The 57,671-nt window shown below is 72.3% G+C and carries 50 protein-coding genes and 1 pseudogene (1 of these 51 running past the window's edge); 41 read left to right on the forward strand and 10 right to left on the reverse strand.

The window, feature by feature from the left end:
• Positions 1–413: 413 nt before the first annotated feature.
• The 3 genes from AB0J74_RS00005 to AB0J74_RS00015 are packed head-to-tail and all read right to left on the reverse strand — an operon-like array spanning position 414 to position 5,207.
• Entirely contained in the window at positions 414–2,855 is a 2,442-nt protein-coding gene (locus AB0J74_RS00005; protein WP_363442408.1) for a transglutaminaseTgpA domain-containing protein, read from the reverse strand.
• A complete protein-coding gene (locus AB0J74_RS00010; protein ID WP_363442411.1) occupies positions 2,852–4,159 on the reverse strand; it encodes a DUF58 domain-containing protein in 1,308 nt (435 codons plus the stop codon). The genes AB0J74_RS00005 and AB0J74_RS00010 overlap by 4 nt, the downstream gene beginning before the upstream one ends.
• Position 4,160: 1 nt before the next feature.
• Complete coding sequence (locus tag AB0J74_RS00015) at positions 4,161–5,207, reverse strand: MoxR family ATPase (RefSeq protein ID WP_363442414.1); 1,047 nt, start codon at positions 5,205–5,207, stop codon at positions 4,161–4,163.
• A 407-nt stretch (positions 5,208–5,614) separates the two neighbouring features.
• Here AB0J74_RS00015 and AB0J74_RS00020 point away from each other — a divergent pair, with 407 nt between their 5' ends.
• From AB0J74_RS00020 to leuS, 4 genes are all read left to right on the forward strand, one after another.
• Positions 5,615–6,970, forward strand: a complete 1,356-nt coding sequence (locus AB0J74_RS00020) for an APC family permease (protein WP_363443971.1) — start codon at positions 5,615–5,617, stop codon at positions 6,968–6,970.
• A gap of 33 nt (positions 6,971–7,003) precedes the next feature.
• Positions 7,004–8,008 carry an acetamidase/formamidase family protein gene (locus AB0J74_RS00025; protein WP_363442417.1) on the forward strand — a complete coding sequence of 335 codons (1,005 nt, stop codon included), beginning with the start codon at positions 7,004–7,006 and terminating at the stop codon, positions 8,006–8,008.
• A gap of 29 nt (positions 8,009–8,037) precedes the next feature.
• Entirely contained in the window at positions 8,038–8,664 is a 627-nt protein-coding gene (locus AB0J74_RS00030; protein ID WP_363442420.1) for a GPP34 family phosphoprotein, read from the forward strand.
• A gap of 183 nt (positions 8,665–8,847) precedes the next feature.
• Positions 8,848–11,709, forward strand: coding sequence for a leucine--tRNA ligase (leuS, locus tag AB0J74_RS00035; RefSeq protein ID WP_363442422.1), 2,862 nt, complete (start codon positions 8,848–8,850; stop codon positions 11,707–11,709).
• Positions 11,710–11,812: 103 nt separating this feature from the next.
• Here the strand turns inward: leuS and AB0J74_RS00040 are convergent, their stop codons facing one another.
• From AB0J74_RS00040 to AB0J74_RS00060, 5 genes are read right to left on the reverse strand one after another with little or no spacing between them, the layout of a single operon-like run.
• Positions 11,813–12,574 (reverse strand): SDR family oxidoreductase, encoded by a 762-nt coding sequence (locus tag AB0J74_RS00040; RefSeq protein WP_363442425.1) that lies wholly within the window; start codon positions 12,572–12,574, stop codon positions 11,813–11,815.
• A 32-nt stretch (positions 12,575–12,606) separates the two neighbouring features.
• Positions 12,607–13,083: a GNAT family N-acetyltransferase gene (locus AB0J74_RS00045; RefSeq protein ID WP_363442428.1), complete on the reverse strand. Its 477-nt coding sequence runs from the start codon at positions 13,081–13,083 to the stop codon at positions 12,607–12,609.
• 5 nt (positions 13,084–13,088) lie between these two features.
• On the reverse strand, positions 13,089–13,769 hold the full coding sequence (locus AB0J74_RS00050) for a VTT domain-containing protein (protein ID WP_363442431.1): 681 nt from the start codon (positions 13,767–13,769) through the stop codon (positions 13,089–13,091).
• Entirely contained in the window at positions 13,766–14,476 is a 711-nt protein-coding gene (locus AB0J74_RS00055) for a glutamine amidotransferase (RefSeq protein ID WP_363442434.1), read from the reverse strand. The genes AB0J74_RS00050 and AB0J74_RS00055 overlap by 4 nt, the downstream gene beginning before the upstream one ends.
• Entirely contained in the window at positions 14,466–15,686 is a 1,221-nt protein-coding gene (locus AB0J74_RS00060; RefSeq protein ID WP_363443974.1) for a MurT ligase domain-containing protein, read from the reverse strand. Before AB0J74_RS00060 ends, AB0J74_RS00055 begins: the two co-directional genes overlap by 11 nt.
• Positions 15,687–16,209: 523 nt before the next feature.
• Between AB0J74_RS00060 and AB0J74_RS00065 the strand changes: the two genes are divergently transcribed.
• The 20 genes and pseudogenes from AB0J74_RS00065 (at position 16,210) to AB0J74_RS00160 (ending at position 38,086) form a co-directional block, all read left to right on the forward strand.
• Positions 16,210–17,010: a C40 family peptidase gene (locus tag AB0J74_RS00065; RefSeq protein ID WP_363442437.1), complete on the forward strand. Its 801-nt coding sequence runs from the start codon at positions 16,210–16,212 to the stop codon at positions 17,008–17,010.
• A gap of 373 nt (positions 17,011–17,383) precedes the next feature.
• Positions 17,384–17,815, forward strand: coding sequence for a division/cell wall cluster transcriptional repressor MraZ (mraZ, locus tag AB0J74_RS00070; protein WP_089251465.1), 432 nt, complete (start codon positions 17,384–17,386; stop codon positions 17,813–17,815).
• Between the two features lie 197 nt (positions 17,816–18,012).
• Positions 18,013–19,122 (forward strand): 16S rRNA (cytosine(1402)-N(4))-methyltransferase RsmH, encoded by a 1,110-nt coding sequence (gene rsmH, locus AB0J74_RS00075; protein ID WP_363442440.1) that lies wholly within the window; start codon positions 18,013–18,015, stop codon positions 19,120–19,122.
• Positions 19,119–19,712 (forward strand): hypothetical protein, encoded by a 594-nt coding sequence (locus AB0J74_RS00080; RefSeq protein WP_363442443.1) that lies wholly within the window; start codon positions 19,119–19,121, stop codon positions 19,710–19,712. Before rsmH ends, AB0J74_RS00080 begins: the two co-directional genes overlap by 4 nt.
• 2 nt (positions 19,713–19,714) lie before the next feature.
• The gene (locus AB0J74_RS00085) at positions 19,715–22,054 is read left to right on the forward strand and encodes a penicillin-binding protein 2 (protein WP_363442446.1); all 2,340 of its coding nucleotides are present in this window, start codon (positions 19,715–19,717) and stop codon (positions 22,052–22,054) included.
• 12 nt (positions 22,055–22,066) lie between these two features.
• A complete protein-coding gene (locus AB0J74_RS00090; RefSeq protein ID WP_363443977.1) occupies positions 22,067–23,626 on the forward strand; it encodes a UDP-N-acetylmuramoyl-L-alanyl-D-glutamate--2,6-diaminopimelate ligase in 1,560 nt (519 codons plus the stop codon).
• Entirely contained in the window at positions 23,623–25,011 is a 1,389-nt protein-coding gene (murF, locus tag AB0J74_RS00095) for a UDP-N-acetylmuramoyl-tripeptide--D-alanyl-D-alanine ligase (RefSeq protein WP_363442449.1), read from the forward strand. The genes AB0J74_RS00090 and murF overlap by 4 nt, the downstream gene beginning before the upstream one ends.
• Positions 25,008–26,144: a phospho-N-acetylmuramoyl-pentapeptide-transferase gene (gene mraY / locus AB0J74_RS00100; protein WP_363442451.1), complete on the forward strand. Its 1,137-nt coding sequence runs from the start codon at positions 25,008–25,010 to the stop codon at positions 26,142–26,144. Before murF ends, mraY begins: the two co-directional genes overlap by 4 nt.
• Before the next feature lie 134 nt (positions 26,145–26,278).
• Entirely contained in the window at positions 26,279–27,628 is a 1,350-nt protein-coding gene (locus AB0J74_RS00105; protein WP_363443980.1) for a putative peptidoglycan glycosyltransferase FtsW, read from the forward strand.
• A complete protein-coding gene (murG, locus tag AB0J74_RS00110) occupies positions 27,628–28,737 on the forward strand; it encodes an undecaprenyldiphospho-muramoylpentapeptide beta-N-acetylglucosaminyltransferase (protein WP_363442454.1) in 1,110 nt (369 codons plus the stop codon). The genes AB0J74_RS00105 and murG overlap by 1 nt, the downstream gene beginning before the upstream one ends.
• Before the next feature lie 25 nt (positions 28,738–28,762).
• Positions 28,763–30,229, forward strand: coding sequence for a UDP-N-acetylmuramate--L-alanine ligase (gene murC / locus AB0J74_RS00115; RefSeq protein WP_363442457.1), 1,467 nt, complete (start codon positions 28,763–28,765; stop codon positions 30,227–30,229).
• Complete coding sequence (locus tag AB0J74_RS00120) at positions 30,229–31,014, forward strand: FtsQ-type POTRA domain-containing protein (RefSeq protein ID WP_363442460.1); 786 nt, start codon at positions 30,229–30,231, stop codon at positions 31,012–31,014. Before murC ends, AB0J74_RS00120 begins: the two co-directional genes overlap by 1 nt.
• Positions 31,015–31,204: 190 nt before the next feature.
• The gene (gene ftsZ / locus AB0J74_RS00125; protein ID WP_363442463.1) at positions 31,205–32,320 is read left to right on the forward strand and encodes a cell division protein FtsZ; all 1,116 of its coding nucleotides are present in this window, start codon (positions 31,205–31,207) and stop codon (positions 32,318–32,320) included.
• A gap of 71 nt (positions 32,321–32,391) precedes the next feature.
• Positions 32,392–33,099 (forward strand): YggS family pyridoxal phosphate-dependent enzyme, encoded by a 708-nt coding sequence (locus tag AB0J74_RS00130; RefSeq protein WP_363442466.1) that lies wholly within the window; start codon positions 32,392–32,394, stop codon positions 33,097–33,099.
• A gap of 204 nt (positions 33,100–33,303) precedes the next feature.
• Complete coding sequence (gene sepF, locus AB0J74_RS00135) at positions 33,304–34,044, forward strand: cell division protein SepF (protein ID WP_363442469.1); 741 nt, start codon at positions 33,304–33,306, stop codon at positions 34,042–34,044.
• A gap of 44 nt (positions 34,045–34,088) precedes the next feature.
• Entirely contained in the window at positions 34,089–34,382 is a 294-nt protein-coding gene (locus AB0J74_RS00140) for a YggT family protein (protein ID WP_363442472.1), read from the forward strand.
• A gap of 51 nt (positions 34,383–34,433) precedes the next feature.
• Positions 34,434–35,246 carry a DivIVA domain-containing protein gene (locus AB0J74_RS00145; RefSeq protein ID WP_116074811.1) on the forward strand — a complete coding sequence of 271 codons (813 nt, stop codon included), beginning with the start codon at positions 34,434–34,436 and terminating at the stop codon, positions 35,244–35,246.
• A gap of 739 nt (positions 35,247–35,985) precedes the next feature.
• Positions 35,986–36,219: pseudogene (locus tag AB0J74_RS00150) on the forward strand (hypothetical protein); the annotation flags it as partial.
• A gap of 59 nt (positions 36,220–36,278) precedes the next feature.
• On the forward strand, positions 36,279–36,590 hold the full coding sequence (locus tag AB0J74_RS00155; RefSeq protein WP_363442474.1) for a DUF167 domain-containing protein: 312 nt from the start codon (positions 36,279–36,281) through the stop codon (positions 36,588–36,590).
• A complete protein-coding gene (locus AB0J74_RS00160) occupies positions 36,587–38,086 on the forward strand; it encodes a potassium/proton antiporter (protein ID WP_363442477.1) in 1,500 nt (499 codons plus the stop codon). Before AB0J74_RS00155 ends, AB0J74_RS00160 begins: the two co-directional genes overlap by 4 nt.
• Positions 38,087–38,125: 39 nt before the next feature.
• On the opposite strand, the gene AB0J74_RS00165 is transcribed toward AB0J74_RS00160, so the two are convergent.
• Complete coding sequence (locus AB0J74_RS00165) at positions 38,126–40,003, reverse strand: hypothetical protein (protein ID WP_363442479.1); 1,878 nt, start codon at positions 40,001–40,003, stop codon at positions 38,126–38,128.
• Between AB0J74_RS00165 and AB0J74_RS00170 the strand changes: the two genes are divergently transcribed.
• The 8 genes from AB0J74_RS00170 to AB0J74_RS00205 all read left to right on the forward strand — a co-directional run bounded on the left by AB0J74_RS00170 (position 39,984) and on the right by AB0J74_RS00205 (position 50,079).
• The gene (locus AB0J74_RS00170; protein ID WP_363442482.1) at positions 39,984–40,403 is read left to right on the forward strand and encodes a TraR/DksA C4-type zinc finger protein; all 420 of its coding nucleotides are present in this window, start codon (positions 39,984–39,986) and stop codon (positions 40,401–40,403) included. The two genes, AB0J74_RS00165 and AB0J74_RS00170, sit on opposite strands and share 20 nt — an antisense overlap.
• A 142-nt stretch (positions 40,404–40,545) precedes the next feature.
• Positions 40,546–41,121, forward strand: coding sequence for a signal peptidase II (lspA, locus tag AB0J74_RS00175; RefSeq protein WP_363442485.1), 576 nt, complete (start codon positions 40,546–40,548; stop codon positions 41,119–41,121).
• Between the two features lie 38 nt (positions 41,122–41,159).
• Positions 41,160–42,041 (forward strand): RluA family pseudouridine synthase, encoded by an 882-nt coding sequence (locus AB0J74_RS00180; RefSeq protein ID WP_363443983.1) that lies wholly within the window; start codon positions 41,160–41,162, stop codon positions 42,039–42,041.
• Positions 42,042–42,071: 30 nt separating this feature from the next.
• Complete coding sequence (locus AB0J74_RS00185; RefSeq protein ID WP_363442488.1) at positions 42,072–43,025, forward strand: hypothetical protein; 954 nt, start codon at positions 42,072–42,074, stop codon at positions 43,023–43,025.
• A 157-nt stretch (positions 43,026–43,182) separates the two neighbouring features.
• Positions 43,183–44,595, forward strand: coding sequence for an AAA family ATPase (locus AB0J74_RS00190; protein WP_363442491.1), 1,413 nt, complete (start codon positions 43,183–43,185; stop codon positions 44,593–44,595).
• Between the two features lie 302 nt (positions 44,596–44,897).
• Positions 44,898–48,437, forward strand: coding sequence for a DNA polymerase III subunit alpha (dnaE, locus tag AB0J74_RS00195; protein WP_363442494.1), 3,540 nt, complete (start codon positions 44,898–44,900; stop codon positions 48,435–48,437).
• A 168-nt stretch (positions 48,438–48,605) separates the two neighbouring features.
• Positions 48,606–48,794 (forward strand): hypothetical protein, encoded by a 189-nt coding sequence (locus AB0J74_RS00200; RefSeq protein ID WP_363442497.1) that lies wholly within the window; start codon positions 48,606–48,608, stop codon positions 48,792–48,794.
• Between the two features lie 448 nt (positions 48,795–49,242).
• Entirely contained in the window at positions 49,243–50,079 is an 837-nt protein-coding gene (locus AB0J74_RS00205; RefSeq protein ID WP_363442500.1) for a DUF2567 domain-containing protein, read from the forward strand.
• Here AB0J74_RS00205 and AB0J74_RS00210 read toward each other — a convergent pair.
• Positions 50,076–50,846: an LON peptidase substrate-binding domain-containing protein gene (locus AB0J74_RS00210; RefSeq protein WP_363442503.1), complete on the reverse strand. Its 771-nt coding sequence runs from the start codon at positions 50,844–50,846 to the stop codon at positions 50,076–50,078. The two genes, AB0J74_RS00205 and AB0J74_RS00210, sit on opposite strands and share 4 nt — an antisense overlap.
• 91 nt (positions 50,847–50,937) lie before the next feature.
• Between AB0J74_RS00210 and hisD the strand changes: the two genes are divergently transcribed.
• The 9 genes in view from hisD to AB0J74_RS00255 are tightly spaced (at most 44 nt apart) and all read left to right on the forward strand, a layout consistent with a single transcriptional unit that may run on beyond the window.
• Entirely contained in the window at positions 50,938–52,257 is a 1,320-nt protein-coding gene (gene hisD, locus AB0J74_RS00215) for a histidinol dehydrogenase (protein WP_363442506.1), read from the forward strand.
• Positions 52,254–53,324, forward strand: coding sequence for a histidinol-phosphate transaminase (locus tag AB0J74_RS00220; RefSeq protein WP_363442509.1), 1,071 nt, complete (start codon positions 52,254–52,256; stop codon positions 53,322–53,324). The genes hisD and AB0J74_RS00220 overlap by 4 nt, the downstream gene beginning before the upstream one ends.
• A complete protein-coding gene (gene hisB, locus AB0J74_RS00225; protein ID WP_363442512.1) occupies positions 53,321–53,935 on the forward strand; it encodes an imidazoleglycerol-phosphate dehydratase HisB in 615 nt (204 codons plus the stop codon). The genes AB0J74_RS00220 and hisB overlap by 4 nt, the downstream gene beginning before the upstream one ends.
• Positions 53,932–54,096, forward strand: a complete 165-nt coding sequence (locus tag AB0J74_RS00230) for a hypothetical protein (RefSeq protein WP_363442515.1) — start codon at positions 53,932–53,934, stop codon at positions 54,094–54,096. The genes hisB and AB0J74_RS00230 overlap by 4 nt, the downstream gene beginning before the upstream one ends.
• Positions 54,093–54,710 carry an imidazole glycerol phosphate synthase subunit HisH gene (gene hisH / locus AB0J74_RS00235; RefSeq protein WP_363442518.1) on the forward strand — a complete coding sequence of 206 codons (618 nt, stop codon included), beginning with the start codon at positions 54,093–54,095 and terminating at the stop codon, positions 54,708–54,710. Before AB0J74_RS00230 ends, hisH begins: the two co-directional genes overlap by 4 nt.
• Entirely contained in the window at positions 54,703–55,023 is a 321-nt protein-coding gene (locus AB0J74_RS00240) for a hypothetical protein (RefSeq protein WP_363442521.1), read from the forward strand. The genes hisH and AB0J74_RS00240 overlap by 8 nt, the downstream gene beginning before the upstream one ends.
• A gap of 21 nt (positions 55,024–55,044) precedes the next feature.
• Positions 55,045–55,767 carry a bifunctional 1-(5-phosphoribosyl)-5-((5-phosphoribosylamino)methylideneamino)imidazole-4-carboxamide isomerase/phosphoribosylanthranilate isomerase PriA gene (priA, locus tag AB0J74_RS00245; RefSeq protein ID WP_363442524.1) on the forward strand — a complete coding sequence of 241 codons (723 nt, stop codon included), beginning with the start codon at positions 55,045–55,047 and terminating at the stop codon, positions 55,765–55,767.
• Positions 55,764–56,522, forward strand: a complete 759-nt coding sequence (hisF, locus tag AB0J74_RS00250) for an imidazole glycerol phosphate synthase subunit HisF (RefSeq protein WP_363442527.1) — start codon at positions 55,764–55,766, stop codon at positions 56,520–56,522. Before priA ends, hisF begins: the two co-directional genes overlap by 4 nt.
• Positions 56,523–56,566: 44 nt before the next feature.
• Positions 56,567–57,671, forward strand: the 5' portion of a protein-coding gene (locus AB0J74_RS00255; protein ID WP_363442530.1) for an MFS transporter. Its footprint extends 134 nt past the window's final position; 1,105 of the gene's 1,239 nt are visible here — the first part of the coding sequence; the start codon lies at positions 56,567–56,569; its stop codon lies beyond the right edge, outside the window.

Consider the following 57,671-nt stretch of genomic DNA (forward strand, 5'->3'; position numbering starts at 1 on the left):
CGCGCGACGGCCGGGCCGCGCGACGGCCGGGCCGCGCGACGGCCGGGCCGCGCGAAGGCCGGGCCGCGCGAAGGCCGGGCCGCGAAGGCCGGGCCGCGCGAAGGCCGCGCCGCGGGGGACTTGGTGGCGGTGTCGCCCATGCGGCGGCCGGGCCGCGAAGGCCGCGCCGCGGGACGTGGTGGCGGTTTCGCCCATGCGGCGGCCGGGCCCCGCGCGAAGGCCGCGCCGCGGGACGTGGTGGCGGCGTCGCCCATGCGGCGGCCGGGCCCCGCGCGAAGGCCGCGCCGCGGGACGTGGTGGCGATTTCGCCCATGTGAAGGCCGCGCCACGCGGAGGCCGTGCCGCACGACGTGGTGGCCGTCGCCCATGTGAAGGCCGCGCCACCAACGGGTGGTGGCGCGGCCTTCGGGCGCTCAGCGGGCCCGGTTGGTGAGCAACCGCCGCGGGCTGAGCCGCCCGATTCGTTCGCGTAGCCGGGACACGGTCGTCACCGCCGAGGTCGAGACGTCGACCACCGCGCCCTTCCAGCGGGCCACGACCGAGGGCGGGAAGACCGCCGCCACCAGGCGGACGCGCCTTGTCGCCCGGCTGGACAGGCCGCGGCGGACCGTGCGGACCGCCTCGGTCAGGCCCGGGCCGGTGAGCGGGCTGCGCGCGTAGCGGGCCCGTTCCTCGGCCCGCCCCAGCAGCCGCACGCCGTCGATCGCGCCGGTCGCGTCGCCGCGCAACTCGGCCACCGCCAGGCGTTCCGCGGTGGCCCGCGGGGTTTCGGTCAGGTCGACCGGGACCCGGTAGTCGACCAGCGTGTCCATCAACTCGTCCCACGCCGCGTGGGCGTGTGCCCGGCTGCGCCGGGCCTCGTCGCTCGTCGGCAGCACCGTCGCCGCGCCGGGCTGCAGGTCGGCCGCGGCACCGGCCGCGGTCGAGATGCGGCGCCGGCGGCGCAGCGCGGAGCGGCGGAACGCCGGCGCGCCGAGCAGGAGCACCACGAGCAGCACGGCGCCGGCCGTGTAGAACGGCCACTTCGGGGTGGTCGGGGCCGGGCCGGACGGTAGCGCCTCGTTGCCACCGGGGTCTTCCTTGCCGGGCAGGTCGCTCTGGTCGTCGCTGCCCGCGCCGGCCGCTGCCGACGGGGTCGCCGACGGGGTGGTGCGCGGCTGGTCCGGGTCGGGGGCGTAGTCCGGGCGCAGCGCGCCGGGAACGCCCGTACGCGGGGTCGCGTCGAACGGCACCCAACCGTATTCGGGGCCGAAGTAGACCTCGGTCCAGGCGTGCAGGTTGTAGTTGGTCAGCACCATCGCGTCGCCGTCGCGGGAGGTGCCGTTCGTGAAGCCGAACGCCACCCGCGCGGGGATGCCGGCCTGGCGGACCATCCACGCCATCGTCGCGGCGTACTGCTGGCAGTAGCCCTTCTTGTTGGTCAGGAAGTTGACGATGTCTTCACCGGAGGTGCCGCCTTCGGTCTGCAACTCGTAGCGGAAGCCGTTGGCCGACGAGAAGAAGCGGTAGATCGCCATCACCCGGTCGTAGGTGTTGGTCTTGCCGACGATCAGCTCGTTGACCTTCGTGCGGACCTGCTGGACCTGTGGCACCTGGGTGAAGCGCTTGACCTCGAGGCTGTCGGGGTTGGGCGGATCGGCCGCCCGCAGGGCGTCTTCGGTGTAGTTGGCCCGGACGAAGTCGAACGAGTAGTCCTTGTCGCGGGTGTTCGCCCGGTTGGAGAAGATGACCTGCTGGTTGGTGTCGTAGAGCCACTGGTTGTCGAGGCCGTCGGTGCCGATCGGGACGCCGTAGATCGGCGCGAACTGCATCTGGAAGTCGGTCGATATGTCGACCGACGCCGAGTACTGCTCGTAGGTCACACCGGCGCGCGGCGCGGCCCGCGGGTCTTCGAGTTGGCGCAGGCTGCGGCCCTGTGGCGAGCGGCTGCGGAAGCCCTGCGACGTGACGTCGTCAGCGACCGCGAAGCGAAGGTAGAACGGGTCGGGGTCGGTTGTCGTCACGCGCGCGTAGGTGACGAGCCTGTTCTGCCGCAGTTGACCCTGCAGCGCGGCGAACAGGTTGACCCGCCCGGGCTGGCCGGACCCGTCGCCCATGCCGGTGCCGTCGCCGGCGCCGTTGTTGAAGCGCGACATCAGCCCCGAGGTCATTCCCGGGATGGCGACCGGGAGCGCGACCGCGAGCAGCACACCGACGACCGCTAGCCGGCGGCCGGCCGCGGCCAGCGGTGACGGTTCCCAGACGTCGACGTCGCGGCCGTCGCCGGTGAACCGGCGGCCGAAGCGGCGCACGCCGTCGACCTTGTCGGCGACCAGCAGCCAGAGAAAGCCCATCGCGCCGACGACGAACGGCAGGAACGAGACGCTGCTGGAGTAGACCGCGACCGGCACCGAGTAGATGGCCAGCATCGGCAGCCCGGCCAGCGCCGGCCGGCGCAGGCCGACCACGACCAGGTCGACGACCACCGCGACCGCGCCGATGCCCAGCACGGTGACGAACAGCAGCGGGTCGCTGTCGGGGACCAGGACGGCGAACGTGCGCATGTCCTGACCGGACTGGCTGAGCAGGTCGCCGAAGTGCTCCAGCGTACCCGTCCAGGGCACGATCCCGGCGATCTCCTCCCCGCTCGGGAACAGCCAGGTCAGCGCCAGCAGCAGGGTGACCCCCATGGCGATGAACTGGGCCCAGACCGGCGCCCGCGCGGTGCGGGCCACGGTGGCCGCGCCGGCGATCAGCGCAACCGCGATGGTGCACTGGATCAGCCACGTCCACTGCTCGAAGATGGTGCTCAGGGGCGCCGCGGCCATCAGCGTGGCGACCGCCGCCACCAGACCCATGTGCCGCCGGCTCCTCATCGCGCCACCCCCAACGTTCCGGCGACGGTCTCGGCCATGGTGGCCCGGTAGGCGAAGCCCTGCGATCCGCGCGCGGCCTGCGGCCACAGTGCCGGCAGCTTGTCGCCGTGTGCCGCGCCGACCACCCGCCAGCCGCTGCTCAGCAGGCCGAGTGCGGCGGCCTCCTGCGCGGCGTCGGCCTCGGCCCGGGCCTCGGGCGCGAGGTTGAGCCAGGTCGACGTGTCGACCAGGACGGCGATGCAGGTGGCGTTGTTGCCGCGCAGCGCGGCCAGCAACTCGGTCTCGCCGGGCTCCAGGCCGCCCAGGACCGCGATCACCAGACCTCCGTCGGAGCGCCGCCGGACCCGCTCGACCAGCAGGCCCACGTCGCCGCGCGGGGTCAGCTTCACGTCGGCGAGGTGGTCGAGCAGGGTGCCCTCGCCGGCCGCCTCGCCCGCGTCGACGTCGACGCCGGCGTCGGTGACCAGGCGCAGTTTGTAGCCCGCGGCCCGCAGGTGCACCGCGATCGAGGCGGCGGCCGAGACCGCCCACTCGAAGCTCGACGTCGGGCCCTCGCCGCGGTGCCCGTACTGCCGGGTGTCGAGCACCACCGTGGCCCGGCTCTCCCAGGGCTGCTCCTCGCGGCGGACCATCAGCTCGCCGACCCGCGCGGTCGACTTCCAGTGCACCCGGCGCAGGTCGTCGCCGCGCCGGTATTCGCGGGTGGCGGCGTCGTCCTCACCGTGCACGGCGACCGACCGGGCCCGGCTGTCGCCGGTGCCGTTGAACTCGCCGACCAGCCGCACCGGTGGCAGCGGCACCACCTGCGGGATCACGGTGAGCCGGTCGACCGACGGGAACGACCGGGACAGCTCGCACAGCCCGAACGGGTCGGTCAGCCGGACCACCAGCGGGCCGACCTCGTAGCGGCCGCGGACGTCGGCCCGCACCGTGTAGGCCACGGAGCTGGCCTGGTGGGCGCCGAGCCGTTCGAGCACCACGCGGGGCCGGCTGCCTAGCGCGTAGGGCAGCCGGTCTTCGAGCAGCAGGGTGCCGGTCGGCAGCCGGGACAGGTTCTGCAGCCGCAGGATCACCCGCGAGCTGGCGCCGACCTGCACCCGGTGCGGGTCGAGCGACCGGCTGCAGGCCAGCTTGTAGCGGCTGCGCCCGACGTAGGCGGCGGCGAGCAGCGGCAGGACCATGAGCAGCACCGCGACCCGGAGCAGGTCTTTCTCGCCGAGGATCAGCGCGGACAGGGCGGCCGCGCCGCCGGCGGCGACGAACGAGCGACCGCGCGTGGTCAGCCCGCGCAGTGCCTCGCGCACGTCACATCCTCCGGTAGTCGCCGCGGCCGTCGCTCTGCGGTGCCCTGGTGTCGTAGGGGGACTGGGGGCGGTGGTGTGGCAGCGGCAACCGGTGGACGATGTCGGCGACGATCGCGTCGGTCGTGCGGCGGGCGAGCTGCGCGTCGGCGGTCGGGATGATCCGGTGCGCGAGCACCGGCACGGCCAGCGCCTGCAGGTCGTCGGGGAGCACGTAGTCGCGGCCCTCCAGCGCGGCGACGGCGCGGGCGGTGCGGATGAGCTGGAGCGCCGCGCGGGGGGAGGCGCCGAGCCGCAGGTCGGGCGCTTCGCGGGTGGCGGTGACCAGGTCGACCGCGTATTGCTTGACCGCGTCGGCGACGTGCACGTCGCGAACGGTGGCGATCAGCCGGCGCACCGTGGCGGCGTCGGAGACCGACCGCAGGCCGTAGATCGGGTCGTGTGCCCCGTGCGCGTCGAGCATCTTGAGCTCGGAGGCCTGGTCGGGGTAGCCCATCGCGATCCGGGCGGTGAACCTGTCGCGCTGCGCCTCGGGCAGCGGGTAGGTGCCCTCCATCTCGATCGGGTTCTGCGTCGCGATCACCATGAACGGCGTCTGCAGCTCGTAGGTGGTGCCGTCGACGGTGACCTGATGCTCTTCCATGCACTCGAGCAGCGCCGACTGGGTCTTCGGCGACGCCCGGTTGATCTCGTCGCCGACGACCAGGTTGGCGAACACCGCGCCCGGCTTGAACTCGAAGTCGTGGTTCTCCTGGTTGTAGACACTCACCCCGGTGACGTCGCTGGGCAGCAGGTCGGGGGTGAACTGGATGCGCCGCACCGAACAGTCGATCGACCGCGCCAGCGCCTTGGCCAGCTTGGTCTTGCCGACACCGGGCACGTCTTCGATCAGGAGGTGACCCTCGGCGAGCAGGACGGCGAGCGCGAGCCGCACCGTGGCCGTCTTGCCCTCGATGACCTGCTCGATGTTGGTCACGATGGCATCGCTGGCGGCTCGGAACTCGGGACCGGGCAGCGGTGCGCCCAACTCGTCCCAGGTCTGTTGTGTCACGGGCCTCCTCCTCGGGGGTGCTGCGGCTTCATACTCAAGAGCGTCTGGGCCCGTGGTTTGGTTCACCCGGTGCAGTGGGGAATTCGGCAAGCCGCCGCAACACCGCCGGCCCCAGCTGTCCCATCAGGCTATCTGGATTTTTCGGCGCCGCCGACCCGCGTACCCCCGCTGTCCAGGTTGGGTGATTTGACCGTGGGGTGGGCCCTTGAGCGGATAACTGAAAACAACGACAAACCGCGTCATGAATTGGCGGATCGATATCTTTCACAAACGATCATCGACCACTATCGTGACGCCTCATGGCTTCCCCTCAGGCGGACGCGAGTCCGCAACCGGCAGAGGGACCGGCATCCCTCGAAAACTTCGGTTATCGCCAAGAGCTTCGGCGGGAGCTCCGCTTCGTCGACATGCTGGCCTACGGCCTCGTGTTCATGGTGCCGATCGCCCCCTTCGCCATCTTCGGCTCGGTCTTCCAGGTCTCCGGCGGCATGGTCGCGCTGACCTACGTCGTCGCACTCGTGGCGATGCTGTTCTCGGCCAACTCGTACGCGCAGATGGTGAAGGCCTTCCCGATGGCCGGATCGGTCTACAACTACGCGAGTCGCGGAATCGCGCCCCCGGTCGGATTCGTCGCGGGTTGGGCGATCCTGCTCGACTACATCCTCGTGCCGAGCCTGCTCTACGTGGTCGCGGCATTCTCGATGAACGCCATCATCACCGCCATTCCGACCGCGGTCTGGCTCGTGGTGTTCGTTCTCGTCAACACTCTCGTCAACTATCTCGGCATCAAGATCACCGCCACCGTGACCCGTTGGTTCCTGATCGCCGAACTCGTCGTGCTGGCCCTGGTCGTCGTCGTCTTCCTGATCGCGCTGGGCCAGGGCAAGGGCAACGGGCTCTCCGCCGGCACCGCGCTGTTCAACGGTGACCTGTTCGGCTGGTCGCTCATCTTCGCCGCGGTCGGCGTCGCGATGCTCTCCTTCCTCGGCTTCGACGGCATCTCGATGCTGGCCGAGGAGAACCGCGAAGAGGCCAGCAAGATCGGTCGGGCGATGGCCGGCGCGCTGATCGTCGCCGGCGTGCTGTTCGTCCTGCAGACCTGGCTCGCCTCGATGCTCGTGCCCGGGGCCGACGGGTTGCTCAACGGTGGCGCGGTGGTCGGCGACGAGTTCGCGCAGGCGGCCGAGGCGGCCAGCGGCCACTGGATGTATGTGCTGACCTCGCTGGCCACGGCCCTGGCCTGGGGCATCGCCAACGCGATGGTCGCGCAGGGCGCCACCTCGCGGCTGCTCTTCGCGATGGCCCGCGACAAGCAGTTGCCGGCGTTCCTGGCCAAGGTCTCGCCGCGGCACGCCGTGCCGACCAACGCGGTGTTCCTGGTCGCCGGCCTCTCGCTGGTGCTCGGCCTGACGCTCTGGTTCACCCGCGAGGCCCAGGCGATCACCGACCTCGGCCGGCTGGTCAACTTCGGCGCGCTGATCGCGTTCATCGTGCTGCACGTGACCGTGTTCTGGTGGTACGTGGTCCGCAACGGCAGCCGGGACTGGGTGCGGCACCTGATCCTGCCGGCGCTGGGCCTGGCGATGCTCGTCTACGTGGTGATCAACCAGAAGATCTTCGCGCAGCTCATCGGCGGGATCTGGGTGCTCATCGGCATCGTGGTGGTCAGCGTCCTGGTCGCGACCAAGCGCACCCCGATGCTCTCGGGCCTCTCCGAGGAGACCACGGTGGACCCCGACGACAATCTCACCGCGGCTCCCTAAGATCACGATCACCAACACCCGGAAGGCGGAAGCGTGACCGACGTCCTCCGCTACCGGCCGGCGGCCGCCGAACTGAGCTACACGTTCGGCGGCCGCGAGCCGGTGGCCCGCATCAAGCCCGGCGACATCCTTTCGACCTACACCGAAGACTGCTTCGGTGGTGCCGTCCGGGGTGTCGGCGACCTGCCCTCGCGGGTCTGCGAGTTCCCCTACCTCAACCCGGTGACCGGGCCGTTCCACGTGGAAGGCGCCGAACCCGGCGACACGCTCGCGCTGCACTTCATCTCGATCACCCCGGCCCGCGACTGGGCCATCTCCTCGACGTTCCCGCACTTCGGCGCCCTCACCACCACGCACACCACGGCGATGCTGCACGAGCCGTTGGAGGAGCGGGTCTGGGTGTACGAGCTCGACAAGGCCAACTCGCTGGTCCGCTACACGGCGCGCAACAGTGACTTCACCGTCGACCTGCCGCTGGACCCGATGCACGGCACGGTCGGCGTGGCGCCGGGTGCGTTCGAGGCCCGGATGACGATCGTGCCCGACGCGCACGGCGGCAACATGGACACACCCGAGTTGCGCGCCGGCAGCACTGTCTACTTCGGTGTCAACGTGCCCGGTGCGCTGTTCGCCCTCGGCGACGGCCACGCCCGCCAGGGCCAGGGCGAGGTGAGCGGCGTCGCGGTCGAGGCGGCGATGGACACCGTCGTGGCGGTCGAGCTGATCAAGGGGGTCGCCACGCCGTGGCCCCGGCTGGAGACCGACGACCATCTCATGTCGACCGGTTCGGCCCGGCCGCTCGAAGACGCGTTCCGGATCAGCCAGCACGACCTGGTCACCTGGGTCGCCGACGCGGGCAAGCTCGACGTGCTCGACTCCTATCAACTGATCAGCCAGGCGGGCGAGGCCCCGGTGGGCAACGTATGTGACGCCAACTACACGATGGTCGCGAAGGTGGCGAAGCGCTACCTTCCCTCCGTCGACATGTATCAGGGCGTCCACGCCCGACTACGCGCCCTCGCCGACAGCTACCGCTGAGCGCCCGTCGAGGGGGAGGGACGGACGCGGTGCGACTGCGCGAAGAGCTGTTCCTGCTCGGCTACGACAACGCCGGGAAGCCAGCCGTTCACGCCGACAGCCTCGACATCGGTGTCGCCGGGGCCCGGCTGATCGAACTCGTGCTCGCCGGCCGGGTGGCTGTCGCCGCCGGCCGGCTCAGCGCGGTCGAGGCGCCGGCCACCGGCGACGCCGACGACGACGGTCTGCTCGCGGCGATCGCCCGGTCGCCCCAGCCGCCGCCGCTGGCCGGCGCCCTCTCCCAGTTGCGCACGGGCGCCATCGACGCGGTGCGTGCCGACCTGCTCGCCGAGGGCGTGTTGACCAAGGCCGTGCAGCGCCGGCTCGGCCTGGTGCCGGTGACCCGCTACCCGGCCGACGAGGCGGTGGTCCGCACGATCACCGTCCGGCTCTGGTACGCCGCGCACGGCCGCTCGCAGCCCGACGAGCCGACCGCCGCCCTGTGCGGCCTGGTGCACGCCGTGCTGTTGCACGAGCACGTCTTCACCACGATGCCGATGGCCGGCCTCGAGCCGCGGCTGCGCGACATCCGCTCCCGGCTCGCCCCGCCCGTGCGCGAGATCGTCGATGGCGTCGGCACGCTGGTGGCCAGCGCCGCGTTCGCGATCTATCGCTGATCCGGGTAGACTGCCGGCATGGCCAGGGCCTTCCTGCTCCTTATCGAGCCGTGCTGACGCGCTGACGCGTTCGCACGGCTACCCCTCCTGCGTGAGGGGCTTTTTTATGCCCTGAGATCGCCAGACCCAACCCCCGCGCGCCACACCCCTGGCCGAGACGATGAAAATACCGAGGTGGCGAAGATGAGCGAGGCAGCCGAGCGTCCCGACCAGGACGTCCCACCGTTCCGATACACGGCCGCGCTGGCGGGCGACATCGAGCAGCGGTGGCAGGACTACTGGGAGGCCCGCGGCACGTTCCGGGCGCCCAACCCGGTCGGCGAACTGGCCGACCCCGAGCACCCCCGGGCCGGCGCCCCCAAGATCTACGTGCACGACATGTTCCCCTACCCGTCCGGCGACGGGCTGCACGTCGGTCACCCGCTGGGCTACATCGGCACCGACGTCTACACCCGGTTCAAGCGGATGACCGGCTTCAACGTGCTGCACCCGATGGGCTTCGACGCCTTCGGCCTGCCCGCCGAGCAGTACGCCGTGCAGACCGGCACCCACCCGCGGATCACCACCGAGCGCAACATGGTCCGCTTCTGGGCCCAACTGCGCCGCCTGGGCATGGGCTACGACGACCGCCGCAAGATCGCTACCAGCGAGCCCGAGTTCTTCCGCTGGACCCAGTGGATCTTCCTGCAGATCTTCAACTCCTGGTACGACACGGACGCCGGCCGCGCCCGCCCGATCGACGAACTGGTCGACCAGTTCGCGACCGGCACCCGCCCGACGCCCGACGGCCGGCCATGGGCCGAGCTGTCCGGGGTGGAGCGGCGCGCGCTGCTGGACGAGCACCGGCTGGCCTACGTCTCCGAGGCGCCGGTCAACTGGTGTCCGGGCCTGGGCACCGTGCTGGCCAACGAGGAGGTCACCCCCGACGGCCGCAGCGAGCGGGGCAACTACCCGGTGTTCAAGCGCCGGCTGAAGCAGTGGATGATGCGGATCACGGCGTACGCCGATCGCCTGGTCGACGACCTGGACGCGCTGGACTGGCCGGAGCCGGTCAAGCTGATGCAGCGCAACTGGATCGGGCGCTCGACCGGCGCGCACGTCGACTTCCCGTTCGAGACCCCGGCCGGCGCGCGGGGCACGATCACCGTGTTCACCACCCGGCCCGACACGCTGTTCGGCGCCACCTACATGGTCGTCGCGCCGGAGCACGAGATCGTCGACACGCTGACGGCGGTGACCTGGCCGGAGGGCACCCACGCACGGTGGACCGGCGGGCACGCCACGCCGGCCGAGGCGGTCTCCGAATACCGGCGGGCCGCAGCCCGCAAGACCGAGGTCGAGCGGGCCGCCGAGGCGCGCGACAAGACCGGCGTCTTCACCGGCACCTACGCGGTCAACCCTGTCAACGGCGCGCGCATCCCGGTGTTCATCGCCGACTACGTGCTGGCCGGCTACGGCACCGGGGCGATCATGGCGGTGCCCGGCCAGGACGAGCGCGACTGGGAGTTCGCCGAGGTCTTCGAGCTGCCGATCGTCCGCACGGTGCGGCCGAGCGACGGCTTCGACGGCAAGGCCTTCACCGGCGACGGCCCGGCCGTCAACTCCTCCGCCCCCGACCGCGGCCTGGTCCTGGACGGCCTGGGCGTGGTCGAGGCCAAGGCGACGATGATCGCCTGGCTGGAGGCACACGGCGCGGGCAAGGGTGCGACCACCTACCGGCTGCGCGACTGGCTGTTCAGCCGGCAGCGCTACTGGGGTGAGCCGTTCCCGATCGTCTACGACGAGACCGGCCTGCCGGTCGCGCTGCCCGACTCCATGCTGCCGGTGTCGCTGCCCGAGGTCGACGACTTCGCGCCGCGCACCTTCGACCCCGACGACGCCGACAGCAACCCGGAGACGCCGCTGTCCCGCGCCCGTGAGTGGGTCGACGTCGAACTGGACCTGGGCGACGGGCCCAAGCGCTACATTCGCGACACCAACACGATGCCCAACTGGGCCGGGTCGTGCTGGTACGAACTGCGCTACCTGGACCCGCGCAACGACAAGCACGCCGTCGACCCGGAGAACGAGGCCTACTGGATGGGCCCGCGGCACGAGGGCGACTGCGGCGGCGTCGACCTGTACGTCGGTGGCGTCGAACACGCGGTGCTGCACCTGCTGTACGCCCGGTTCTGGCACAAGATCCTGTTCGACCTGGGCTACGTCTCGTCCTTCGAGCCGTTCCGCCGCCTGTTCAACCAGGGCTACATCCAGGCGTACGCGTTCCGCGACGCGCGGGGCATGGTGGTCCCGGCCGAGGAGGTGGAGGAGCGCGAGGGCACCTGGTTCCACGACGGGGTCGAGGTGCGCCGCGAGTACGGCAAGATGGGCAAGTCGCTGAAGAACGTGGTGACGCCCGACGAGATGTGCGAGGCCTACGGGGCCGACACGTTCCGCGTCTACGAGATGGCGATGGGCCCGCTGGACGTCTCCCGCCCCTGGGAGACCCGGGCGGTCGTGGGTGCGCAGCGCTTCCTGCAGCGCGTCTGGCGCCTGGTCGTCGACGAGGAGTCCGGCGCGACCCGGGTCAGCGACGAGCCGGCCGACGAGGCCACCCGGCGCCTGCTGCACCGCGTCATCGACGGCGTCCGCGGCGACCTGGACGAGCTGCGCTTCAACACCGGCGTGGCGAAGCTGATCGAGCTGACCAACGGGCTGACGGCGCTGGGCTCGGCCGCTCCTCGCGAGGTCGTCGAGCCGCTGGTCCTGATGACGGCACCGTTCGCGCCGCACGTGGCCGAGGAGCTGTGGCAGCGGCTGGGGCACACGTCGTCGCTGGCCTACGCCGACTTCCCGGTCGCCGACCCGGCCCTGCTGGTGGCCGAGGAGGTCACCTACCCGGTCCAGGTGAACGGCAAGGTCCGCGGGCGCGTCTCGGTCGCGGCCGATGCCGGAGACGACGAGGTCCAGGCGACCGCACTGGAAGCCGTTGCCGACGCGCTGGCCGGCAAGGCGCCGAAGAAGGTCATCGTCGTGAAGGGACGGATGGTCTCGGTCGTGGTTTAGGCCGCGTCCCACGACCGGTCCTGGTGCGACGTACGGGCCGCGATCATCGGTCGCGGCCCGGCGGCCACCGTGCTTCGCGGCGGTCGACCGCCGGCTCCGACGGTCAGGCGGTGGCGCCGCCGTCGACGACGATGTCATGGCCCACGACGAAGCTGGACTCGTCGGACGCGAGCCACAGGACGACCGCCGCCACCTCCGTCGGGTCGCTCACCCGGCCGGCCGGGACGGCGCCGCGCACGCGGGCGTCGCGGTCCGCCCTCGTCTCGCCCGGCCGGAACGACATCGGTGTGTCGCTGGCGCCGGGGCTGACCGCGTTGATCCGGATCCCGTCACCGATGTGGTCGCGGGCCGCCGTGCGGGTCAGCGCGCTCACCGCGGCCTTGGTGGCCGCGTAGGCGGCCATCCCGGGCCGGCGGCCGTGCGCGCCGATGTTCGACGCCATGTTGACGATCACTCCGCCCCCGTTGCCGCGCATGTGGGCGATCTCGTGCCTCATGGCCAGGAACACCCCGGTCAGGTTGACGTCCACCTGCCGCGCCCAGTCGGCCTCGTCGAGGTCGCCCAGCGGCACCGGCGCGGTGAACACGCCGGCGCTGTTGACGGCCACGTGCAGACCACCGTGCCGGCGAACCACCTGGGCGACCAGATCGGCCACCTGCGCGCTGTCCGTCACGTCGGCGGCAACCCAGTCGACCGTGCCGCCGGCGTCGCCCGTCGCGGCGGCCGCCGAGGCGAGCTTGCGCGGGTCACGGCCCGTCAGCACGACGGTCGCGCCCTGCTCGGCGAACGCTCGCCCGGTGGCGCCGGCGATGGCGCCCGAGCCACCCGTGATGAGGACGACCCGGTCGGCGAAGCGCGCTGTCATGGTCAAGTCCTACCGTCCGGCACCGACCGGCGTCACCGTGAGGCTGGTCTCCCGCGGGACGGTCGCACCATGAAGACATCGATCGGGTCCTGCGCCTCCACGGTGAAGCCATGGCGCTCGTACAGCCGCTGCGCGGCGCTGCCGCGGAGCACGTTCAGGCGGACCGGCGCGTCCTCGGCGTCGGCCCGCTCCAACAACGTTCGCAGCACCGCGGAGCCGAGGCCGCGGCCCTGCACGCCCGGCACGAGATAGAAGTGCTCGAGCCACCGCCCGTCGTCGGCCGGCCGAAGGGTCACGCAGCCCGCGAAGGTGTCGTCGACGACGATGACCGAGGTGTGCACCGGCGAGAACGAGTCGCGCAGCCGCTGTCGGACCCGCCGCTCGTCGAACCGGCCCAGTCGCTCCAGGTCCGGCCGCATGACGGTGGCCCGCAGCTCGGCGATCGTCTCGACGTCCGCCGGATCAGCGGACCGCAGCGTCCATCGCGCCGTGTCCTGCGGCCTGTGCACGGCGGCTAAGCCGGACCGGTCGTCGGGCGGCTCGACCGGCGCCAGCGCCAGATGATGACCGCGGTGGCGAACAGGCCGAAGGTCGCCGGCGCGACGGCGAACCAGTTGATCGAGCCGGGCGAGACCACCGCGGACCCGATCGCCGCGTAGCCGAACGCCGACGGGATCGACGCGATCACGCTGCCGGCCAGGTAGGGCAGCAGCCGGGCCCCGGTGGTGCCGTAGCCGTAGCTGACCAGGCCGAAGCCGCCGATCGGGAGGAGCCGCACGGTGATCACGCCCAGCAGGGACTGGCGACTGAACCAGCCGTCGAGCCGGGCCAACCGGCCACGGACCCGGGCGGCCACGAAGTCGCGGCCGAGCCAGCGCCCGACCGCGAAGCCGAGCAGGGCCGCCAGCAACGCGGCCGCCAGGGTGTAGCCCGCACCACCGAGCGGACCGAACAGCGCACCCCAGGCCACCGTGATCAGCGTCCGCGGCACCAGCACGATCAGCAGCGCCGCGCCCACGCCGACCGCGGCCAACGGGGCGAACGGGCCCAGCCGGTCGACCATGTCTGGGATGGCGCGCAGGTCTGGCGGCGCCACCAGGAGCAGCAGGCCGCAGGCGCAGAGCAGGCCGACCAGGATGGTGAACCGCAGCACCGGCCGCCGGTGCCAGCGCGCGGGCGACGGGGGCGAGGTCACTGCTGGACGGCGAGCTCGCGCTCGTGGCGCAGGCGCTCGGCCCAGGTGTCGTCGAGCGGCGGCAGGTAACCCGCGCCGGTCGCCCAGCGCAACAGCAGGTCGGCCAGGGCCGGGTTGCGGGACAGCGCCGGACCGTGCGAGTAGGTGCCGAGCAGGTTGCCCCGCCAGGCGCCCTCGCTGGTGCCGTCGTTGCCGATGCCGGTGGTCACCTGGGCCAGCGGCGAGACGCCGGGACCGAGGTGGGTGCGGCCGCCGTGGTTCTCGAAGCCGGACAGCGGCGGCAGGCCCAGCCGGGGGTCGACCGTGCCGTGCAGCTCGCCGACGGCCCGCGACGGGCCCCGGTCGGAGTTCAGGTCGAGCAGGTTGAGACCGGGATACTTGGCGCCCTTGGCGAAGAACGAGCCGCCGAGAAGCTGGTAGCCGGCGCAGACCGCGAACACCACCGAGCCGCGGGCGACCGCCCGGTGCAGGCCGCCGTCGGCGTTGAGCCGCTGCGCGGCCAGCGCCTGCGGGCCGTCTTCGCCGCCGCCGAGCAGGTAGAGGTCGGCCGAGTCGGGCAGGGCCTGGTCGGAGCGCACCTCGATGGTCTCGACCGGGATGCCCCGGGCCCGCGCCCGGGCGGCCAGGATCAGCATGTTGCCCCGGTCGCCGTAGGTCGACAGCAGGTCCGGGTAGATCCAGACGATCCGCAGGTCTTCAGTTGACACGGTCAAGCTCCGCTCGAATGTCCTGGAAGGCGGTGTAGTTGGCGATCACTTCGAGCCGGCCCGGCGGCACCGCCGCGACGGCGTCGGCGAACGACGTGACGTGTTCGAAGGCGACGCCGTTGACCTGGAGACGCACCGCCAGGTCGTACGCCCGGTCGCCGGTGATCAGCACCCGCCGGCCGCGCAGGGGCGCGAAGTCGACGTCGAACAGCCACGACGTGTCGAGGCCGTCGGGGTCGCGGGCGTTGATGGACAGCAGCGTCGGCGCCACCTCGGCCATGTCGAACGCCTCGAGCCAGCTCGCCGGGTTCTTCGCGAGCAGCAGCCGGATCAGCCGACCGTCGCGCTCGACCTGGGCGTAGCGGCCGGCGACCGACGTGACCGCGCCGAGCCGCTTGACCGCGTCGGCCGGGCGGACGCCGAACTGGGCGGCGACGGCGAGCGCGGTGGCCGCGTTGCCGACGTTGACGGTGCCGGGCAACTGGAGGTGGACCTGGTGCCAGGCGCCGGTCGGGTCGATGACGCCGTCTTCCTCGACCACCCAGTCGGGCTTGGGGCGGCGCAGCGGGCAGTTGGTGCAGCGCCAGTCGCCGTGGGCGCGCTCGATCGCACCGCCGCACTCGGGGCAGACCCACGAGTCGTCGTGCCAGCGCTGGCCGGCGCTGAACCAGGTGACGGCGGGGGAGGCCAGCGCGGCCCAGGTGACCATCGGGTCGTCGGCGTTGGCGACGATGTGCACGCCGGGGTGAGCGGCCAGGGCGGTGCGCCACATCTGCGCCATCATCGCCACCTCCTTGGCCCGGTCGAGCTGGTCGCGGGAGAGGTTGAGCAGCGCGACCACCCGCGGCTGGGTCTCGTCGAGGACCCGCGCGAGATAGTGCTCGTCGACCTCCAGCACCGCGAAGGGTGTGGTGCCGGCCTTGGCCAGCGCCGAGGTGTGGCCGGTCGGCATGTTGGCGCCGAACGCGTTGGTGGCCACCCGGCCGAGCCCCTCCAGGGCCGCGACGGTGAGCTTGGTGGTCGTCGTCTTGCCGTTGGTGCCCGAGACCAGCGCCACCGACCGGCCTGCGGCCAGGTGGGTCAGCAGCTCCGGATCGATTTTCAGGCCGATCCAGCCGCCGATCACCGAGCCGTCGCCGCGCCCGGCGGCCCGGGACAGCGCGGCCGCGGTGCGCGACACCGAGCTGGCCACCTTCGCCCGCAGGGGCATTTTCGCGTCAGTCACGCGAGCGAGGTTACCGGACGGGACATAGCACGCGACCGGTCGCGCGCGGACGCTGGGGCTACCAAAAATGCCCGGTTTGTACTTACAAACACGAACGAGTTGTGTGCGTATCGTCACTGATCGTTATTACGCTCGGCGGATCGGACAGTCACCGACTGTCGGTGATGAATCGGGCACGCGTTGTCGGATGGGGCGAGACGCCGCATGCCAACTTCAGTGTGTAGTCAAGCGATTCCAGTGCGTATAACACGCGATCGGCTACAAACTGAGGGCCGGTCGCGCAGCGTTGCGCGGCCCAGCGCCGCGTGGGACACGTCGAACCCCGCTCATCCCGGCGGCGCCGCCATGACGTCTCACCTACGGCAAGCCAGAGCGGGGATGGGGGGAACCAGCTTCGCCACGCCGCGGCCAGCGGCGAGGGGCGACGCCGGGTGTCGGACGGCACGGCCAGCGCCGTGCCCGCACACCGGGCGGCTCCTTCCGCAGGCGTGCCGGAGGGATCTCGTTCGTGCTCGAACTCCGTTCACGCCGGCCGGGGCGGTCCGCCGCCCGTGCCGGCAGGATCGCCGCGACCACCGCCGCCGCCTGCCTGTGCGCCGGCCAACTGATCGGCACGCCGCCGGCACACGCCGAGGTGGCGGCCGCAGCGGTCCGGCCGGTGCTCACGGCAAGCAACAGCCGGCCCAAACTCCCGTGGGGCGCGACCGCCACGTTGCGGATCGTGGCCAAGGACCCACGGACCGGCAAGCCGGCCGGTGCGGGGACGGTGGTGGCGCTCGAGGAGTACGCCGCCGCCTCGCGGACCTGGAAGGCCCGGACGACCAAGAAGTTGTACGCCAACGGCTACAACTGGTTCGCCGTCAAGCCGGGCGCCACCACCTCGTACCGCATCGTGTTCCGCGGCGGTGGTGGCTACGCGCGCTACTGGTCGCCGACCATGCGGGTCACCGTCACGCCGAGCGGCGCGAAGGTGCTCGCGGAGGCCAAGCGCCACGTCGGGCAGCCATACCGCTACGCGGCGGCGGGACCGTCCGCGTTCGACTGCTCCGGCTACACGATGTACGTCTACCGCAAGGCCGCCGGTAGGAAGCTGCCGCACAAGGCGAACAGCCAGCAGCGCTACGGCCGCGCGGTGTCGAAGTCGGGCGCCCGGCCGGGCGACCTGGTCATCGTGCGCAGCGGTTCGTACGGCACGCACGCCGGCGTCTATGCCGGTGGCGGCTACATGTACGACGCACCGCATCCCGGTAGCCGGGTCGGTAAGCACAAGATCTGGACGAGGAACTACGTCGTCCGTCGGCTCGTCTGAGAAACAGTAAGGAAAGTCCCGGGGCACGGCGGCGCGGCCGCCGTGCCCCGGGACCATCTCCACTTCCCTCCACCACACCGACAGGCGGTGCCCGTTTCCCGCGACGGGTGTGGTTAACGAGGCCATTGGGCAAATCGTTACGCGCGAATTGGAGCTTGTCGGCATTTGGACAAGCTCCTCGGTCGCTGCGCCCTCCACCCGGCTCCACCCCCTTTGACGTGCGGTTTTGCGCGCGTGGCGGCGGGATGTGAAGGCGGATTCTGGTTGCGGGTGGAGGGAAGTGGAGTAGAGTGGGGATCAATGGCGGGGCCGAGAGGGTCCGCCGGCCTCGGGCGGACCGCGAATCCGCCCGCCGCGCGAGGGGGTGGGCCGAATGTTTCTCGGCACGCATACCCCCCGCCTGGACGAAAAGGGCCGGTTGATCCTGCCGGCGAAGTTCCGGGACGAGCTGGCGGGAGGTGTCGTGATCACCAAAGGACAGGAGCGCTGTCTCTATGTCTTCCCGACACCCGAGTTCCAGCGGATCGCGGGGCAGTTGCGCGAGCAGCCGATGACCCACAAGGCCGCACGGGCCTACAGCCGGGTCTTCTTCGCCAGCGCACATGACGAGGTGCCCGACAAGCAAGGTCGGGTCACCATCCCGGCACACCTGCGGGAATACGCGGGTCTGTCCAGGGAGCTGGTCGTTATCGGCGCCAGCACCCGGGTAGAGATCTGGGACAAGCAGGCCTGGGACACCTACCTCGCGGAGAGCGAAGACGACTTCGCCGACATCGAGGAGGGGGTGCTGCCCGGCGGACTGTAGGGCGACGTCGCACCGGGTTCCGCGAAAACCCGGATCGACCGCCGTTCGCCCGTCGTACCGCGAGATCTCCACCCGCTCCCGTCCCTGGCGTCCCTTCCCCGGTGCCAGGCATGGCGGCGGATGGGGATCTGGCGGTACGGCGAGCGATGCAGCCGCCTGGCACGGCGGAAGACGGCGGGTCACTGGGGGGACAACCGATGCAGGAGCCACGCGGCACGCATGTGCCGGTGCTGCTCGAGCGGACGCTCGAGCTCCTCGCTCCGGCGCTCGGCCGTCCCGCCCGGCGGGCCCCGCGGGTCCATGTCGACGCCACCCTCGGTCTCGGCGGGCACGCCGAGGCGGTCCTGGCCGCCTTCCCCGAGGTCACCCTGGTCGGGCTCGACCGCGACACCGAGGCGCTGGCGGCGTCCCGGCAGCGGCTGGCCCGGTTCGACAAGCGGGTCCGGCTGGTGCACGCCGTCTACGACGAGCTGCCCGAGGTGCTCGACGACCTGGGCATCGCGGCGGTCGACGGGGTGCTGATGGACCTCGGCGTCTCGTCCCTGCAGCTCGACGTGCCGGACCGGGGCTTCTCCTACGCCCAGGACGCGCCGCTGGACATGCGGATGGACCAGACCCGGGGCAACACGGCCGAGACGGTCGTCAACACCTACACCGCGAGCGAGCTGACCCGGGTGCTGCGGGTCTACGGCGAGGAGAAGTTCGCGAACCGGATCGCGGCGGCGATCGTGCGGGAGCGGGCGAAGCAACCGATCACGTCCTCGGCGCGGCTGGCCGAGCTGGTCCGGGACTCGATCCCGGCGGCCGCCCGGCGCACCGGCGGGCATCCGGCCAAGCGCAGTTTCCAGGCGTTGCGGATCGAGGTCAACGGCGAGCTCGAGACGTTGGAGCGGGCGGTGCCGGCGGCACTGGACGCCCTCGACCTGGGTGGCCGGATCGTCGTGCTGTCCTACCACTCGCTGGAAGACCGGATCACCAAGCGGGCGATGGCGCCCCGGGCCAGGTCGTCGGGGCCGATCGACCTACCCGTGGAGTTGCCCGGCACGGGGCCGACACTGCGCCTGCTCACCCGCGGCGCCGAGTTGCCCACCGACGACGAGGTGACCGCCAACCCGCGGGCCGCATCGGTGCGGCTGCGGGCGGCGGAACGGATCGATCCCGACGCGGTCGTGCGCACCGACCGACCACGCCGGGTGAAGGCATTGCACCAACCCGCCGCGCGAACGGCGGGCCGGTCCGGGGGCGGAGACCGCCGCGCCCCGGCCGAGCAGTCCCACGAGGACGAGCACAAGGGGGAGGGAACATGACAGATCAGAAGAGCGCACCGCGGTCGGGGGGCCGGACCACGGAGCGCCAGATCGGCCGGAGCACCCGACCGCACCGCACCGACCCGCGCGCGGCGGCGCGTGACCGCGTTGACACACCACCGCGCGAGGGGGGTCGCGCCGCCGCCCGGGAGTTCCCCACCGACGGCACGGCCGCGCTGCGGCCGAAGGAGCGGTTCAGCAAGCCGGCGGCTGGCGGGCCGCGGCTGAAGGTCGCACCGCCGCCGCCGGTGACCGGTCCGCGGGTGCCGTTCGTCGCGCTGATCCTGCTGCTGGTGGTCGGCGGCGTCCTGGGCATCCTGGTGGTCAACACGAAGATCGCCGAGAACGCGTTCCGGATCGAGCGGCTCAAGCAGAACGGGGCCGCGCTCGACATCCAGCAGCAGGAGTTGCAGCGGGAGATCGCCCAGGCGGAGGCGCCGGGCAACCTCACCGCGGCGGCCCGGAAGCTGGGCATGGTGGCCGGCGGCAACCCGGCCTACATCCGGCTGCAGGACGGCAAGATCATCGGAATCCCGAAGCCGGGTGATGGCGCGCCGTCGGTGACGAGCGACCAGACCCCGGGGCGGTAGGCATGCCGCCGCGGACGCCGGACCCCCGGCGGACCCCGCCCCGCACCGGTCGCCCGTCCACCGACGACGGTTCCGCCCCGGCCCGCAGCGGTCGGGGCGGGATCTTCGAGGCGCAGGCCTACACGCCGCGCGGCCGGACGGTGCGCGAGCAGGCGCGCGGGCGGGCCCGGGAGACCCCGGAGCAGGCACCGCCCCTGTTGCGGGTGGTCGACGGCGGCCGGGCCGACGAACCGCGCACCTCCCGCACGGCCGCCGCGACGGCGGGCACGGCGGCGAAGAAGAAGACGGCGGCACCGGGCCGCCCACGGTCACCGCGCGACGACGACGCGGACACCCCGCCGCGCCGCCGCACGCCCACGAAGACCACCGACGCACCGACCGGAAGTCGCTCCGCCACCACGTCGACCAGCGGCCGGTCCACCGGGTCATCCACCCGGTCCGCCGGCGCACCGGCCCGGTCCGGCGGCGGTCAGGCCCGGTCCGGCGGTGGCGGTCAGGCCCGGTCCGGCGGTCAGGCGCGGTCCGGCGCCGGGCAGGCCCGGTCCTCCGGCGCCGGGAAGGGCCGGCCGACCGCGCCGCGCCCGCTGCGCCGCAAGCCGCGGCCGCGGACCAAGCTGGCCGACCCCAACCGCCGGCTGCGGCTCGGCGCGTTCCTGGCGCTGGCCATGTTCGCCTGCATCGGCATCCGGTTGGTCACGCTGCAGATGCTGCCGACCCCGGCGTACGCCGACGGCGGCGTCAACGACCGCCTGCGTACCGTCACGCTCTTCGCGTCCCGGGGTGGCATCTACGACCGGTCGGGCGTGCCGCTGACGCACAGCGTCGAGGCCCGCTACGTCTTCGCCGACCCGACGCTGGTCAAGGACCCGAAGGACGCGGCGGCCAAGCTGTCGCCCCTGCTCGGCGTGGCCCGCTCCGACCTGGAAGCCCGGATGGCCAAGCGCAACCTGCCCGGCGGCACCCCGTCGCGGTTCGAGTGGCTGGCCCGCGGTGTGCCGATCGAGAAGGCCAACCAGGTGATGGCGCTCAACATCCTGGGCATCGGGATCGACCACGACGAGCGGCGGGAGATCCCCGGCGCCGACCTGGCCGCCAACCTGATCGGCATCACCAGTGAAGACATGACGGGCCTCGAGGGGCTCGAGGCGCGCTACGACGACGTGCTGCGCGGCACCAACGGCAAGCACCGGTTCGAATACGGCAAGAACGACCTCAACGCGCCGATCCCGGGCGGCTACAGCCAGGTGGTGCCGGCCAAGCCGGGCAGTTCGCTGACCCTGACCATCGACCGCGACCTGCAGTACGAGATCCAGCGGTCGCTGAGCGCCAACGCCAAGGAGCACAGGGCCAGCGTCGCCGCGGCCGTCGTGCTCGACGTCAAGACCGGTGAGGTGCTGGCCCAGGCCAGCCAGCCGACCTACAACGCGGCCGACTGGGAGGACTATCCGCCGATCGACCGGGAGGACGCGGCGACCTCGTTCGTCGTCGACCCGGGCTCGGTGCACAAGGCGATCATCTTCGGGGCCGGCCTGGAGGAGGGCGTGATCACGCCGAAGACGGTGTGGCCGACCGCGTCGACGATCACCAAGGCCGGCGTCACCTACGAGGACACCCACAAGGCCGACGGCCGGAAATTGTCGATGGCGGGCGCGCTGGCGTTCTCGTCGAACGTCACGACGATCAAGATCGCCGACAGGCTCGGACCGCAGAAGGTGTACGACTACCAGCTCAAGTTCGGCCTCGGCAAGGCGACCGGGGAGGGCATGCCGGGCGAGGCGACCGGTCACGTGCTGCCGCCGGACGAGTGGAACGGCTCGTCGCCCGGCTCGATCCCGATCGGACACAGCGTCGACGTGACCCCGCTGCAGATGGCCGCCGTCTACGCGGCGATCGCCAACGGCGGCACCTGGGTCCAACCACACCTGATCAAGGACACGGTGAACGCCGACGGCACACACGTGGCGCCGCCCGCGCCGCAGAGCCACCAGGTGATCAGCCCGGAGCACGCCGCGCAGCTGCGCAACCTGATGGAGGCGGTCACCACGATCCCGCACGCGACCGGCCTCAACGGCCGGATCAAGGGCTACCGGGTGGCCGGCAAGACGGGCACCGGCAAGCGGGTGGTTGACGGTGAGTACGCGCCCGGCGACGTGGCGTCGTTCATCGGCATGGCACCGGCCGAGGCGCCGCGGTATGTGGTGGCGGTGTTCGCGTACACACCGGGCGGGGGCGGCGGCGACGTCACCGGGCCGGCGTTCCGCGAGATGATGCAGTACACGCTGCAGCACTACCGGGTGCCGCCGAGCACCAAGCCCGCACCCAATTACGTCGCCTTCCCGTAGATCAGCGTGGGTATGCGGAAGCCGGGCACGGACCGGGTAGGGTCTGACGCCGTGCCCGGCAATCCGCGCCCCCGCGCCGTCGTTCCCGTCCGGCTCGCTGACCTGGCGACCCTGGTCGGAGCGGGTGTGCCCACGCCCGACGCCCCGGTGACCGGGATCACCCACGCGAGTGGCGAGGTGCGCCCCGGTGACCTCTACGCGGCGCTGCCCGGCGCCCGCCGGCACGGTGCCGAGTTCATCCCGGCCGTCGCCGCGGCCGGCGCGGTCGCGGTGCTGACAGACCCGGCCGGCGCACCGGCCGCCGCCGCGGCGGGGCTGCCCGCGATCGTGGTCGACGACCCGCGCGAGGCGCTCGGCCCGGTCGCCGCGGCCGTCTACGGCGACCCGACGGCCGGCCTGGTGGTCATCGGCATCACCGGCACCGCCGGCAAGACCTCGACCGCCTACCTGGTCGAGTCCGGGCTGCGCGCCGCCGGTCACGTCACGGGGCTGATCGGCACCGTGGAGACCCGCCTCGGCGACTTCGTGGTCGACAGCGTGCGCACCACCCCCGAGGCCACCGACCTGCACGCGCTGCTCGCCGCCGCCCGCGAGCGCGGGGTCACGGCCGTGGTCATGGAGGTCTCCAGCCACGCCCTGGCGATGGGCCGGGTCGGCGGGGTGCACTTCGCGGTCGGCGGCTACACCAACTTCGGCCAGGACCACCTCGACTTCCACGCCGACCGCGACGACTACTTCGCGGCCAAGGCCAAGCTCTTCGACGGGCGCTGCCGGGTCGAGATCCTCAACCTCGACGACCCGGCCCTCGAGCCGCTGCGCAAGCCCGCGACGGTCACCTACTCGGCCGCCGGCGACCGCGCCGCGACCTGGTGGGCCGACGCCGTCGCCGACGCCGGCTACGGCCAGGCGTTCGCCGCGCACGGCCCCGACGGTGTCCTGGTCGACGCCGGGGTCGCGCTGCCCGGGCTGCACAACGTGGCCAACGCGCTGCTGGCGATCGCGTCGCTGGTCGCCGTCGGGGTCGACCCGGCGACGGCGGCGCGGGGCGTCGCCGACTGCGCCGGGGTGCCCGGCCGGCTCGAGGTGGTCAGCGCGCCCGGCCCGGTGCTGGGCGTGGTCGACTACGCGCACAAGCCCGACGCGATCGTGGCGGCGCTGCGCGCCCTGCGGGCCCGGGCCACCTCCCGGGGCGGGCGGCTGATCTGCGTGATCGGCGCGGGCGGCGACCGCGACCGGGGCAAGCGCCCGCTGATGGGTGCCGCCGCCGCGCAGGGCGCCGACCTGGTGCTGGTCACCGAGGACAACCCGCGCACCGAGGACCCGGCGGCGATCCGGGCCGAGGTGCTGGCCGGCGCGACCGGGCCGGCGGTGGTCGAGGAGGTCACCGGCGGCCGGCGGGCGGCGATCGACGAGGCGGTCCGCCGGGCCGGTGACGACGACGTGATCGCGGTGCTCGGCAAGGGGCACGAACGAGGGCAGGAGGTGGCCGGCGTGACGCACCCGTTCGACGACCGGGTCGAGCTCGCGGCGGCACTGCGGGCCCGGTTCGGCCACCTGGTGGGCCAGCGATGATCAAAATGCGCCTCGACGAGGTCGCGGCGGCGGTCGGCGGCCGGCTGGCCGGCGCCGACCCCGCGGCGGTGCTGACCGGCGACGTCGAGTACGACTCGCGCAAGGTCGGGCCGGGCGGGCTGTTCGTCGCGTTCCCCGGCGAGAAGGTCGACGGCCACGAGTTCGCCGCGGCCGCGGTGGCCGCCGGCGCGACCGCGGTGCTCGGCAGCCGGCCGGTCGAGGGCGTGCCGATGGTGCTGGTCGACGACCCGCTGGCCGCGCTGGCCGCGCTGGCCCGGGTGGTCGTCTCCCGGCTGCCCGACCTGTCGGTGATCGGGCTGACCGGTTCGTCCGGGAAGACCACCACCAAGGACCTGGTGGCCCAGCTCGCGGCCAGGCTCGGCCCGACGGTGGCACCGGCCGGCAGCCTCAACAACGAGCTGGGCTATCCGCACACGGTGCTGCGGTCCGACGAGGCGACGCGCTTCCTGGTGCTGGAGATGGGCGCCCGGGGTGCCGGGCACATCAGCTACCTCGCCGGCATCGCCCGGCCCCGGGTCGGTGTGGTGCTCAACGTGGGCGTCGCGCACATCGGCGAGTTCGGCTCGGTCGAGGGCATCGCCGCCGCGAAGGGCGAGCTGCCCGAGGCCGTACCCGTGGACGGGGTCGCGGTCCTCAACGCCGACGACGAGTGGGTCCGCAAGATGGCGGTGCGCACCCGCGGCAAGGTCGTGCTGTTCGGCGAGTCGGCGGACGCCGACGTGCGCGCCGACGAGGTGACCCTCGACGAGCGCGGCCGGGCGTCCTACACGCTGCGGGTGGCCCGGGGCAGCGTGCCGGTCCGGCTGCGGGTCTCCGGCCGGCACCAGGTGGCCAACAGCCTCGCCGCCGCCGCGGTGGCCCGCGAGCTCGGCATGCCGCTGCGCGAGCTGGGCGAGGCGCTGGGCGAGCTGGAGCTGCGTTCGGCCCGCCGGATGGACCTGTTCGACCGCCCCGACGGGGTGACGGTCATCGACGACTCCTACAACGCCAACCCGGCATCGGCCTCGGCGGCCCTGCGGGCGCTCGCGGCGGTCGGCGCGGGGCGGCGTACCGTCGCGGTGCTCGGCTACATGGCCGAGCTCGGCGAGTTCGAACGGTCCGGCCACGAAGAGGTCGGGCGGCTCGCCGCGGAGCTGGGCGTCGACCGGCTGGTCGTCGTCGGCGACGCGGCCGGGCCGATCCACGACGGCGCGATCGCCCATCCGGGCTGGGAAGGTAGGTCGGTGGTGGTGGGCGACCAGGCGGCGGCGATCGACGCGCTCCACGCCGAGTTGCGGCCGGGCGACGTGGTGCTGGTCAAGGGCTCGCGCTACCGCACCTGGGACGTGGCTGACGCTCTGCGCGCAGACGGGCACGCCGCGTGAGGGCGGTCATCGTCGCGATGGCGGTGGCGTTCCTCGTCTCGCTGTTCGGCACGCCGCTCGCGATCAAGGTGTTCACCCGGCTCAAGGCCGGCCAGCCGATCCGCGCCGACGGCCCGCAGATGCACATGGGCAAGAAGGGGACGCCGACGATGGGCGGCGTGGTCTTCATCGTGGCCACGATCATCGCGTACGTGGCCGGCCACATCGCCCTGACCACGCTGCCCAGCCAGCAGATCTTCCAGGTCGGCCCCACGATCACCGCGCTGGTGCTGCTCGGCCTGCTGGTGTTCTGCGGCGCGGTCGGCTTCATCGACGACTTCCTGAAGGTGCGCCGGCGGCACAGCGGCGGCCTCAACAAGCGCGGCAAGCTGCTCGGCCAACTCCTGGTCGGCGCCACCTTCGGCGTCATCGCGCTCTACTTCCCGAGCACCATGCTCGACAGCACCGGCGGCCGCACCAACTCGGAGACCGTCGGCAGCACCGCGATCTCGTTCATCCGCGAGGTGAGCTGGCTCGACATCGGCAAGGTGGGCTCGGTCATCCTGTTCGTGGCCGTGGTGCTCAGCGCGACCAACGGGGTCAACCTGACCGACGGCCTCGACGGCCTCGCGACCGGCGCCTCGACGATGGTGCTCGGCGCGTACGCGCTGATCGCGTTCTGGCAGTACCGCCACTGGTGCGCCGACCCGAGCTACGTCAAGGCCGGTGCCAACACCTACTGCTACGCCGTACGCGATCCGCTCGAGATAGCCCTGATAGCCGGCGCCGCGGCCGGGGCCTGTGTCGGCTTCCTGTGGTGGAACACGTCCCCGGCGCGGATCTTCATGGGTGACACCGGCGCGCTGGCCCTGGGCGGCCTGATCGCCGGCATGGCGATGTCGACCCGCACGGTGCTGCTGCTGCCGATCATCGGCGGGCTCTTCGTGATCATCACGATGTCGGTGGTCATCCAGGTCATCTCGTTCCGGACCACGGGCAAACGGGTGTTCCGGATGTCGCCACTGCAACACCACTTCGAACTCGCCGGGTGGAGCGAGGTCAACATCGTGGTCCGCTTCTGGATCATCGCCGGCATCGGCGTCGCGATGGCCCTCGGCCTCTTCTACAGCGACTTCCTGGCCGCCGTCACCTGAGGGTTTAACCGACACGCCGAGGTTTTCTCCGGTGTGTGGGCGCGGCGAGCGTCGATGATAGGCCGGTGGGGGAGGAAGCGAAACCGGCCAAGGGCGCGCGGGCGCGCCGCTCGCCGTTCGACGGCGGGCTGGCGGTGGCGGCGCTGCGCGGGCTGCTCGGCCGTCCGCTGGCGTCCTACTACCTGCTGATCTCCAGTTCCGGGCTGCTGCTGGTCATCGGTCTCACCATGGTCTTCTCGGCGACCGGCCCGCGCGACATCGCCGACGACGGCAACGCGTTCGCCGCGCTGGGCAAGCAGGGCCTGTTCGCGCTGGTCGGGCTGGTCGTGTTCTGGATCTGCCAGCGGCTGCCGGCCGGCACCTTCCGGGCGCTGGCCCGCCCGGTGCTGGGCGTCTCCATCGCGCTGCTGCTGTTCCTCAACGGGCTCAACGCGCTGGCCGCGATCCGAAAAGTCGACGTGGTGCACCTCGGCCCGATCCAGAACGACAAGCTCAAGCTCTGGCTGCACATCGGCTCGTTCCAGGTGCAGCCCTCGGAGTTCCTCAAGCTCGGCCTGATCCTATGGGCGGCCGGCGTGATCGCCCGCAAGGGTCCGGCGCTCAACCACTGGCGCGAGCTGGCCATGCCGCTGTTCCCGGTGGTCGCGTTGCTGTTCCTGCTCGTCGGCTACGAAGACCTGGGCACCATGCTGATCCTGCTGGCCATCGTGGTCGGCCTGCTGTGGGCGGCGGGCGTGCGGATGCGGGTCTTCGCCAACCTCTCAGTGGTCGGTTTGGTCGGCATCGGTGGGCTGATCGCGGCGGCGTCCGGCACCGGCTCGGAGGGGGAAGGCGGCAACTACCGCTTCGCGCGGCTGCTGACCTTCTTCAACCCGCCCGCGGACTGCGCCGACAGCGGCTGCTACCAGGGCATCCAGGCTCGCTACGCGATCGACAACGGCGGCTGGTTCGGTGTCGGGCTTGGTGAGGGCCGGCTCAAATGGAACTGGCTGCCGGCGGCCGACAACGACTTCATCTTCGCCGTCATCGCCGAAGAGCTCGGCGTGATCGGCTGCGTGGTGGTGCTCGCCCTGTTCGGCGTCATCGCCTACACCGGCCTGCGGATCGCCCGCCGGATCGGCGACCCGTTCCGCCGCCTCGTCGCGGCCGCGATCACCACCTGGCTGGTCGCACAGGCGCTGATCAACATCGGTGGCGTGGTCGGCCTGATCCCGATCACCGGCGTGCCGCTGCCGTTCATCTCCGACGGCGGCAGCGCGCTGGTGGCGAACCTGGCCGGTGTCGGCATCCTGGCGTCGTTCGCCCGGGCCGAACCCGACGCCGCCCGTGCCCTCCATGCCCGCCCGCCGGCCCGGTGGGTCCGGCTACTCTGGGCCCCGCTGCCTCCGTTGCCTCAGACTCCGGCGGCCAGCCGTCCGGCGGCGCCCGCCGCCGGTCGTGCCACGCGGGAACGCGCAGGCGTGAGCGGCGAGAGGAGACGGTGATGGGTCCGCTGCGGTCGGTCGTGCTGGCTGGCGGAGGGACGGGTGGGCACATCTACCCGTTGCTCGCCTTCGCCGACTGTCTCCGGCGGCACGATCCATCGGTCCGGATCACCTGCCTGGGCACCCCGAAGGGCCTGGAGAACGAGCTCATCCCGCCGCACGGCTACGACCTGCGGCAGATCCCGGCGTTCCAGCTGCCCCGGTCGATCAACATGGCGCTGCTGCGTACTCCCGACCGGATGTTGACCTCCTCCCGCGCGGCCGGCAAGGTGCTCGACGAGGTCCGCGCCGACGTGGTGGTGGGGTTCGGCGGCTACGTCTCGGTGCCCGGCTACCTGGCCGCGTGGCGCCGCGAGCTGCCGATCGTGATCCACGAGGTCAACGTGCCGCCGGGGGTCGCCAACCGGATGGGCATGCGGTTCACCAAGCACGTCGCGGTCGGCTTCCCGCACCAGCCGCGGCAGGCCGACTCGCTGAAGGACGCCCGGGTGGTCGGCGTGCCGCTGCGCGCCTCGATCGCCCACCTCGACCGCCGGGCCGCCTCGGCCGCCGCCCGGGCCCGCTTCGGCCTGCGGCCCGACCTGCCGGTGCTGTTCGTCTCCGGCGGTTCGCAGGGCGCCCGCTCGATCAACCTCGCCGTCGCCGGTGCCGCCAAGGAGCTGTCCCGGGCCGGGGTGCAGGTGCTGCACGTGATCGGCGCCCGCAACGAGCCGGTCTCCGTGCCCAACGACCTGCCGGTGCCCTACGTGACCGTGCCCTACCTGAGCGAGATGGAGCTGGGGTACGCGGCCGCCGACCTGATGCTGAGCCGGGGCGGCGCGATGACCGTCGCCGAGGTCTGCGCGATCGGCCTGCCGACTATCTACGTGCCCTACCCCTACAGCAACCAGGAGCAGAGCCGCAATGCGCAGCCGGTGGTCGACGCGGGCGGCGGGCTGCTGGTCGAAGACGGTGAGATGACCCCGGCGTGGGTCGAGCGCACCGTCATCCCGCTGCTGCACGACCGGCACCGGTTGGCCGCGATGGGCCACGCCGCGGCGGGCTACGGCCGGCGCGACGGTGACGAGGCACTGCTCGACTTCGTTTACGAAGCGGCGACGCACGGCTGAGAAGCACTGACGAGAGCGAGGCACGGTGGCAGGGCTCAACATCGCGGACTTCACCCCGGCCGGCATCCTGGCCGCCGAAGACCTGGGCAAGGTGCACCTGATCGGCGTGGGCGGTGTCGGCATGAGCGGCCTGGCCCGGCTGCTGCTGACCCGGGGGATCCCGACGTCCGGCAGCGAGCTGCGGGAGTGGCCGGCGCTGGCCGGTCTGCGTGCCCTGGGCGGCACCATCCACATGCAGCACGTGCCCGCAAACCTCGACGGGGTCGACACCGTGGTCTACTCGACGGCCATCCCGCAGGACCACCTCGAGCTCGAGGAGGCGCGCCGGCGCGGGCTGCGGATCATGCACCGCTCCGAGGCGCTGGCCGCGGCGATGACCGGGCGGCGCACGGTCGCGGTGGCCGGCACCCACGGCAAGACCACCACCACCTCGATGATCACGCTGATCCTCCAGCACGCCGGGTTCGACCCGTCGTTCGTGATCGGCGGCGAGATCTCCGAGGTCGGCTCCAACGCCCACCACGGCAGCGGCGACCTGTTCGTGGCCGAGGCCGACGAGAGCGACCGCTCCTTCCTGCTCTACCGGCCGTTCGTCTCGATCATCACCAACATCGACGCCGACCACCTCAACACCTACGGCGACCTGGCCGGGCTCGAGGCGGCCTTCCTGGAGTACGCCCGGCTGACCGACCCGGCCGGCTTCATCGTCACCTGCGCCGACAACGACGGCACCCGGCGGCTGGCCGAGACGCTGCGGGCCGAGGGGCGCACGGTGCTCACCTACGGCACCGCCGCCGACGCCGACCTGCGGCTGTCCGACATCTCCTCGTCGGTGCTCGGCGTGCGCTACCGGGCCGCCCTGCGCGGCCAGGACGCCGGCGAGATCCGGCTGCCGGTGCCCGGCGGGCACTTCGGGCTCAACAGCGCCGCCGCCGTGCTGGCCGCGGTCGAGCTGGGCGTGCCGCTGCGCGACACGGTGGAGGCGCTGGCCGTCTTCCCCGGCGTACGCCGCCGGTTCGAGCGCAAGGGCGTCGCCAACGGCGTCGTGGTCTACGACGAGTACGCGTACCACCCGGTCTCGGTCACCGCCGCCCTGGAGACGCTGCGCGAGGTGGCCTCCGGTGGCCGGCTCGTGGTGGTCTTCCAGCCCTACCGGGTCTACCGCACCCGCGACATGGAGGCCGAGCTGGCCGCCGCGCTCGGGCTGGCCGACGAGGCGATCATCCTGGAGGTCTTCGGCCCGGGTGAGACCCGCGGCCCGGGCGAGGGCGGCGTCGCGCTGACCGCGGCGATCGACCTGCCGGCCGCGCACAAGGTGTTCGTGCCCGACTGGGACGCGGTGCCGGCCGAGGTGGTCCGCCGGGCGCACCCCGGCGACCTGGTCGTGACGATGGGCGCACCGCCCAGCTCGCTGCTCGGCGACGAGCTGCTGGCCGCACTGACGGCGGCCGACCCGGCCGTGGGCGGTTCGGTGTCGCCGGTCGCCGGCTGATGACCGTCCGGCCCGGCGGCGGCGCGCCCGAGCGGCGCCGCTGGACCCTGGTCCGCGCCGGCAGCGACGCGATGCCCTCGTCGGTGCGCCGGTTCATGCGGCGGGCCCGGCGCCGGCGGCTGAGGGCGGCGCTGCCGTGGGCGGTCGGCGCCGGCAGCCTCGCCGTGCTCGGCCTGCTGGCCTGGGCGATCTTCGGCTCCAGCCTGCTCGGCGTCCGCGCGGTCACGGTCGACGGCGCCTCGCTGGTCAGCCCCGGCGAGGTGCGCGAGGCGGCGGCCGTCCGCACCGGCACGCCGCTGGCCGGGCTCGACCTCGACGCGGTCGCCGCCCGGGTCGGCGCGCTGCCGGCCGTGGAGAAGGCGACGGTCACCCGCGACTGGCCCGACGGGCTGAGCATCGTGGTGGTCGAACGCACCGCCGAGGCGGTCATCCCGCAGGGCAGGACGTTCCTGGTGGTCGACCGATTCGGAGTGGTGTTCCAGGAGCTCACCCGCCGGCCCGCACACCTGCCGCTGGTGCGCCTGGCCGACCCGCGCCACCATCCCGACGCCGCCAAGGGCGCGGTCGCCGTCATCGCCGCGCTGTCGCCGGCCACCCGGCGCCAGTTGGTCGACCTGAGCGTGGCCGGTCCGGCCCAGATCAGCCTGCGTTTGTCGGGTGGGCGCACCGTCGTCTGGGGCGACGCGAGCCGCAACGCCGACAAGGCGACGGTGACCACGGCGTTGCTTCAACGCGACGGAAAGACGATTGACGTCAGCGATCCCGAGGTCGTCACGATCCGCTGAAGAAATACCGCGTGGCGACACGCCGTAGCTGGTCCTTGGATCACGGTCGTGTCCCGCTTACGTTGCCCCAGAGGCCGAGCAGTTGACATAACTCTAAGCCTCTAGTAGAGGGTGAGGGTTTCCTCCCTTGCCCTTCGCGTAGCGGCGGCATGCCGCGTCCGGCCGCACACGGGAAGGGAAGGCACCCCACATGACACCTCCGCACAACTACCTGGCGGTCATCAAGGTCGTCGGCATCGGTGGCGGTGGCGTCAACGCCGTCAACCGGATGATCGAGGTCGGCCTCAAGGGCGTCGAGTTCATCGCCATCAACACCGACGCGCAGGCGCTGCTGATGAGCGACGCCGACGTCAAGCTCGACGTCGGCCGCGAGTTGACCCGGGGCCTCGGCGCCGGCGCCAACCCCGACGTCGGCAAGAGCGCGGCCGAAGACCACCGCGACGAGATCGAAGAGGTGCTCAAGGGCGCCGACATGGTGTTCGTGACCTGCGGCGAGGGCGGCGGCACCGGCACCGGCGGCGCGCCCGTCGTCGCCAACATCGCCCGCAAGCTCGGCGCGCTGACCATCGGCGTGGTGACCCGGCCCTTCTCCTTCGAGGGCAAGCGCCGCCAGGTGCAGGCCGAGTCCGGCATCGACGAGCTGCGTAACCAGTGCGACACGCTGATCGTGATTCCCAACGACCGGCTACTGGCGCTCGGTGACCGCGGCATCAGCATGATGGACGCGTTCCGCCAGGCCGACCAGGTGCTGCTCTCCGGTGTCCAGGGGATCACCGACCTGATCACCACGCCCGGCCTGATCAACCTCGACTTCGCCGACGTGAAGAGCGTGATGAGCGGCGCCGGCAGCGCGCTGATGGGCATCGGCAGCGCCCGCGGCGACAATCGCGCGGTCGAGGCCGCCGAGGCCGCCATCTCCAGCCCGCTGCTCGAGCAGAGCATGGACGGCGCGCGCGGCGTGCTGCTCTCCATCGCCGGCGGTTCCGACCTCGGCCTGTTCGAGATCAACGACGCGGCGCAGCTGGTCACCGACGCGGCCCACCCCGACGCCAACATCATCTTCGGTGCGGTCATCGACGACGCACTCGGCGACGAGGTGCGGGTCACCGTCATCGCGGCGGGCTTCGACGGCGGCACGCCCGCCTACAAGCCGGCCGAGCAGGTGCGCAAGGCCAGCCAGCCGCAGCCGGTGGTGACCAGCACGGTCACCGAGACCGTGTCGCCGCCGGTGACGCCCACCCAGCCGTCCCGCCGGGTGCTCTTCGACGACGTCGACGTGCCGGACTTTCTCAAGAACGGTTCCTAGGCCTTGAGCTGTGCCGTCCGGAGGACCAGGCACCGCCAGAGGCAGGGCACGGCTCCTAATAGCCTGTTCGGGTGAGTAGCGATGACACCCGGCGCGCCGAGTTGGCGGCCAACCTGGCGCGGGTCCGCGCCCGGATCGACGCCGCCCGCTCGGCCGCTGGGCGCACCGACGATGTCACCCTGGTCGCGGTCACCAAGACCTACCCGGCCAGCGACGTCGCGCTGCTCGCCGACCTCGGCGTCACCGACATCGGCGAGAACCGCGACCAGGAGGCGGCGCCCAAGGCCGCCGAGCTCGGCGACCGGGTCCGGTGGCACTTCGTGGGCCAACTCCAGCGCAACAAGGCCAGGTCTGTCACGGCGTACGCCGATGTGGTGCACTCCGTCGACAGCGTCCGGCTGGCCGCCGCTCTCGATCGGGGCGCCGCCGGGCACGACCGGGTCGTCGACGTGCTGATCCAGGTGAGCCTCGACCGCGACCCGGAGCGGGGCGGCGCGCTGCCGGGCGACGCCGACGCCGACCGCGGTCTCGACGCCACGGCGGCGGCGGTCGCCGGGGCCGAGGCGTTGCGGCTGGCCGGGCTGATGGCGGTCGCGCCGCTGGGTGAGCCGCCGGAGAAAGCGTTCTCCCGGCTGGCCGAGATCGCGGCGGCGTTCCATGTCGATCATCCGACAGCCACGGTCCTGTCGGCGGGAATGTCCGATGACCTGGAAAGCGCCGTTTCATACGGCGCGACACATGTGCGTATCGGTAGCGCGTTGCTCGGTAAGCGTCACTAGCTGGGGTAGCCTGGCGGCGGACACCAAACTACATCGGTGTTGTTTCCAAGCCGACCTTCGCAGCGCCGGGGGGCGTGCCGTCAACCGGGAGGATGACGGCGCAGGAGGGTCGGCCTGGAGCCGATGCATAGGCGGAGTCCACGCGCGTGACAGTGGCTCGAGCAGGGGGGCGCGTGCCACACGGCGGACGGAGGGGCGCGGCACATGGGAGCGTTGCGAAAGGCGGGCGTCTGGCTCGGGTTGGTCGAAGAGGAAGACGACGACCGGGGCTATGACGACGGCTACGAGAGCCGGTCCGGCGGAAGCCGGTCCGGTGATGCCGGCTACCGCGAATCACGCTACCGGTCCAGCCGGTACGCCGACGAGTTCGCCGATGACGAAGAAGAGGCCGACGACCTGCCGGCGGTGCCGCGGGCGCGGTCGACCCGGCACACCGACCGCGCGCCGAGCCGCCTGGAGGCGGCCGAGGCGGAGCTGGCCGAGACGCGCGACGCCCGTGAGTCCCGCGCCGAGCGCGCGCTCGAGCGGTCCAGCAGCGTGCGTTCGATCACCCGGTCGCCGGCTCCGGAGAGCCCGGGCCCGGTGAGTTACCCCACCCGCGACAACCTCGCCCTGGCACCCCAGGTGCAGTTGCGCGAACGCGCTGTAGTCGCCGACGACGAGCAGCGTTACCAGATCACGACGCTGCACCCGACCACTTATCGCGAGGCCCGCACCATCGGTGAGCATTTCCGGGACGGCGTTCCGGTGATCATCAACCTCACCGAAATGGATGAGTCTGATGCCCGCCGTCTGGTGGATTTTGCGGCGGGGTTGGCGTTCGGTCTGAGGGGTACCATCGAGCGCGTCACCAACCGGGTGTTCCTGCTTTCACCGGCCAACGTCCAGGTCACAGCCGAGGACAAGGCGAAGATCGCTGAAGGCGGTTTCTTCACCCTGCCATAGCCCTGAGCAGGGCAGAGTCGGCCAGACGGAGGGTCCTGCGAGTCGTGATGTCGATTCTGTTCCAGGTTCTCTACCTGCTGTTGTACTTCTTCCTGATCACTCTGCTCGCACGATTCGTATTGAGCGCGGTGCTTCAATACGGCCGTCGTTGGCAACCAAGGCGAGGTGCGGCCGCCGGACTCGAAGTGGTGTGGAGCGTCACCGATCCGCCCCTCAAGGCGTTGAGGCGTGTGATCCCACCACTGCGGATCGGTAACCTCAGCATCGACCTCGCCTCCCTTGTGCTCTTGGTTATTCTGTTCGTGCTGATGACGTTCGTGGTGGAGCCCTGGATCTGACACCGTGTCTGACCAGGAGCTACGCGGCCGCAACTGACCCGAGGAGTTTCGATGCCGCTTACCCCGGCCGACGTGCACAACGTCGCCTTCAAGAAACCCCCGATCGGCAAACGGGGGTACGACGAGGAGGAGGTCGACGCATTCCTCGATGAGGTCGAGCGCGAGCTCGCCCGGCTGATCGAGGAAAACAACGAGCTGCGCGCCCAGGTCGAGCGTGGCGGACCCCGAGGCGGCGCGCCAGCCGGCCCGGGTGCCGACCCGCGACTGGCGGCGGAGCTCAACGACCTCAAGGCCCAGCTCGACCGGATCCAGCGTGACAAGGCCGCCGCTGAGCAGGCCGCCCGCGCCATGCAGGGCGAGCTGGAGCAGATGCGCGCCCAGGGCGCCCCGGTTGTGGGTGGCGATGGCGAGCAGCAGGCCCTCCGGGTCCTGATGATGGCCCAGCGCACGGCGGACGACCACGTGTCCGACGCCCGGCGCGAGGCCGACAAGCTGCTCTCCGACGCGCGCACCAAGGCCGAAGAGGTCACTCGCGAGGCGCGGGCCAAGGCCGACGCGCTCGAGCGTGACGCGCGGCAGCGGCACCAAGAGGCCATGGGCGGTCTCGACGCCAAGCGCACCGCACTGCAGAAGCACATCGAAGAGCTCAAGCAGTTCGAGCGGGAATACCGCACCCGGCTCAAGGCCTACCTGGAGAGCCAGCTCCGCGACCTCGACGGTCGTGGGCAGGGGCTCGAGGCCGAGATGACCCGGACCGACGGCAATCGGTCTGTGGCGTCCGGCGCTCCTGGTCTGGCCACCGCCGGTCTCGCGGGTTCCTACGGCGGCGCGGGACGCTCCGGCTCCCTCGAAGCCGGCCGCTAGGGCTCTTCGAACCGACGACGGTTCCGTAAGCCCAACCGGGGGCGGGCATGCGTCCCCCGGACGGTGCCGTGTCTCCGGCGTTCCCGGGTCCCCCGGGCGCACGCCGGACCCACGACATCTATACAGAAAGCGGCGGGGGTGAGCCGTGATCGTTGCAAGTTTGGTGCTCATCCTCGGTGCTGTCACGCTGCTCGTGCTCGGACTCGCAGGTGGTTCGAGCGTGTTGCTGGTCCTGTCGATCGCGGCGAGCCTGCTCGCCGCCGTCGCGCTCGTCGTCGGCGCCCGCCAGGCCGCCGCCGCCCGCGCACAGGCCAGCTACACCGATGACGAGCGCTTTCCGCGTGCCGGCGACGAGGATGACGCGAGAGTGTTCCACCACCGCTCGACGGTCCGGGGCAACGAGCCCGGCCGCCGGCGGGCGACCGCATGGGGGGCAGACGAGACGTCTGTCGCGGTCGCGGATCCCGTCGCTCCACCGAGCGTGCCCAACCAGGGCACCTACCGGTCGGGCGATGGCACCGAATACGGTCGGCGCAGAGCGGCGACATCGACCGTCGACGAGCCGGGGGGCCTTGTCGACGACCGGACCGGTCACTACGACCGGGGTTTCGCCGATCTCCGCGCCGAGCCGGCGCCACCGGGATGGCCCGGCCAGCAGCAGCAGGTCCCGCCGCAGCAGGCCTACGCCCCACCCGGGCTTGACGACGACGATGACGATGACGACGACGAGGATCCACCGGACGAGCCGGCGGCCCAGTTCGTCTCGGCCGCGGACGCGGCCCGGGTCGCGCGGATGTCCGCGCCGGTCCTGGTGATCGACGGACGCCCGCGATACCACATCTCGGGGTGCGTCCACCTGCTCGGCCGCGAGAGCGAGCCGTTGCCGGTCAGCGAGGCGGCGGATCTCGGTTTTACGCCGTGCAGCCTCTGCGAGCCCGACAGCGCTCTGCTCGCGGGAGCGCGCCGGGTCTGACGAGTAGGCAGCTGAGAAGGGCACCCGCGTCGCGGGTGCCCTTCTTGGCACAATGAGGCATGGTCAGCAGGTCTGTCGTGCTAGCCGTCCGGGTCAAGCCCGGCGCTTCGCGTGCCCGGGTCGGGGGACGCCACGACGGTCCGCATGGGCCGGCCCTGGTCGTGGCGGTCACGGCGCGCGCGGTCGACGGCGCGGCCACCGAGGCGGCGCGCAGGGCGGTGGCGCAGGCGCTCGGCGTGCGTGCCAGCGCGGTGTCGCTGAAGACCGGCGCCGCCAGCCGCGACAAGCTCTTCACGGTCGACCTCCCCGACGGCGCGCCCGGCGACACGGCGCTCGGTCGGGTAGCGCAGCTCCGTCAGACGGAGACGTGACCGAGAATCTGAACCTCGCCCTTCTCCTCGGGGCGGGGGTGCTGCTCGTGGCGGTGGCCGCGGTGCGGCTCTCGACCCGGCTCGGCCTGCCCAGCCTCCTGGTCTACCTGGGCCTCGGCCTGCTGATCGGCGAGTCCGGGTTGGGCATCCAGTTCGAAGACGTGTCGCTGACCCGCACGCTCGGCTTCGCCGCCCTGATCGTGATCATCGCCGAGGGCGGCCTGACCGCGCGGTGGTCGACGCTGCGCCCGGTGCTCGGTGTCTCGCTGACCCTGGCCACGGTCGGCGTGGCGGTGAGCATCGCGGTGGTCGGGCTCGCCGTACACCTGCTGCTCGGTCTGGGTTGGCAGTTGTCCCTGCTCTACGGCGCGGTCGTCGCGTCGACCGACGCCGCGGCGGTGTTCGCGACGTTGCGCAAGCTCCGCCTGCCGGCGCGCCTGGTGGCCACCGTCGAGGCCGAGTCCGGCATGAACGACGCGCCGGTCGTGCTGGTCGTCGTGCTGCTGTCCACGGTCGGGCCGTTCGTGCACCCGTGGTGGTGGGAAGTCCTCGTGATCATCTACGAGCTGGTGGCCGGCGGGGCGATCGGTTTCGTGGTCGGTATCGGCGGCCGCTGGGTGCTCCGCCGCGCGGCACTGCCGTCCTCGGGCCTCTATCCCATCGCGGTGATCGGGCTGACCGTGCTCGCCTACGCGGCCGGGTCTGTCGCGCACGCCTCCGGCTTCCTGGCGGTATATGTGGCCGGCGTGGTGCTCGGCAACGCGCGGCTGCCGCACCGGCAGGCCATCCTGGGTTTCGCCGACGGCCTGGCCTGGCTCGCCCAGATCGGCCTGTTCGTGCTGCTCGGCCTGCTCGCCTCGCCCGGCCGCCTCGACAACGTGCTGGTCCCGGCGCTGGTCGTCGGTGTGGCGCTGGTCTTCTTCGCCCGGCCGCTGTCGGTGCTGGTGTCGGCGATCCCGTTCGGCGTGCCGCTGCGCGCCCAGGCGTTCCTGGCCTGGGCCGGCCTGCGCGGCGCGGTGCCGGTCGTGCTGGCGACCATCCCGCTGTCGGCCGGTTATCCCGGCGCGACCCGCCTGTTCGACGTGGTCTTCGTGCTCGTGCTGATCTTCACCGCGCTCCAGGCGACGACGATCGCGCCGGTCGCCCGCGCGCTGCGGGTGATGGCGCCGGGGGAGGCCGCCGAGCTGTCGGTGGAGACGGCGCCGCTGGAGCGGATGGGCGCCGACCTGCTCCAGTTGGAGGTGCCGCCGGGTTCGATGCTGGCCGGGGTGCACCTCGACGAGTTGCGGCTGCCGGTCGGTGCGTCGGTGACGCTGGTGCTCCGCGACGGCACCGGCATCGTGCCGGGCCCGGACTTCCGCCTGAAGGTCGGCGACAGCATGTTGATCGTGGCGACGGCGGCGGTCCGCGACGTGGCCGAGCGCCGCCTGCGCGCGGTGAGCCGCCGCGGACGATTGGCCCGCTGGTTTGCCGAGTACGGGGAGGAAAGGCGCTAACCATCGGTTAAGGTTCCTTTTGCCCCGATTACCGGCCAATCAGTGGCGGAACAGGCGGAATCGGTGCGGCATGTTGTCGGACGTCTTCACGTTCCGTATTCTTGCCAACCTCCGGAGTGCGCGGCGGCCCGCCGCGCGCCCGTTTTGCACGTGGGGGAACGTGATGGCCGACCGCGCGAGCATGACCCGGAAAGCACCGGCCGCAGCCGGCGCGCCGGGCGCGCGCGCCGCCGCGGCCAACGCCGACCCGACCCGCGACCGCACCCGCCGCCGCGCCGAAACCGGGCGTGCCGGGCGCGCCGCCGGTCCCGTCGAGAAGACCGCGACCACGTCCAACCGCAAGCCCAAGCGGGCTGGTGCGGCCACCAACGCGCGGCGCGCGGCCGGCGGCGAGCGCCGCAACAGGTCCGCCGCGACGGCGCCGGCCGAAACCGCGGCCAAGGTGGTCACCACGGCGCGGATCGAGCCCGAGTCCGGTTCGGCTCGGCGACCCGCCGCGGGCCGCAAGAACGTCGTGGCGGCGCAGGCCGGATCGGGGCGCAAGGCGGCCTCGACCGCCGCGGCCAAGAAGGCCGGCAGCGCCAAGCGGAGTTCGGCCAAGAAGGCCCCGCCGCCGGAGACCGAGACCGCGGTGGACGCGGCGGCGTCGAACGGCCGCAGGTCGGGCGCTCGCAAGACCACGGCGAAGGCCGGGTCGACCGCGGACGCCGGGACCGCGGCGGCGAAGGCGACTCCAGCCGAGGTCGAGCCGGCCGAGGGTGCGGCCAGGGGCGGGCGGGCTAAGAAGGCCGCGCCGGCAAAGGTCGCCCCTGGGAAGAAGGCCGCAGCTGCGAAGAAGGCGGCGAAGGCTGCTCCCGCGAAGAGCGCTGCCGAGGTTGCGCCTGCCAAGACTGCTGCCGAGGCTGCGCCTGTCAAGACTGCTGCTGCGACGAGCGCAGCCAAGGCTGCGCCTGCCAAGGCGAAGGCGGCTCCCGCGGCGAGCGCTGCCGAGGCTGCGCCTGCCAAGACCGCTCCGGCGAGGAGCGCAGCCAAGGCTGCGCCTCGCAAGGCTGCGGCGAAGGCTGCGCCTCGCAAGGCTGCGGCGAAGGCTGCGGCCGCGACGAGCGCTGCCGAGGCTGGGCCTGGCAAGGCTGCGGCGAAGGCTGCGGCCGCGACGAGCGCTGCCGAGGCTGGGCCTGGCAAGGCTGCGGCGAAGGCTGCGCGCGGGAAGAAGGCCGCGGCTGTGAAGAGCGCGGCGAAGGCTGCGCCCGCGAAGAGTGCTGCCGAGGCTGCGCCCGGCAAGACCGCGGCGAAAGCAACCGCCGCGAAGGCCGGGCCGCCTGCCAGGACCGCGACGAAGGCGGCCGCCGCGAAGGGCGCCGCCGTCCCCGCGAGTGCCGCTGAGGCCGCGCCCGCTGAGAGCGCCGCAGAGGGTGCGCCCGCGAACGGTGCACCCGCGAAGGGTGCGCCAGCCAAGGCGGGGGCGGCGAAGAAGGCGGCGCCGGGTAAGGCCGCTGCCAGGAAGGCCGCGCCTCCGAAGAAGGCGGCGGCGAAGGCCGCGCCAGCGCGGAAGGCGCCGGCCAAGAAGGCTGGCAGTCCCGTGGCCGGGACTGAATCGGCGACCGGGGCCGCCGTGAAGAGCAGCCGGCGGGGCTCCGCCTCGGCGGCGGCACGGAAGAAGGCCGCGCCAACGGCGGCGCCGGCGTCGGGGCGCCAGACCGGTCGAAAGCCGGCCGCCTCGAAGGCGGGGTCGTCGACCCGCGCCACCAGGTCGGAGGTGGGCGCGCCGGGCGCGCCGGCCGGAGCCGACACCTCGATCCAGACCGGGTCTGCCGACCCGGTCGCGTCGCGGAGGAAGCGTTCGTCCTCCGCGGCGGCAGCACAAACCGCCGCGGGGGCCGCGGCTGAGGGAGAAGCCATGGTGAAGCCAGCCGACACGAAGACCGCCGCCAGCAGGAAGGCGCCGAAGGGCACCCGGTCCGCCGCGGAGACGGAGAAGATCCGTGCGGCCCTCTCGTCACGGCGGGACGAACTGACGGTCGAGCACAGCCAGACGCTGACGGAGATCACCGTCTTGCAGCGCGACCGGTTCACCGACTCGGCGGGCGACGACCAGGCCGACACCGGCACCAAGACCTTCGAGCGCGAGCAGGAGATCTCCCTCGCCAACAGCATCCTCGACCGGATCAGCCAGGTCGAACGGGCGCTGGAACGCCTCGACGAGGGTGGGTACGGCTGGTGCGAGCGGTGCGGCAACCCCATCCCGGTGGAGCGGCTGGCCGCCTTCCCCTCGGCGACCCTCTGCGTCACCTGCAAGCAGTTGGAGGAGCGCCGGTAGCCGCGGCGCGCGGGCGTTCGCGTAGAGTTGCCCGGCCGGGCCGTGTGGAACAACGGCCCGACCGGGCACTGCCTTAGCTGGCACCCGGCGAGACCAGCCGACGAGGAAGCAGGCCGAGCTGAACGCCGCCGAAGAGGGACAGATGACCGCGACCACGCCTGCGGACGAAACCCCGGCGCCGCCCACGCGTGCCCGGGCCACGGCGGTCTGGATCCTGGTCGGCGTCGCCGCCTTCATCATCCTGCTCGACCAGATCACCAAGCACTTCGCCCTCGAAGAGCTCACGGGGCGCGGCCCGGTCCGGATCCTCGGCGGTGCGGTCTACCTCAGCCTGATCCGCAACGGCGGCGCCGCGTTCAGCCTGGCCAGCGGCCACACCTGGATCTTCCCGCTGGTCGCCCTCGGGGTGGTCGGCTGGATCACCTGGATGGCGTTCAAGCTGCGGTCGATGCCCTGGGCGATAGCCCTCGGCCTGGTCGCGGGCGGCGCGCTGGGCAACGTCGTCGACCGCCTCTTCCGGGCGCCGGGCCCGTTCCAGGGCCACGTGGTCGACATGATCAGCCTGTTCGCGCCCTACGGTGAGAAGTTCGCCGTCTTCAACATCGCCGACAGCGCGCTGACCTGCGGTGTCGTGCTCGCGATCATCCTGGAGTTCACCGGCCGCCAGCGCGACGGCTCGCGCGTACCCCTGCGCAAGGCGAAGGCCGGCGACAAGTGACCTCCCGCGCCCTGCCCGTTCCCGACGGGCTCGACGGGATGCGCCTCGACCAGGCCATCTCCCGGCTGTTCGGGCTGTCCCGCACGGCCGCCGCCGCGATCGTCGAGGCCGGTGACGCGGTCGTCGACGGCACGCCGCGGCCCAAGTCCGACAAGGTCGCCGCCGGCGCCTGGCTCGAGGTGCGGCTGCCCGAGCCGCAGGCACCGACCGACGTGGTCGTTCCGCAGGCGGTTCCGGGGCTCCTCGTCGTCTACGCCGACGACGACATCGTGGTGGTCGACAAGCCGGTCGGCGTGGCCGCGCACCCGAGCCCGGGCTGGACCGGGCCGACCGTGGTCGCCGGCCTGGCCGCGATCGGCCACCGGATCTCCACCAGTGGCGCCGCCGAGCGGCAGGGTGTGGTGCACCGCCTCGACGTCGGCACCAGCGGACTGATGGTGGTGGCGAAGAGCGAGCGCGCCTACACGGCGCTGAAGCGGGCGTTCAAGGTACGCGAGGTCGACAAGCGCTACAGCGCCGTCGTGCAGGGCCACCTCGATCCCCTCCGCGGGACCATCGACGCACCGATCGACCGGCACCCGCACCACGACTACCGCTGGGCGGTGGTCTCCGGCGGCAAGCCGAGCGTCACCCACTACGACACGGTCGAGGCGTTCCCGTCGGCGAGCCTGGTCGACGTGCGCCTGGAGACCGGCCGTACCCACCAGATTCGCGTGCATTTCTCGGCTCTGCGGCACCCCTGCGTGGGCGACCTGACCTACGGCGCCGACCCGACGCTCTCCGCCCGCATCGGGCTCGCCCGCCAGTGGCTGCACGCCCGCGCGCTGTCGTTCGTCCACCCTGGCACGGGCGACGAGGTGCTCTTCGAGAGCGGCTACCCTGACGACCTGCAGCACGCGCTGGACATCCTGCGCGACTGAGATCGCGGGGGATCGCGGGGGAGGGTGATCGTGCGCGTCGACGGCCTGCTCCGCAAACTCGACGAAACGCTCGTGCCGCCGCTGGGTCGCCTGCTCGACCGGTTGCGCCGCCCGACCGGCCACACCGGCCTGGTCACCGCGGTGGCGCTGGCGTCGGCCACCGCCGTGATGGTGACCGCGGTCTGGGTCGCCGAGCGGCCGAAGGAGACGCCGACCGACACCGAGGTGGTCCGGGTCGGTGTGCCCGACGGCGAGTCGGTGCCGACCTACCTCGCCGAGTCCCGCCGCGAACTCGACGCGCTGTCCGCGAAGGCGTCCGGCGACGGCCCGCCGTACGCCCTGGTTATGTTCTCCGCCTATCTCGCTCCCGACCGGCTGCCCACCGTGCTGGGCGGCGCGCCGGTCGCCGAGGTGTTCACCCGGGTGCCACTGCCCGGCATGCAGACCCAGATCGCCCGGATGCCGGTGCACCAGGTGCCCGACGACGTGGTCGCCGGCATGCTGCTGTTCGCCGAGCGCAAGGAGCGCGAGGCGCACGACTACCAGGAGCGCGCCGCCGAGGTCACCGGCACCAGGGACGAAGAGCGACTGCGTCCCGTGTACGAGACAGCCGCGCAGGTGGCGATCGCCGAGGCGACGGCCTACCGTACGCATTGCTCATGTGTCTACGCGGCGGTCCTGCGCGCGGGGGCGCCCGACCTGAAACGGCTGGCCGCCCGCCCCGGCGTGCGCGCGGTCGACCCGGCGCCGGAGGTGCGCGCACTGGACCGGGCGGTGTTCCTGCCGCCGCTGCCGGAACCACACCCCGCCGCCGACCCGGCCGGCGCCGGTCCGACGCCGACCGCGCGGCCGCCGGAACCGACACCGTCGGCGGCACCGCCCGAGCCCGGTCCGCCGTCGCCGGAGCCCGGCGCTCCGACCGGCGAGCCCGCGACCGCCGCGCCGACGGAGGCCGCGCCGACGGTTTCACCAGAGCCGGGGTAATCGTGGAGTGGCCCACATCCGGTGACCGGTCCGGCACGTTGGACCAGTCTGACGGTGTGCCATGTGCACAGTGGGGATATGCGTGCTGGTGTGGGCCGCATAGGGTTGCGTCGTAGCCGGATCTGTCGAGCGGGAGTACGCGTCGGGAGGGCGAGGCGTGGAGGGCACCGAAACCGGATGGGGTCGACCGGCTGAGCCGGCCCCACGGTGGCGAGCACTCCTCGACCGCGCGCTGCTCGGCGGCCGCACCGGTGAGAACAGCGAAGTCCGGGAAGCCAGAGTTGCCGCGCCGCGGGCGCCGGCGGAGCGTCAGGAGCAGCCGATCGCGCCGGTCAACGGGTTCCAGGGCCGCGCGGTCGCGCCGGTTGCCTACCCGCCGGAGCGGCGCTACCCGCCCGCGGAGGAGACCTTCCCGCCGCCGGTGCCGGAGCCCTTCGCGCCGCCGGTGCCGGAGAGCTTCGTGCCTCCGCCCGCGCCGCCGCCTGCCCCGGAGCCCTACGAGCCCGGCGCCTACCGCTCCGGCGCCTACTACGGCGGCGAGCGCGAGCCCGACTACGCCTACGGGTCGGGTGCGGGTGCCGGCTACGGCGACGACCGCTACACCGGCGACAACTTCGACGGCGGCGACTACGCCGAGAGCTACGCCGGCGGCGGTTACAACGGCTTCGCCCGCGCCGAGCCGCGGCTGGTCGAGCCGCCGCCGGTCGCCGCGCCGCCCGACCCGGGCGGCCTGGAGTGGCGCGCGCCGGCCGCTGCCAACCTCGAGGTCGAGCGCGCCGTCGGGGTGCTGCGCCGCGAGCTCGGCGGCTCGCGGGTGGTGGCGTTCGCCAACCCCAAGGGCGGCGTGCACAAGACCACCGCGACCGTGCTGGCCGCCGCGACCGTCGGCAGCGTCCGCGGGCAGGGCGTGCTGGCCTGGGACGACAACGAGCTGCGGGGCACCCTCGGGCTGCGCGCCGGCAGCGCCCGGCACGCCCGCACGATCAGGCACCTGATCGCCGACCTGGCCGAGGTCGAGTCGCAACACGGGTACGCGCTGACCGAGGCGCTCGACGCCTACCTGCGGCACGCCTCCGACGGCACCTACGACGTGCTGGCCGGCGAGGAGAGCCCGCGGTTCGCGCAGCGGCTCGACCAATACACGGTCCGCCGGGTGCTCGAGTTGCTCCGCCGCACCCACGACGTGATCTGCGTCGACACCGGCAACAACGTGGAGAGCGCCAACTGGCAGACCGTCCTGCAGGCGGCCGACCAGTTGGTGATCACCACGGTGCCGCGCGAAGACGCCGCGTTCACCGCCGACTGGATGCTCGACCTGCTCTACGACGTCGGCATGGGCGACCTGGCCACCAACGCGGTGACGCTGCTGTCCTGCCCGACGCCGGGCAAGTCGCCGCTGCTCGACGACTTCGCGGCCCACTTCGCGACCCGCACCCGCGCGGTCGCCGTGGTGCCCTACGACCCGGCCCTCGAGGCGGGCTCGTCGATCGAATACCAGCAGCTCCAGCCGGAGACCAGAGACGCCTGGCTCAAGGCGGCCAGCATCATGCTGGAGCCCTTCGCCCGCTGACCCCCGTGATCGCCGCGTGCCATGGTGCCCGCGCCCACGACGCCGGGCATCGACCGGACCCGGGCCTGCGACTCTGGCCGGCGAGGCCGAATGGCTTTCGTCCTAGGATGTTTTGGGGGGTGTGTGCCGCGGGCCTGGCAAGCGCAGCGAAGCGGAGCGATCCCCGGCGGGAGCGACGGTCTGCACCACCGCGGGCCCGGGAACATCATATGAATTTGATCTTCAACTCACCCCCGGGCCTGATGCCGACTGTCGTACCGCGCGACTAGGGTGGTCGCGGCGCTTGAGTTAAGGGGGTCCGGGTGTCCGATTCCTTCGTGCATCTGCACGTGCACACGGAATACTCGATGCTCGACGGTGCCGCCCGGCTCAAGGAGCTGTTCGCCGAGGCCAACCGGTTGGGCATGCCGGCGCTGGCGATGACCGACCACGGCAATATGTACGGCGCCTACGACTTCTTCAAGCAGGCCACCGGCGCGGGGATCAAGCCGGTCATCGGGGTCGAGTCCTACGTCACGCCCAACACGGCGCGGCAGGACCGGGTCCGGGTGCGCTGGGCCGACGGCGGCGAGAACGACGTCTCCGGTGGTGGTGCCTACACCCACATGACCATGCTGGCCGCCGACGCCGACGGGTTGCGCAACCTCTTCCGGATGCAGTCGCGGTCGTCGCTGGAGGGCTACTACTTCAAGCCGCGCGCCGACCGTGAGCTGCTGCACGAGCACGGCAAGGGGATCATCGCGACCACCGGGTGCCCGTCCGGCGAGGTGCAGACCTGGCTGCGGATCGGCGACTTCGAGAAGGCGTGCGCGTCGGCGGCCGAGTTCGCCGACATCTTCGGCAAGGACAACTTCTACCTCGAGCTGATGGACCACGGGCTCGACATCGAGACCCGCGTCCGGCAAGACCTGCTGCGCCTGGGCAAGCGGCTCGGGCTCAAGCCGGTGGCCACCAACGACCTGCACTACACCTACGCGAAAGACGCCGACGCGCACGAGGTCCTGCTCTGCGTGCAGTCGGGGTCCACGATGGCCGATCCCAAGCGCTTCAAGTTCGACGCGCGCGACTTCTACCTGAAGTCGGCCGACGAGATGCGGGCGGTGTGGGAGGCCGAGGTGCCCGGCGCCTGCGCCAACACGCTGGAGATCGCCGAGAAGATCGGCGACTACTCGTCGGTGTTCGCGCACCGCAAGCTGATGCCCTCGTTCCCGGTGCCCGATGGCTACACCGAAGAGTCGTGGCTGCGCGCCGAGGTGCACCGCGGGCTGCGCGAGCGGTTCCCCAACGGCGTCCCCGACGACCGGCTGCGGCAGGCCGACTACGAGCTCGACGTCATCTGCAAGATGGGCTTCCCGGGCTACTTCCTGGTCACCGCCGACCTCTGCGAATATGCCCGCAAGGAGAAGATCCGGGTCGGCCCCGGGCGTGGTTCGGCCGCCGGCGCGCTGATCGCCTACGCGCTGAAGATCACCGAGCTCGACCCGATGGACCACGGCCTGCTGTTCGAGCGGTTCCTCAACCCCGACCGCATCTCGATGCCCGACATCGACATGGACTTCGACGAGCGCCGGCGCGGCGACATGATCCGCTACGCCACCGAGCGCTGGGGCGAGGAGCGGGTCGCCCAGATCGTCACCTACGGCAAGATCAAGGCGAAGGCGGCGATCAAGGACGCGGCCCGGGTGCTCGGCTACCCGTTCGCGGTCGGCGACAAGATCACCAAGGCGATGCCGCCGCCGGTGATGGGCAAGGACATCCCGCTCTCCGGCATCTTCGACCCGTCGCACAACCGCTACGCCGAGGCCGCCGAGTTCCGCACGCTCTACGAGACCGACCCCGACACCAAGAAGGTCGTCGACACCGCCAAGGGCATCGAGGGCCTGATCCGCCAGCCCGGCGTGCACGCGGCCGGCGTGATCCTGTCCGGCGAGCCGCTGATGGACGTGCTGCCGATCTGGCGGCGCGACAACGACGGCGCGATCATCACGCAGTGGGACATGGGCGCCTGCGAGTCCATCGGCCTGCTCAAGATGGACTTCCTGGGCCTGCGCAACCTGACCATCATGGACGACTGCCTCGACGGCATCGCCGACAACCGCGGAGAGACGGTCGTCCTGGAGAAGCTGCCGCTGGCCGACAAGCCGACCTACGAGCTGCTGGCCCGCGGCGACACGCTCGGCGTCTTCCAGCTCGACGGCGGCCCGATGCGCTCGCTGCTGCGCTCGATGATCCCCGACAACTTCGAAGACATCTCCGCGGTGCTCGCGCTCTACCGCCCCGGCCCGATGGGCGCCAACGCCCACAACGAATACGCCGACCGCAAGAACGGCCGCAAGCCGGTCGTGCCGATCCACCCCGAGCTGGCCGACGCGCTCGAAGACATCCTGGGCGACACCTACGGGTTGATCGTCTACCAGGAGCAGGTCATGGCGATCGCGCAGCAGCTCGCCGGCTACACGCTCGGCGCCGCCGACCTGCTCCGCCGGGCGATGGGCAAGAAGAAGAAGGAGATCCTCGACAAGGAGTACGTGCCCTTCTCCGAGGGCATGCGCGCCAACGGCTACTCCGACGCGGCGATCAAGACGCTGTGGGACATCCTGGTCCCGTTCTCCGACTACGCCTTCAACAAGGCACACACCGCGGGGTACGGGCTGGTCTCCTTCTGGACCGCCTACCTCAAGGCCAACTACCCGGCCGAATACATGGCGGCGCTGCTCACCTCGGTCGGCGACGACAAGGACAAGGCCGCCGTCTACCTGGCCGAGTGCCGCCGGATGGGCATCAAGGTCCTGCCGCCCGACGTCAACGAGTCGGTGGCCCGCTTCGGCGCCGTCGGCACCGACATCCGGTTCGGCATGGCCGCGGTCCGCAACGTGGGCGTCAACGTCGTCGAGGCGATCGTGCGGGCCCGCAAGCAACACGGCGCCTACACCGACTTCTACGACTTCCTCCGCAAGGTCGACGCGGTGGCCTGCAACAAGCGCACCATCGAGTCCCTGATCAAGGCCGGCGCGTTCGACTCGCTCGGCCACAGCCGCAAGGGCCTCCTGGCGATCCACGCCGACGCGATCGACGCGTTCATGGGCGTCAAGAAGAACGAGGCGGTCGGGCAATACGACCTGTTCGGCTCGGCCTTCGGCGACGCCGCCGAACCGTCGATGATCGTGTCGCCGCCGATCCCCGACGGCGAGTGGGACAAGCCCGACAAGCTGTCGTTCGAGCGGGAGATGCTCGGGCTCTACGTCTCCGACCATCCGCTGTCCGGGCTCGACCGCGCGCTGTCGGCGGCGGCCGACACCCCGATCGCGTCGCTGGCCGAGGAAGGCGCGGTCGCCGACGGCGCGGTGGTCACGCTGGCCGGCATCCTGACCGGTGTGCAGCGCCGGATCACCAAGCAGGGGCGGCCGTGGGCGTCGGCCTCGATCGAAGACATGACCAGCGGCGTCGAGGTGCTGTTCTTCCCCAACACCTACGAGCTGGTCGGGCAATACATCGCGGAAGACGCGATCGTCGTGGTCAAGGGCCGCGTCGACCGCCGCGACGACCAGGCCCGCATCATGGCGATGGACATGTCCATCCCCGACATCTCCACGGCCGGCGCCGACGGCAACCAGCCGGTCGTGATGAACATCGCGACCAACCGCGTCACACCGCCGTTGGTCGAGCGGCTTCGCGAGATCCTCAACACCCACCCCGGGCCGTCCGAGGTGCACGTCCGGCTGGTCAACGGCTCCAAGGCGACCGTGTTGCGGTTGAGCCCGCTGCGGGTGGCGCCCACGACGGCGTTGATGGCTGATCTCAAAGCCTTGCTGGGGCCGTCCGCGGTCGAACTGGCTCGGTGACGATCGGTCCGGCCTCGTCGGCAACTCTTGGTCGTCGCTGGTTGCGGTTGAGGTCCTAGTCACCGGGCGCGGCTTGCCGTCACGGGCCGCGGGACACAACCCATTGGCCGGTGTTCGCGGTGGAATTCGTGCTGGGGATCGTCCCGGTCGGGCTGGGAAGATGCCGCCATGACGGTCATCACGAAAGATCATGCTTTGCGGGTCATCCGGCGCGCTTTCGGACCTGATTTCGCCGACTCGATCGCGGGGCGGCTGCCCGATCGCATCAACCTCGACGACCCGGGGGATACCCGGGTGCTGGCCGATCTCGGCGTCACCCGCGACAGCCTGCTGGACGCCCTTGGCGGTGAGTTGTAGGCGCTTCCGGCAGCAGCTCGCCCGGGGGCGCCGAGGCCAAGCATTGGCCGGGACGCCAACTGGCTCGTCATCTCCGGCGATGTCCGGGCAGCGTTTGGCTGCTGGGCACAGGCGGGTCGGGAGCACCGGTTTATCGAAGGGGACACCGCGGGGACGCGAACGGCCGGGGAGCCGGCGTCAGGGTCGATGCGGTGGTCTCGTGATCGAGGTCATCGTCCGCGGGCGGTGGTGGTGGGGCTGGTGGGATTGGCGGCTGGGTGGCTTGATCGATTGTGGCGGGGTGCGGTAGGCGATGGGCGGGTTCGCCTGAGAGGATCGGGCGGTGACCGCCGCCAGCCCTGAACCGAACGACGGGACGTGGGCGGCGCCCGCCGCGTCCGGTGCCAGCCCCGCCGCCGGGGATGGGACGCGGCCGCCGGCGGACGCGGCGCCACCGACCTCTGGCCCTGTGACGCCTGGCTCGGAAGAGGGGCAACCGGCTGGCCCACCCGCCTTCGCCGCGGCGGGCTACCACCCGGGTGGCGCAGAGGCCTCGAGCTACGGCGGCGCCGCCGCTGGCGCGGTGGTGCCGGGAGAGACCTCCGCTGTCGGAGGGCCGTGGAGTGCGCCGGTCGGGTGGCGGCCGCAGGCCCCCGCCGAGCCGCGGATTCCGACCAAGCGGCGGTTTGGCGCCGCCGTCCTGACCGCCGCCGTCGTTGCCGTCGTCGGGGCGCCGCTGGGGTGGCTCTGGTCAGTGGTCGCGCCGGGTGTGCCGATCATCAAGACCGACGACGGGGCCGTGTTCGCGACGCCCAGTCCGGAGCAGTTCATCGCCTCCGACGGGTGGTTCACGATCCTGCTGTTCGGGCTCGGTCTGGTCTCCGCGCTGGTCACCTGGGTCTGGTTCAAGCGCTACCGCGGCCCCTGGACGCTCGCCGGCCTTCTCGTCGGCACCGTCGGCGCCAGCATTCTCGCCTGGGAGATCGGGCGGCGGATCGGGCTCGACGCCTTCCACGACGCGGTCGCGAAGGCGCAGTCCGGCGATCTGATCGTCCGGCCGCCGGACCTGCGGGCCGGCGGGTTCACCAAGCTCTGGGACGTCATCCCGTTCGTGCACGGCGACCTGCTGATGGCCACCTTCGGCGCGGTGATCGTCTATACGTTGCTCGCCGGCTGGTCGCGGACCCCGAGCCTGCGCCCGGAGCCGGAGCCCCAACCCCAGCCCGCGGTCAACCCCTTCTACGAGCTGCACGGCCCGACCCCGCCCCCGGCCACGCAGGCCGGGCCGGGGGAGTCCGCGAGCTAGTTGGGGCTGGCCGGCACGGCCAGCTCGCGCAGCGGCACCGGCACGGCCCGGACCTGGCGCAGCAGCGCCGCCTCCCGGCTCAGCAACCGCAACTCCGCACCGAGCCGCCCGGCCGTGTCGTCCGTCGCGAGCAGCCGTTGGCGATCTTCCAGGGTCAACGCCGCCGTCGCCGCCACCAGGTGGGACAGGACCGTCGGGTCCTCCGGTAGCTGCTCGGTCAGTTCCTGCTCGTCGTCGCGGATCAGCGTCAGGTATTGCCGGAACACCGCCAGCACCCGCGGGGCCAGCAGGTCGGCCAGCTCCTCCTGGCCCGGCGGCTCGGGGAGCCACTCGACCTCGGCGACCAGGTAGGGCTCCGACGTCCGGTCGATCGACACGACCCGGAACCGCCGCCGGCCCACCGTCACGATGTCGTAGCGGCCGTCGGGCAGCTCGGTCACCTGCCGCAGCTCGGCCGTGCAGCCGACCTCGTGCATGGCCACGTCGGCCGGGGAGGCCTGCGGCACCGACGGCGGTGACACCGGCGTCGAGGGGACCGGGCCCAGCCGCGGCGGCGTCGACGGGAACGGGCCCGGCGCCGGTGTGGTGGGCAGTGTTTCGGAGTCCTGCCGGATCGCGACCACCCCGAACTCGCGCGGATCACCGTCGGGCCGGCTCAGCAGATGCTTGACCAGATCGCGGTAGCGCTCCTCGAAGATGTGCAACGGCAGCACGAGGCCTGGAAAAAGCACCGTTCCGAGGGGGAAAACGGGCAGCCGCGACGTCACCGCCCGAGCCTAGCGCCTGACCGGGCACCCGTACCCGAACCGTGCGAACGGCGCCGGAATCCCGGTTGCTGGGACGCCTAGACTTTGCAGGGTGTTGAACCGGATCGACCTGCGCGGAGTCGACACCGACCCGCGGGGTCTCTTGCCCCGTGCCCGGCTCGACGTGTCGCAGGCCGTCGAGACCATCCGCCCGCTCGTCGAGGCGGTGCGCGAGCATGGGTTCACCGCGGTCCGCGATGCCACCGCGCGGTTCGACGGCGTCGAGATCGACGAGCTCCGCGTCCCGGCCGAGACGATCAAGGCGGCCGAGCACAGCCTCGACCCCGACGTGCGCGCCGCGCTGCTGGAGGCGATCGCCCGCGCCCGCCGGGTGCACGAGGATCAACGACGCCAGGACACCACCACCCAGGTCGTACGCGGTGGCACGGTCACCGAACGCTGGGTCCCGGTCGAGCGGGTCGGCCTCTACGTGCCCGGCGGCCTGGCCATGTACCCGTCGACCGTGGTCATGAACGTGGTGCCCGCCCAGGTCGCCGGCGTCGGCGCCCTGGTCGTGGTCAGCCCGCCGCAGAAGGACAACGACGGCCTGCCCGACCAGCGGGTCCTGGCCGCCTGCGCGCTGCTCGGCGTCGACGAGGTCTACGCGGTCGGCGGAGCGCAGGCGATCGCGCTGCTCGGCCACGGCAGCACCACCAACGCCGAGGGCACCGGCTACTGCCGCCCCGTCGACATCATCACCGGCCCCGGCAACGTCTGGGTCACCGCCGCCAAGCGCCTGCTGCGCAGCGGGGGCACGGTCGGCATCGACGCCGAGGCCGGCCCCACCGAGATCGCCGTCCTGGCCGACGACACCGCCGACCCCGGCCACGTCGCCGCCGACCTGATCAGCCAGGCCGAGCACGACCCGCTGGCGGCCAGCGTGCTGGTCACCACCTCCACCGCGCTGGCCGACGCGGTCGACGCCGAGCTGACGACGCGGGTCGCGAAGACCAAGCACACCGAGCGGATCACCACCGCGCTGTCCGGCGAGCAGTCCGGCACCGTGCTGGTCGACGACCTGGAGCAGGGGCTGCGGGTGGTCGACGCCTACGCCGCCGAACACCTGGAGATCCAGACCAGAGACCCCCGAAACATCGCCATGCGGGTACGCAACGCCGGCGCGATCTTCGTCGGCCCCTACGCGCCGGTCTCGCTGGGCGACTACTGCGCCGGCTCCAACCACGTGCTGCCGACCGGCGGCTGCGCGCGGCACTCGAGCGGCCTGTCGGTGCAGTCGTTCCTGCGCGGCATCCACATCGTCGAATACGACGAGCCGGCCCTGCGCGAGGCCGCGCCGCACGTGGTCACGCTGGCCACCGTGGAGGACCTGCCGGCGCACGGCGAGGCGGTCACGGCGAGGTTCCCGGCATGACCCACCTCGACGACCTCCCGCTGCGGGCCGACCTGCGCGGGTTGACCCCTTACGGAGCACCGCAGCTCGACGTGCCGGTGCGGCTCAACACCAACGAGAACTCCTACTCCGTACCCGATGATGTGGTCGAAGCCATCGGCAAGGCGTTGCAGGACGAGTTGCGTGACCTCAACCGCTACCCCGACCGCGACGCGGTGGCGCTGCGCTCCGACCTCGCCGCCTATCTGGGGCACGGGCTGACCGCCGCCAACGTGTGGGCGGCCAACGGGTCCAACGAGATCCAGCAGCAGCTTCTGCAGGCGTTCGCCGGCCCGGGGCGCACCGCGCTCGGCTTCACGCCCGCCTACTCGATGCACCCGCTGCTCGCGGTCGGCACCGGCACCGCGTGGGTCGACGGCCACCGCGGCGCCGACTTCACGCTGATCGCCGCCGACGCCGTCGCCCAGGTTCGGGCGCACGCGCCGGATCTGGTCTTCCTCTGTTCACCCAACAATCCGACGGGTACGGCCCTGCCGCCCGACGTGGTGACCGCGGTGCTCGGCGTGGCGCCGGGCATGGTCGTGGTCGACGAGGCCTACGCCGAGTTCGCCCGGCCCGGCACGCCGAGCGCGCTGACCGTGCTGCCCGGCCACCCGCGGCTCGTGGTGACCCGCACGATGAGCAAGGCGTTCGGCTTCGCCGGCGGCCGGCTCGGCTATCTCGCCGCCGACCCGGCCGTGGTCGACGCCGTGCAACTGGTCCGCCTGCCCTACCACCTGAGCGCGCTGACCCAGGCCGCCGCCCGCGCCGCCGTCGCGCACCGCGACAGCCTGCTGGTCACCGTCGAGGCGATCAAGCGGGAGCGCGACCGGATCGTCGACACCCTGCGCGCCCGCGGCGTGACCGTGGCCGACAGCGACGCCAACTTCGTGCTCTTCGAGGTGGGCGGCGACCAGAAGGCGGTCTGGCGCGCACTGCTCGACCGCGGCGTGCTGATCCGCGACGTCGGCCTGCCCGGCTGGCTGCGGGTCACCGCCGGCACCACCGCCGAGACCGACGCCTTCCTCGCCGCCATGGAGGACCTGTGAGCAACCGCGTTGCCCGTGTGGAACGCACGACCAACGAGACCAAGGTCAGTGTCGAGATCGACCTCGACGGGACCGGTCGGGCCGAGATCTCGACCGGCGTCGGCTTCTACGACCACATGCTCAACCAGATCGCCCGGCACGGCGGCTTCGACCTGACCGTGCAGACCGTCGGCGACCTGGAGATCGACGCGCACCACACGATGGAAGACACCGCCATCGCCCTGGGTACGGCGTTCGCCGAGGCGCTGGGCGACAAGGCCGGCATCCGCCGTTACGGCAGCGCCACCGTGCCGATGGACGAGGTGCTGGTGCGGGCCGCGGTCGACCTGTCCGGGCGGGCCTACGTGGTGCACGACGAGCCGCCGCTGGCGCCCTACATCGGTCCGGTCTACCCGACCAGCATGACCCGGCACATCTTCGAGTCGTTCGGCCTCGCGGCCCGGGTCACCCTGCACGTCGACGTGCTCCGGGCGGCCCGGCCGGGCGGCCACCCCGATGCCCACCACGTGGTCGAGGCCCAGTTCAAGGCGGTCAGCCGGGCCCTGCGCGAGGCCGTGGCGATCGACCCGCGCGCGGGCGGCGCCGTGCCGTCGACGAAGGGCGCCCTGTGAACGCCGTCGTACCCATCCTGCTGCTCGCGCTGGCCGGCATCCTGTCCGGCGGGGCGTTCTCGTTGCGCAAGCAGGGCGCGTCGCGCGGCGCCGTCGGGTTCGTCGGCCTGCTCGGCGTGCTCGCGCTCGCGGGCGGCATCCTCTGGCTGGTGCCGTCGTGACCGCGCGGTCGGTGGTGGTGCTCGACTACGGCTCGGGCAACCTGCGCTCGGCGCAGCGCGCGCTGGAACGGGTCGGTGCCGACGTCACGGTCACGCCCGACCTGACCGCGGCCGCCGCGGCCGACGGCCTGGTGGTGCCGGGCGTCGGTGCCTACGCGGCCTGCATGGCCGGCATCGAAGCCCTGCCCGGCGAGGCCGGCCGGGTGATCGCGGAGCGGGTCGCGGCCGGCCGTCCGGTGCTCGGCATCTGCGTCGGCATGCAGGTGCTGTTCGAGGCCGGCGAGGAGCACGGCGTGGTGACCAAGGGGCTGGGCCTGCTGCCCGGCTCGGTCACCCGGCTCGCCGCCCGGCGGGTGCCGCACATGGGCTGGAACACGGTCCGCCCGCCGGCCGGTTCGGTGCTGTTCGCCGGGCTGCCCGCGGACACGCGGTTCTACTTCGTCCACTCGTACGCCGCCCACGAGCCCATCGACGGCGCCACCGTCTGCACCCACGACGCGCCGTTCGTGGCCGCGGTCGAGCGCGGCGCCCTGTCGGCGACGCAGTTCCACCCGGAGAAGTCCGGTGACGCGGGCGCCACCCTGCTCGGCAACTGGCTGGCCACCCTTGGCTAAGGAACGCGCCCTGCGCCGCGCCGCCCGCGAGGCCGAGGCGGCCAAGCTGCGTGCCAAGCGGGCCCGGGTCGCCGCCCGCCGGCAGCGTCGCCGGGCGGTCGTCGCGCGGCTGACGCCCAGACAGCGCCGCACCGGCCGGCTGTTCGCCCGCCGCAGCCGGGGCGAGCGCGCCGGCATCGTGGTCATCACGATCGTGCTGCTCGCGCTGGTCTGGTTCCTGGTCGACGACCCGGGCCTGAAGATCGTGCTGACCCTGCTGATCGTGCTCTGCCTGCCCGCCCTGGTCGTCGTCGCCCTCGGCCGCCGCACCTAGTCATCATCTGAGGAGACCACCGTGACGCTCACCCTGCTGCCGGCCGTCGACGTCGCCGACGGCCAGGCCGTCCGCCTCGTGCAGGGCGCCGCCGGCACCGAGACCGGCTACGGCGACCCGCTGGAGGCGGCGCTCGCCTGGCAGCACGACGGCGCCGAGTGGGTGCATCTGGTCGACCTCGACGCCGCCTTCGGCCGTGGCTCCAACGCCGCGCTGCTCGCCGACGTGGTCGGCCGCCTCGACGTCAAGGTCGAATTGTCCGGCGGCATCCGCGACGACGCCTCGCTGCGGGCGGCGCTGGCCACCGGCGCGGCCCGGGTCAACATCGGCACGGCCGCCCTCGAAGACCCGCAGTGGTGCGACCGGGTCGTCGGCGAGTACGGCGAGCGGGTGGCGATCGGGCTGGACGTGCGCGGCCGTACCCTGTCGGCCCGGGGCTGGACCCGCGACGGCGGCGACCTCTTCGAGGTGCTGGAGCGGCTCGACAAGGCCGGCGCGGCCCGCTACGTGGTCACCGACATCACCAAGGACGGGACGATGCGCGGGCCCAACCTCGACCTGCTGCGCGAGGTGTGCGACCGCACCCCGGCGCCGGTGATCGCGTCCGGCGGCGTGTCCACGCTCGACGACCTGCGGGCGCTGGCGACGCTGGAGGGCGCCGGTGTGGAGGGCGTCATCGCCGGCAAGGCGCTCTACGCCGGTGCCTTCACGGTCCGCGAGGCCTTGGCGGTGCTGTCGTCGTGAGCGTCGCGGTCCGGGTGATCCCCTGCCTCGACGTCGACGCGGGGCGGGTGGTCAAGGGCGTCAACTTCGTCGACCTGCGCGACGCCGGCGACCCGGTCGAGTTGGCCGCCGCCTACGACGCCGCCGGAGCCGACGAGCTGACCTTCCTCGACGTGACCGCGTCCTCCGACGACCGGGGCACGATGCTCGACGTGGTCCGGCGTACCGCCGAATCGGTCTTCATCCCGCTCACCGTCGGCGGCGGCGTGCGTTCGGTGTCCGATGTGGACACGTTGCTGCGGGCCGGCGCCGACAAGGTCGGCGTCAACACGGCGGCGATCGCCCGGCCGGAACTGGTGCGGGAGATCGCGCAGCGGTTCGGCAACCAGGTGCTGGTGCTCTCGCTCGACGTGCGGCGGGAGCCGGGCGGCGGCTTCGAGGTGACCACGCACGGCGGCCGGAAGGGCACCGGGCTGAACGCCGTCGAGTGGGCGCGCCGGGTCGCCGATCTCGGCGCGGGGGAGATCCTGCTCAACTCGATGGACGCCGACGGCACCCGGGCCGGTTTCGACCTGGAGTTGATCCGCGCCGTCCGGGCCGTCGTCGACATCCCGGTGATCGCGAGCGGCGGCGCCGGTGCCGTCACCGACTTCCCACCGGCGATCGACGCCGGCGCCGACGCGGTCCTCGCGGCCAGCGTCTTCCACTTCGGTGAGCTGCGGATCGGCGATGTGAAAACGGTGCTGCGTGAGGCGGGCCACCCCGTCCGGGCCTGAAACGGGGTCGCAAGATCAACCGCCGGCGTGGTGGGATGCCGAGCATGGGCGTGCGCGAGAACCTGGTTCCCCCGGCCGGCCTGCCCCGGGCGTACGCCCTGGTGAGCTTGATCTTCGGGATCGGGATCGGGACGTTCAGCACCGGCAGCGCGGTGTTCTTCACCCGGGTGGTCGGGCTCGCGCCGCACGAGATCGGCATCGGCCTGTCCGCGGCGGCCGGGGCGGTGCTGGTCTGCTCGGTGCCGCTGAGCGCGCTGGCCGACCGCTGGGGGCCGCGCACGGCGTGGCTGGTCGGTGTGGCCGGCAGCGCGGCCGGGTTCCTGCTCTGGCCGTTCGCCCGCGGGTTCGTCAGCTTCCTCGCGATGATCGTGTTCTTCGAGTTGGTCAACGGCATCGGGCAGGCCGGCCGCAACGTCTACCTGATCGAGGCGGTGGAGCCGGAGACCCGGGTACGCACCCAGGCCTTCGCCCGCTCGTGGCTCAACGTCGGCTGGTCGGTGGGCGCCGGCCTGGCCGCCGTGGCGCTGGCGATCGACACCCACGCCGCCTACCTGGCGCTGCCGCTGGCCAACGCGGTCGTCCTGCTGGTCAACCTGCTGCTCATCCTGCGCTTGCCGGCCGGTCCCGCGGGCCGGTCCCGCCAGCAGCGCCCGGCCGGCCAGCGGCACGTGTTCACCGACCGCCCGTTCCTGGCGGTGACGGTGCTGTGCGCGGTGCTGCTGGCCTACGGGACGATCGAACTCGAGGTCGTTCCACTGTGGCTGCTCACCCACACCGACGCGCCGAAGTGGTGGATCGGCGTGCTGACCCTGATCAACACGCTGATGGCGACCACGCTGCAGGTCTGGATGACCCGCGGCGCGCACACCCTGGGCGGCGCGGCCCGGGCGCTGCGACTGGGTGGCCTCGCGGCCGCGCTCGGCTGCCCGGTCGTCTACCTGGCCGGCGCGACGTCGGGTCTCGTCACGATGGCGGTCTTCGTCGCGGCGACCGTGCTGTTCACGCTCTCCGAGATGTGGCAGTCGGCCGGGTCGTGGACGCTCGCCGCCGAACTGCCGCCGGCCGAGCGCCGCGGCGAGTATTTCGGTGCCTTCCGGATGGGCAACTCGGCGATCCAGATGGTGGCGCCGGCGTCGCTGATCGCGCTCG

The organism is Asanoa sp. NPDC049573, from assembly GCF_040676615.1.
In the GTDB taxonomy this organism is placed as follows: Bacteria; Actinomycetota; Actinomycetes; order Mycobacteriales; family Micromonosporaceae; genus Asanoa.

Coding starts and splice junctions, on each gene's coding strand:
- AB0J74_RS00060 (WP_363443974.1), bottom strand. CDS start 15,686: ATGCCCCTGCGGGCGAAGGTGGCCAGCTCGGTGTCGCGCACCGCGGCC.
- sepF (WP_363442469.1), top strand. CDS start 33,304: ATGGGAGCGTTGCGAAAGGCGGGCGTCTGGCTCGGGTTGGTCGAAGAG.
- ftsZ (WP_363442463.1), top strand. CDS start 31,205: ATGACACCTCCGCACAACTACCTGGCGGTCATCAAGGTCGTCGGCATC.
- lspA (WP_363442485.1), top strand. CDS start 40,546: ATGACCGCGACCACGCCTGCGGACGAAACCCCGGCGCCGCCCACGCGT.
- murG (WP_363442454.1), top strand. CDS start 27,628: ATGGGTCCGCTGCGGTCGGTCGTGCTGGCTGGCGGAGGGACGGGTGGG.
- AB0J74_RS00220 (WP_363442509.1), top strand. CDS start 52,254: ATGACCCACCTCGACGACCTCCCGCTGCGGGCCGACCTGCGCGGGTTG.
- leuS (WP_363442422.1), top strand. CDS start 8,848: ATGAGCGAGGCAGCCGAGCGTCCCGACCAGGACGTCCCACCGTTCCGA.
- AB0J74_RS00080 (WP_363442443.1), top strand. CDS start 19,119: ATGACAGATCAGAAGAGCGCACCGCGGTCGGGGGGCCGGACCACGGAG.
- AB0J74_RS00090 (WP_363443977.1), top strand. CDS start 22,067: ATGCGGAAGCCGGGCACGGACCGGGTAGGGTCTGACGCCGTGCCCGGC.
- mraZ (WP_089251465.1), top strand. CDS start 17,384: ATGTTTCTCGGCACGCATACCCCCCGCCTGGACGAAAAGGGCCGGTTG.
- AB0J74_RS00180 (WP_363443983.1), top strand. CDS start 41,160: ATGCGCCTCGACCAGGCCATCTCCCGGCTGTTCGGGCTGTCCCGCACG.
- AB0J74_RS00200 (WP_363442497.1), top strand. CDS start 48,606: ATGACGGTCATCACGAAAGATCATGCTTTGCGGGTCATCCGGCGCGCT.
- AB0J74_RS00170 (WP_363442482.1), top strand. CDS start 39,984: ATGGTGAAGCCAGCCGACACGAAGACCGCCGCCAGCAGGAAGGCGCCG.
- AB0J74_RS00040 (WP_363442425.1), bottom strand. CDS start 12,574: ATGACAGCGCGCTTCGCCGACCGGGTCGTCCTCATCACGGGTGGCTCG.
- AB0J74_RS00020 (WP_363443971.1), top strand. CDS start 5,615: ATGCTGGCCTACGGCCTCGTGTTCATGGTGCCGATCGCCCCCTTCGCC.
- AB0J74_RS00085 (WP_363442446.1), top strand. CDS start 19,715: ATGCCGCCGCGGACGCCGGACCCCCGGCGGACCCCGCCCCGCACCGGT.
- AB0J74_RS00155 (WP_363442474.1), top strand. CDS start 36,279: ATGGTCAGCAGGTCTGTCGTGCTAGCCGTCCGGGTCAAGCCCGGCGCT.
- AB0J74_RS00005 (WP_363442408.1), bottom strand. CDS start 2,855: ATGAGGAGCCGGCGGCACATGGGTCTGGTGGCGGCGGTCGCCACGCTG.
- AB0J74_RS00120 (WP_363442460.1), top strand. CDS start 30,229: ATGACCGTCCGGCCCGGCGGCGGCGCGCCCGAGCGGCGCCGCTGGACC.
- murF (WP_363442449.1), top strand. CDS start 23,623: ATGATCAAAATGCGCCTCGACGAGGTCGCGGCGGCGGTCGGCGGCCGG.
- AB0J74_RS00145 (WP_116074811.1), top strand. CDS start 34,434: ATGCCGCTTACCCCGGCCGACGTGCACAACGTCGCCTTCAAGAAACCC.
- rsmH (WP_363442440.1), top strand. CDS start 18,013: ATGCAGGAGCCACGCGGCACGCATGTGCCGGTGCTGCTCGAGCGGACG.